Annotated in this window: 49 protein-coding genes (1 of these 49 running past the window's edge); 27 read left to right on the top strand and 22 right to left on the bottom strand. The window is 64.9% G+C overall.

Annotated features, from left to right (window positions below):
- From P9236_RS23350 to P9236_RS23325, 6 genes are all read left to right on the top strand, one after another.
- On the top strand, window positions 1–365 hold the 3' portion of the coding sequence (locus tag P9236_RS23350) for an NUDIX domain-containing protein (protein WP_278076940.1). Its footprint begins 64 nt before the window's first position; 365 of the gene's 429 nt are visible here — the last part of the coding sequence; its start codon lies off the left edge, out of view; it ends in the stop codon at window positions 363–365.
- A complete protein-coding gene (locus P9236_RS23345; RefSeq protein ID WP_278076939.1) occupies window positions 362–1,333 on the top strand; it encodes a GlxA family transcriptional regulator in 972 nt (323 codons plus the stop codon). Before P9236_RS23350 ends, P9236_RS23345 begins: the two co-directional genes overlap by 4 nt.
- Window positions 1,334–1,648: 315 nt before the next feature.
- Window positions 1,649–2,947 (top strand): Xaa-Pro peptidase family protein, encoded by a 1,299-nt coding sequence (locus P9236_RS23340; RefSeq protein ID WP_278076938.1) that lies wholly within the window; start codon window positions 1,649–1,651, stop codon window positions 2,945–2,947.
- 26 nt (window positions 2,948–2,973) lie between these two features.
- A complete protein-coding gene (locus P9236_RS23335) occupies window positions 2,974–3,651 on the top strand; it encodes an isochorismatase family protein (protein WP_278076937.1) in 678 nt (225 codons plus the stop codon).
- A 5-nt stretch (window positions 3,652–3,656) separates the two neighbouring features.
- A complete protein-coding gene (locus tag P9236_RS23330; protein WP_278076936.1) occupies window positions 3,657–4,637 on the top strand; it encodes an alpha/beta hydrolase in 981 nt (326 codons plus the stop codon).
- 228 nt (window positions 4,638–4,865) lie between these two features.
- Window positions 4,866–6,506: an ABC transporter substrate-binding protein gene (locus tag P9236_RS23325; RefSeq protein ID WP_278076935.1), complete on the top strand. Its 1,641-nt coding sequence runs from the start codon at window positions 4,866–4,868 to the stop codon at window positions 6,504–6,506.
- A 233-nt stretch (window positions 6,507–6,739) separates the two neighbouring features.
- Here the strand turns inward: P9236_RS23325 and P9236_RS23320 are convergent, their stop codons facing one another.
- Entirely contained in the window at window positions 6,740–7,522 is a 783-nt protein-coding gene (locus P9236_RS23320) for a hypothetical protein (RefSeq protein WP_278076934.1), read from the bottom strand.
- Window positions 7,523–7,669: 147 nt separating this feature from the next.
- Between P9236_RS23320 and P9236_RS23315 the strand changes: the two genes are divergently transcribed.
- Genes P9236_RS23315 through P9236_RS23290 form a run of 6 tightly spaced genes read left to right on the top strand, consistent with a single transcriptional unit; the run spans window position 7,670 to window position 13,617 of the window.
- Entirely contained in the window at window positions 7,670–8,296 is a 627-nt protein-coding gene (locus P9236_RS23315) for a DUF4129 domain-containing protein (protein ID WP_278076933.1), read from the top strand.
- Entirely contained in the window at window positions 8,293–9,507 is a 1,215-nt protein-coding gene (locus P9236_RS23310; protein ID WP_278076932.1) for a DUF4350 domain-containing protein, read from the top strand. Before P9236_RS23315 ends, P9236_RS23310 begins: the two co-directional genes overlap by 4 nt.
- Window positions 9,494–10,450 (top strand): MoxR family ATPase, encoded by a 957-nt coding sequence (locus P9236_RS23305; protein ID WP_278076931.1) that lies wholly within the window; start codon window positions 9,494–9,496, stop codon window positions 10,448–10,450. The genes P9236_RS23310 and P9236_RS23305 overlap by 14 nt, the downstream gene beginning before the upstream one ends.
- Window positions 10,447–11,751, top strand: a complete 1,305-nt coding sequence (locus P9236_RS23300) for a DUF58 domain-containing protein (protein WP_278076930.1) — start codon at window positions 10,447–10,449, stop codon at window positions 11,749–11,751. Before P9236_RS23305 ends, P9236_RS23300 begins: the two co-directional genes overlap by 4 nt.
- Window positions 11,748–12,767, top strand: a complete 1,020-nt coding sequence (locus P9236_RS23295) for a stage II sporulation protein M (RefSeq protein ID WP_278076929.1) — start codon at window positions 11,748–11,750, stop codon at window positions 12,765–12,767. The genes P9236_RS23300 and P9236_RS23295 overlap by 4 nt, the downstream gene beginning before the upstream one ends.
- On the top strand, window positions 12,754–13,617 hold the full coding sequence (locus tag P9236_RS23290; protein ID WP_278076928.1) for an RDD family protein: 864 nt from the start codon (window positions 12,754–12,756) through the stop codon (window positions 13,615–13,617). The genes P9236_RS23295 and P9236_RS23290 overlap by 14 nt, the downstream gene beginning before the upstream one ends.
- A 245-nt stretch (window positions 13,618–13,862) precedes the next feature.
- On the opposite strand, the gene P9236_RS23285 is transcribed toward P9236_RS23290, so the two are convergent.
- Entirely contained in the window at window positions 13,863–14,549 is a 687-nt protein-coding gene (locus P9236_RS23285; protein WP_278076927.1) for a D-lyxose/D-mannose family sugar isomerase, read from the bottom strand.
- Between the two features lie 202 nt (window positions 14,550–14,751).
- Between P9236_RS23285 and P9236_RS23280 the strand changes: the two genes are divergently transcribed.
- Window positions 14,752–15,810: a D-TA family PLP-dependent enzyme gene (locus tag P9236_RS23280; RefSeq protein ID WP_278076926.1), complete on the top strand. Its 1,059-nt coding sequence runs from the start codon at window positions 14,752–14,754 to the stop codon at window positions 15,808–15,810.
- A gap of 109 nt (window positions 15,811–15,919) precedes the next feature.
- Here the strand turns inward: P9236_RS23280 and P9236_RS23275 are convergent, their stop codons facing one another.
- The 8 genes from P9236_RS23275 to hutI all read right to left on the bottom strand — a co-directional run bounded on the left by P9236_RS23275 (window position 15,920) and on the right by hutI (window position 34,038).
- Window positions 15,920–16,723: a heme ABC transporter permease gene (locus P9236_RS23275; RefSeq protein WP_278076925.1), complete on the bottom strand. Its 804-nt coding sequence runs from the start codon at window positions 16,721–16,723 to the stop codon at window positions 15,920–15,922.
- A 223-nt stretch (window positions 16,724–16,946) separates the two neighbouring features.
- Window positions 16,947–18,716 (bottom strand): glucan ABC transporter ATP-binding protein/ permease, encoded by a 1,770-nt coding sequence (locus tag P9236_RS23270; protein WP_278076924.1) that lies wholly within the window; start codon window positions 18,714–18,716, stop codon window positions 16,947–16,949.
- Between the two features lie 375 nt (window positions 18,717–19,091).
- On the bottom strand, window positions 19,092–27,668 hold the full coding sequence (locus tag P9236_RS23265; RefSeq protein ID WP_278076923.1) for a glucoamylase family protein: 8,577 nt from the start codon (window positions 27,666–27,668) through the stop codon (window positions 19,092–19,094).
- A gap of 269 nt (window positions 27,669–27,937) precedes the next feature.
- Entirely contained in the window at window positions 27,938–28,525 is a 588-nt protein-coding gene (locus P9236_RS23260) for a HutD family protein (protein WP_278076922.1), read from the bottom strand.
- 4 nt (window positions 28,526–28,529) lie between these two features.
- Complete coding sequence (gene hutU / locus P9236_RS23255) at window positions 28,530–30,200, bottom strand: urocanate hydratase (RefSeq protein WP_278076921.1); 1,671 nt, start codon at window positions 30,198–30,200, stop codon at window positions 28,530–28,532.
- Between the two features lie 37 nt (window positions 30,201–30,237).
- Window positions 30,238–31,056: an N-formylglutamate deformylase gene (hutG, locus tag P9236_RS23250; RefSeq protein ID WP_278076920.1), complete on the bottom strand. Its 819-nt coding sequence runs from the start codon at window positions 31,054–31,056 to the stop codon at window positions 30,238–30,240.
- Window positions 31,057–31,276: 220 nt separating this feature from the next.
- Window positions 31,277–32,812 (bottom strand): histidine ammonia-lyase, encoded by a 1,536-nt coding sequence (gene hutH / locus P9236_RS23245; RefSeq protein WP_278076919.1) that lies wholly within the window; start codon window positions 32,810–32,812, stop codon window positions 31,277–31,279.
- Window positions 32,809–34,038: an imidazolonepropionase gene (gene hutI / locus P9236_RS23240; protein WP_278076918.1), complete on the bottom strand. Its 1,230-nt coding sequence runs from the start codon at window positions 34,036–34,038 to the stop codon at window positions 32,809–32,811. Before hutI ends, hutH begins: the two co-directional genes overlap by 4 nt.
- A gap of 99 nt (window positions 34,039–34,137) precedes the next feature.
- Between hutI and P9236_RS23235 the strand changes: the two genes are divergently transcribed.
- Complete coding sequence (locus P9236_RS23235; RefSeq protein WP_278076917.1) at window positions 34,138–35,493, top strand: formimidoylglutamate deiminase; 1,356 nt, start codon at window positions 34,138–34,140, stop codon at window positions 35,491–35,493.
- 5 nt (window positions 35,494–35,498) lie between these two features.
- Window positions 35,499–36,245 carry a histidine utilization repressor gene (gene hutC / locus P9236_RS23230; RefSeq protein ID WP_278076916.1) on the top strand — a complete coding sequence of 249 codons (747 nt, stop codon included), beginning with the start codon at window positions 35,499–35,501 and terminating at the stop codon, window positions 36,243–36,245.
- Between the two features lie 203 nt (window positions 36,246–36,448).
- Here the strand turns inward: hutC and P9236_RS23225 are convergent, their stop codons facing one another.
- On the bottom strand, window positions 36,449–36,793 hold the full coding sequence (locus P9236_RS23225; protein ID WP_278076915.1) for a RidA family protein: 345 nt from the start codon (window positions 36,791–36,793) through the stop codon (window positions 36,449–36,451).
- A gap of 229 nt (window positions 36,794–37,022) precedes the next feature.
- On the opposite strand from P9236_RS23225, the gene aztA reads away from it, so the two are divergent.
- The 4 genes from aztA to P9236_RS23205 all read left to right on the top strand — a co-directional run bounded on the left by aztA (window position 37,023) and on the right by P9236_RS23205 (window position 40,281).
- Window positions 37,023–37,853 (top strand): zinc ABC transporter ATP-binding protein AztA, encoded by an 831-nt coding sequence (gene aztA / locus P9236_RS23220; protein ID WP_278076914.1) that lies wholly within the window; start codon window positions 37,023–37,025, stop codon window positions 37,851–37,853.
- Window positions 37,853–38,728 (top strand): zinc ABC transporter permease AztB, encoded by an 876-nt coding sequence (aztB, locus tag P9236_RS23215; RefSeq protein ID WP_278076913.1) that lies wholly within the window; start codon window positions 37,853–37,855, stop codon window positions 38,726–38,728. Before aztA ends, aztB begins: the two co-directional genes overlap by 1 nt.
- Before the next feature lie 29 nt (window positions 38,729–38,757).
- Window positions 38,758–39,699: a zinc ABC transporter substrate-binding protein AztC gene (gene aztC, locus P9236_RS23210; protein ID WP_278076912.1), complete on the top strand. Its 942-nt coding sequence runs from the start codon at window positions 38,758–38,760 to the stop codon at window positions 39,697–39,699.
- Window positions 39,700–39,942: 243 nt separating this feature from the next.
- The gene (locus tag P9236_RS23205; protein WP_278077002.1) at window positions 39,943–40,281 is read left to right on the top strand and encodes a TIGR01244 family sulfur transferase; all 339 of its coding nucleotides are present in this window, start codon (window positions 39,943–39,945) and stop codon (window positions 40,279–40,281) included.
- 89 nt (window positions 40,282–40,370) lie between these two features.
- On the opposite strand, the gene P9236_RS23200 is transcribed toward P9236_RS23205, so the two are convergent.
- Entirely contained in the window at window positions 40,371–40,838 is a 468-nt protein-coding gene (locus P9236_RS23200) for an Lrp/AsnC family transcriptional regulator (RefSeq protein WP_278076911.1), read from the bottom strand.
- 138 nt (window positions 40,839–40,976) lie between these two features.
- Between P9236_RS23200 and hppD the strand changes: the two genes are divergently transcribed.
- The 3 genes from hppD to P9236_RS23185 all read left to right on the top strand — a co-directional run bounded on the left by hppD (window position 40,977) and on the right by P9236_RS23185 (window position 42,759).
- The gene (hppD, locus tag P9236_RS23195; protein ID WP_278076910.1) at window positions 40,977–42,092 is read left to right on the top strand and encodes a 4-hydroxyphenylpyruvate dioxygenase; all 1,116 of its coding nucleotides are present in this window, start codon (window positions 40,977–40,979) and stop codon (window positions 42,090–42,092) included.
- Between the two features lie 68 nt (window positions 42,093–42,160).
- Window positions 42,161–42,385, top strand: a complete 225-nt coding sequence (locus tag P9236_RS23190) for a type II toxin-antitoxin system prevent-host-death family antitoxin (RefSeq protein ID WP_278076909.1) — start codon at window positions 42,161–42,163, stop codon at window positions 42,383–42,385.
- Window positions 42,382–42,759 (top strand): type II toxin-antitoxin system VapC family toxin, encoded by a 378-nt coding sequence (locus P9236_RS23185; protein WP_278076908.1) that lies wholly within the window; start codon window positions 42,382–42,384, stop codon window positions 42,757–42,759. Before P9236_RS23190 ends, P9236_RS23185 begins: the two co-directional genes overlap by 4 nt.
- 16 nt (window positions 42,760–42,775) lie before the next feature.
- On the opposite strand, the gene P9236_RS23180 is transcribed toward P9236_RS23185, so the two are convergent.
- From P9236_RS23180 to hmgA, 6 genes are all read right to left on the bottom strand, one after another.
- The gene (locus P9236_RS23180; protein ID WP_278076907.1) at window positions 42,776–43,099 is read right to left on the bottom strand and encodes a BrnA antitoxin family protein; all 324 of its coding nucleotides are present in this window, start codon (window positions 43,097–43,099) and stop codon (window positions 42,776–42,778) included.
- Window positions 43,096–43,341 (bottom strand): BrnT family toxin, encoded by a 246-nt coding sequence (locus P9236_RS23175; protein WP_278076906.1) that lies wholly within the window; start codon window positions 43,339–43,341, stop codon window positions 43,096–43,098. Before P9236_RS23175 ends, P9236_RS23180 begins: the two co-directional genes overlap by 4 nt.
- A 76-nt stretch (window positions 43,342–43,417) precedes the next feature.
- On the bottom strand, window positions 43,418–43,954 hold the full coding sequence (locus P9236_RS23170) for a DinB family protein (protein WP_278076905.1): 537 nt from the start codon (window positions 43,952–43,954) through the stop codon (window positions 43,418–43,420).
- Window positions 43,955–43,958: 4 nt separating this feature from the next.
- On the bottom strand, window positions 43,959–44,984 hold the full coding sequence (locus P9236_RS23165) for a fumarylacetoacetate hydrolase family protein (RefSeq protein WP_278076904.1): 1,026 nt from the start codon (window positions 44,982–44,984) through the stop codon (window positions 43,959–43,961).
- The gene (locus P9236_RS23160; RefSeq protein ID WP_278076903.1) at window positions 44,981–45,883 is read right to left on the bottom strand and encodes an MBL fold metallo-hydrolase; all 903 of its coding nucleotides are present in this window, start codon (window positions 45,881–45,883) and stop codon (window positions 44,981–44,983) included. Before P9236_RS23160 ends, P9236_RS23165 begins: the two co-directional genes overlap by 4 nt.
- A complete protein-coding gene (gene hmgA, locus P9236_RS23155) occupies window positions 45,880–47,193 on the bottom strand; it encodes a homogentisate 1,2-dioxygenase (protein WP_278076902.1) in 1,314 nt (437 codons plus the stop codon). Before hmgA ends, P9236_RS23160 begins: the two co-directional genes overlap by 4 nt.
- A 129-nt stretch (window positions 47,194–47,322) precedes the next feature.
- On the opposite strand from hmgA, the gene P9236_RS23150 reads away from it, so the two are divergent.
- Window positions 47,323–47,766 carry a MarR family transcriptional regulator gene (locus P9236_RS23150; RefSeq protein WP_278076901.1) on the top strand — a complete coding sequence of 148 codons (444 nt, stop codon included), beginning with the start codon at window positions 47,323–47,325 and terminating at the stop codon, window positions 47,764–47,766.
- 55 nt (window positions 47,767–47,821) lie between these two features.
- Here P9236_RS23150 and tdh read toward each other — a convergent pair whose 3' ends face one another.
- Both tdh and P9236_RS23140 read right to left on the bottom strand, forming a co-directional pair.
- A complete protein-coding gene (gene tdh / locus P9236_RS23145; RefSeq protein ID WP_278076900.1) occupies window positions 47,822–48,856 on the bottom strand; it encodes an L-threonine 3-dehydrogenase in 1,035 nt (344 codons plus the stop codon).
- A gap of 52 nt (window positions 48,857–48,908) precedes the next feature.
- On the bottom strand, window positions 48,909–50,096 hold the full coding sequence (locus P9236_RS23140) for a glycine C-acetyltransferase (RefSeq protein ID WP_278076899.1): 1,188 nt from the start codon (window positions 50,094–50,096) through the stop codon (window positions 48,909–48,911).
- Window positions 50,097–50,396: 300 nt separating this feature from the next.
- On the opposite strand from P9236_RS23140, the gene P9236_RS23135 reads away from it, so the two are divergent.
- Together P9236_RS23135 and P9236_RS23130 are read left to right on the top strand one after the other, a co-directional pair.
- Window positions 50,397–52,466 (top strand): EAL domain-containing protein, encoded by a 2,070-nt coding sequence (locus P9236_RS23135; RefSeq protein WP_278076898.1) that lies wholly within the window; start codon window positions 50,397–50,399, stop codon window positions 52,464–52,466.
- Window positions 52,467–52,539: 73 nt separating this feature from the next.
- Complete coding sequence (locus P9236_RS23130; RefSeq protein ID WP_278076897.1) at window positions 52,540–53,277, top strand: polysaccharide deacetylase family protein; 738 nt, start codon at window positions 52,540–52,542, stop codon at window positions 53,275–53,277.
- 6 nt (window positions 53,278–53,283) lie between these two features.
- Here the strand turns inward: P9236_RS23130 and P9236_RS23125 are convergent, their stop codons facing one another.
- Window positions 53,284–53,712: a MarR family winged helix-turn-helix transcriptional regulator gene (locus P9236_RS23125; protein ID WP_278076896.1), complete on the bottom strand. Its 429-nt coding sequence runs from the start codon at window positions 53,710–53,712 to the stop codon at window positions 53,284–53,286.
- 152 nt (window positions 53,713–53,864) lie between these two features.
- On the opposite strand from P9236_RS23125, the gene P9236_RS23120 reads away from it, so the two are divergent.
- Window positions 53,865–54,272, top strand: coding sequence for a hypothetical protein (locus P9236_RS23120; protein WP_278076895.1), 408 nt, complete (start codon window positions 53,865–53,867; stop codon window positions 54,270–54,272).
- 103 nt (window positions 54,273–54,375) lie between these two features.
- Here P9236_RS23120 and P9236_RS23115 read toward each other — a convergent pair whose 3' ends face one another.
- Window positions 54,376–56,421 carry an NADH:flavin oxidoreductase gene (locus tag P9236_RS23115; protein ID WP_278076894.1) on the bottom strand — a complete coding sequence of 682 codons (2,046 nt, stop codon included), beginning with the start codon at window positions 56,419–56,421 and terminating at the stop codon, window positions 54,376–54,378.
- Window positions 56,422–56,562: 141 nt separating this feature from the next.
- Between P9236_RS23115 and queF the strand changes: the two genes are divergently transcribed.
- Window positions 56,563–57,024 carry a preQ(1) synthase gene (gene queF, locus P9236_RS23110; protein WP_278076892.1) on the top strand — a complete coding sequence of 154 codons (462 nt, stop codon included), beginning with the start codon at window positions 56,563–56,565 and terminating at the stop codon, window positions 57,022–57,024.
- The last annotated feature ends 272 nt before the right edge of the window (window positions 57,025–57,296 follow it).

Below are 57,296 nucleotides of genomic sequence, written 5' to 3'. Positions count from 1 at the left end.
GGGATGACAACGGCAAGCTGCTTCTGGTGCGCAAGCGCGGCACCAACGCCTTCATGCAGGCTGGCGGCAAGATCGAGCCGGGCGAGGCGCCTGTCGCCGCTCTTGCGCGCGAATTGCGGGAGGAATTGGGCATCGTCGTCGACCCGGCCGCGGCTTCGCATCTGGGTTCCTTCTCGGCGCCCGCAGCCAATGAGCCGGATGCCCGGGTCGAGGCCGAGCTCTTCGAACTGGCGATCGCCGGCGAGCCGGTCCCGGCGGCCGAGATCGAGGAGATGATCTGGCTGAGCCCGGAGCTGGCGAGCGGCACGGAGCTGGCGCCGCTCACCGCCGACATAGTGCTGCCGCGCTACGGCCGCCAGCCATGAGCCAGGCAAAGCTATCTCCAGGCGGCGAAGCTCCCCTCACCTTCGCGGTGCTGGTGTTTCCCGGCTTTCCGATGATGGCGTTTTCCTCGATCGTCGAGCCGCTGCGCGCCGCCAACATTCTTGCCAAGCGTGACTGCTACCGCTGGGTGATCGTGGGCGCCGACGAGGGCACCGTCGAGGCCTCCAACGGCGTCGTCATTCAGCCCGGTTTCTCGGCTGCCGATGCGCCGAAGGTCGACCGCATCGTCGTGTGCTCCGGCGGCGATGCCGACCATGTCGTGGCCGACGAGGCGATGGGCTGGATCCGGAAGAGCCTGCGCGGCGGCGCGCATATCGGCGCGGTGGCGGATGCGGCGTTCTTCCTCGCCCGTGCGGGACTGCTCGACGGGCACGCCTGCACGTTGCACTGGACCAGCCAGGCTGCCTTCACCGAGGCTTTCCCGGATATCGATCTCAGGCGCGACCTCTTCGTCATCGACCGCAAGCGCTTCACCTCGGCCGGCGGCGTCGGCAGCCTCGACATGATGCTGGAGATCATCACGCGCGACTACGGCGCCGAGCTTGCGGCGGGCGTGGCGGAATGGTTCGTGCACTCGCCTTTGCGATCGAGCATCGACCGCAAGCTGATGCCGCTCAGACTGCGCACCGGGGTGCAGAACGAGCTGGTGCTGTCGGCCATCGCCATCATGGAGGACGCGGTCGAGGAACGGCTTGGCATGGCGGAATTGGCGGAGCGTCTGGGCGTATCTCCCGATAAGCTCGAGCGCAATTTCCGCGCCGAGCTGGGCCTTTCTCCCAACGGGTACTACCGGCGGCTGAGGTTGAAGCGGGCGGCCGACCTGTTGGCGCATTCGACGCTGATGGTGCGCGATGTGGCATTAGCCTGCGGCTTTGCCTCGATGTCGAGCTTTGCGCGGGCGTTTAGGGAAGAGCACGGGCACGCGCCCAAGGCGACGCGGCGGCATTAGCCCTTCACGGTGCTGAAACACCGAGACGCTGGCGGTACAGCGCCCCCCTCTGTCCTGCCGGACATCTCCCCCACAAGGGGGGAGATCAGCCGTCGCGGTCGCTTTCGCCAATCGCCAACGTCGAGAGCCGGCGCTGAAGCTTTCAATCTCCCCCCTTGAGGGGGGAGATGGCCGGCAGGCCAGAGGGGGGTGCGAAGGATCGCGGCGCTTCTCGTTTCCCGTCGACGCGGCTGCGGCATCCAGCACAACAATCGCGGAATGCCGCACAATCTTCAACCTCGGCCCGGCTATGTTCGCGAAGAACAGGAGGCCTCCATGAGCATCGTCGTCTTCGACCCGGACAGCACCGAGGATGTGGACTTCAAGGACCGCATGCGCCATCCGGCGGCGGCCGATCCCGCCGGCGGCATGTGGCTGTCCGACACCGAGCCGTCCTTCATCGACGCCGACGCGCTGCGCAAGGGGCGGCTGGCCAAGCTGCGCGCCTGGCTGCGCGAGGCGGGTTATGGCGGCGCCGTTTTGTTCGATCCCTACAACCAGCGCTACGCCACCGGCTCGCGCAACATGTTCGGCTATTTCCTGCGCAACTCGACCCGCTACTTCTTCATCCCGACCGAAGGGCCGATCGTGCTGTTCGAATATCCGCAGAGCTACCATGTCTCGATGGTGCTCGACACGATCGACGAGGCGCGGCCGTCGAAGCTTGTCTGGTCCTCGGTCTCCGGCCGCGACGACGAGACCGCCGGGCCTTTCGCGGACGAGATCACCGAGCTTCTGAAAAAACATGGCGGCGGCTCGATGAAGCTCGGCCTCGACCGCTGCAGCCATCTGCAGGCGCTGGCGCTGGAAAAGCGCGGCTGCGAGGTGAAGGATTGCCAGGGCGAGATCCTGGCCGTGCGCGCGGTAAAGACGCCGGAGGAGGTGAAATGCCTGCAGGTGTCCATGGCCGGCGCCGAAGCCGCGGTGGCGGCCGTGCGCGAGGCGATCAAGCCCGGCGTCTCCGAAAACGAGCTGTTCGCCATCATGTATCACGAGGTGATCCGCCAGGGCGGCGAGTTCATCGAGACCCGGCTGCTCACCTCGGGACAGCGCACCAATCCGTGGTTCAACGAGGCGAGCGGCCGCAAGATCCGGCCGGGCGAGCTGGTCGCGCTCGATACCGACACGATCGGCTGCTACGGCTATTATTCCGACTTCTCGCGCACCTTCCGCTGCGGGCCGGGCAAGCCGACGCCCTACCAGAAGTCGCTCTACCGCATGGCGCACGACCAGGTGCAGCACAACATTTCGATCGTGAAGCCCGGCATGGCTTTCCGTGAGATCGCCGAGAAGGCCTGGAAGATCCCGGACCGCTTCGTCGACCAGCGCTACACCTCGGTCATGCACGGCGTCGGCATGCATGGCGAGACGCCCTTCATCGCGCATGCGATGGATTACGAGACCTATGGCCGTGACGGCATCATCCAGCCCGGCATGGTGGTCAGCGTCGAAAGCTATATCGGCGAGAAAGGCGGCCGCGAGGGCGTGAAGCTCGAGGACGAGATTCTGATCACCGAGACCGGCACCGAGCTGCTCTCGCGTTTCCCTTATGAAGACGAGTTTCTTGACAAGTAGCGCCAACGCATCGACAGCACATCCGCATGAAGAATCCCATTTCCATCCGGCGCGGCACGGTGGCCGCGGTATTCGTCGATCTCCAGGAGGAGCATCGCAAGGACAAACGCTATCTGGTCGAGGGCTTTGCCGAGATCCTCGCCAACGTCCAGCGGCTGCAGGAGGCGGCGCGCCGCAATTTCGTGCCGCTCTACCACTGGGCCTATGTCGTCGATCTGGCCGAGGCGCGGCCGTTCCATCCCGTGGATGACAGCGGCAAGTCGGTCTTCTCCGACAAGGACGACCCGCTGACGGCGATCTGCCATGAAGTGGCGCCGCAAGACGGCGAAGCGATGCTCATCAAGGCGCAGGCGAGCGTCTTCGGCAAGGGCGATTTCGCCATCAAGCTCCAGGCCGCCGGCATCGAATGGCTGGTCATTGTCGGCGTGTGGACCGAGGCCTGCATCGACGCCACGGTCAAGGACGCCATAGCGCTCGGCTTCCGCGTGCTCCTGGTCAAGGATGCCTGCGGCAGCGCCACCGCTGCCATGCACCAGACCGGCATTCTCAACCTCGCCAACCGGCTCTATGGCGGCGCCGTCACCAACACGCTCGACGCCTGCCGGCTAATGGCCGGCGACACGGTGAGCATTTGGCAGGTCGAGGGCTCGGTGCCGCTGCGCTTCACCTTCGAGAACGCGGCGCAGCTCTACGCCGAGCTCTGACGGCGATGGCCGGCGAGCCAGCGGCAAGGCGCGGCAAATATGGCGACCGGCTCGACCCGGGGCTCTGGGACTATATCGACAGCGTCAACAGCTGGTACCCGCCGGAGATCATGGCCGCACCCATCGCCGAGCAGCGCGCGGTCTACGACAAGATGTGCGTGGCGTTCCACCAGGGCCATCGGGAAGGCGTGACCGCCAGCGACGGGCTCGTTGCCACGGCTTCGCATGCCGTCCCGGTCCGGCGCTACCGCATGGCGAACAAGGCGGCAGCGGCGATCGTCGTTTATTATCACGGGGGTGGCTTCGTGCTCGGCGGTCTCGACAGCCATGACGACATCTGCGCCGAGATCTGCGCCGGCACCGGCTTCGAGGTCGTCTCGGCCGACTATCGCCTTGCGCCGGAGCATCTCCATCCGGCGTCCTTCGACGATGCATTTGCCGTGTTCGAATGGGTCGTTGCGACGAGCACGCTGCCGATCGTGCTCTGCGGCGAAAGCGCCGGCGGCAATCTCGCAGCGGCGGTGGTGCAGGCAACGCGCCACCATGCCCGGCGCGCCGTCGGGCAGATGCTGATCTATCCTGGCCTCGGCGGTGACGAGACCGGCCGCTCTTATGTCGAGCACGCCAAGGCGCCGCTGCTCACGCTCGCCGACATCGACTTCTATCGTCGTGTCCGCTCGGCGCCAGGGCAGTCACCTGACGACCCGACCTTCTCGCCGCTCAAGGACCGCGATTTCTCCGGCCTGCCGCCGACAGTGATCATCACCGCCGAATGCGATCCGCTTTCGTCCGATGGGGAGACCTACCGCGATAAGATCCTCGCCGCCGACGGGCAGGCCGTGTGGCGCGAGGAGCCGCGCCTGGTGCACTCCTTCCTGCGAGCGAGGCCGACGGTGCCGCGCGCGGCGGCGGCGTTCGCGAGGATCATTGACGACATCGCCAGGCTGGGTGCCGGCGATGGAGCGCTAATCTCCCCCACAAGGTGAGAGATCGGCTGTATCGACGTCCTGCGGAACAGCGCACAAGAACTGCGGAAAACCAGACATTTCGCCGCGGAAAGCAGACCTATCATCTGCTCGCAGGCAACGGCGCCCTGGCGGCCGCATCCGCCCCCGCGCCCGACGGCAACTGGGGCGCGCACCGACCTTTCGTGCAAAGTCGTTGCCCCAAACCGCCGCGCGGGACGACATGCGTCAACAACAGAGGGAACGACGATGAAATTCATGCTGACCGACAGAAAACTGCACCCGCAAGCCAGGCCGACCGCCGACGATTTCAGGAAAGGCGCGATCAGCCGGCGCGAATATCTGGCGCTGATGGCCGGCCTCGGCGTCAGCGCCGCCGGCGCGCTGGCGCTGGGAGGGCTTACCCCCTCGCCTGCCCACGCCGACGAGCCGAAGAAGGGCGGCGTGCTGCGCGTTGCCATGAACGTCAAAGGCTTCAAGGACCCGCGCACCTTCGACGGCGTCGAGATGTCGAACGTCGCGCGCCACTGCAACGAATATCTGGTACGCTGGAAAACCGACTTCACCTTCGAACCGTGGCTGCTCGAAAGCTGGGAAACCAGCGACGATGCCAAGACGATCACGCTCCACGTGCGCAAAGGCATCACCTGGTCGAACGGCGACACTTTCAATGCCGACGACGTGATCCACAATCTCAACCGCTGGTGCGATGCTTCGGTCGCCGGCAATTCGGTCGCAGCGCGGATGGGCGCGCTGGTCAATGCCGACACCAAGAAGCCGGTCGACGGCGGCATCCAGAAGGTCGACGACTACACCGTCAAGCTCAACCTGCCCAAGCCTGACATTTCGCTGATCGCCGGCATGGCCGACTATCCGGCACTGATCATGCACCGCTCGTACGAGGGCGATGGCGACCCGAAGAAGGCTTTGGCCATCACCACCGGCCCCTGCGAGCTGGTGAGTTGGGACGCCGAGACGGGCGCGGAGGTGAAGCGCAAGGACAAGCCGTGGTGGAAGGGCGAGTTCTATCTCGATGGCATCAAATGGGTCGATTACGGCTCCGATCCCAACGCCATGCTGTCGGCCTTCGAGTCCGGCGAGATCGACACCGATCACGAGACCGCTTCGGACGCGGTGTCGCAGACCGACAAGATGGGCCTGCAGAACTCCGAGATCGCTACCGGTTCGACCATCGTCGCGCGCTTCAATGTCGGCAACGCGCCCTATGACGACGTCAAGGTGCGCCGCGCCGCGCAACTCGCCGTCGATAATGCGGCCGTGCTGAAGCTCGGCCTCGACGGCCGAGGCAAGCCCGCGGACAACCATCATGTCGGCCCGATGCATCCGGAATTCGCCGATATCGGCCCGGCCAGGCGCGATGTCGAGGCGGCGAAGAAGCTGCTCTCCGAAGCCGGCAAGGCCGACCACGAATACGAGCTGATCTCGGTCGATATCGAATGGCAAAAGAGCACAGCGGATGCGATCGCAGCCCAGATCCGCGAGGCGGGTTTCAAGATCAAGCGCACCGTGCTGCCAGCCGCGACCTTCTGGAACGACTGGAGCAAGTTTCCCTATTCCTGCACCGAATGGCTCGGCCGTCCCCTCGGTGTCCAGGTGCTGGCGCTCGCCTATAAATCCGGCGCGGCCTGGAACGAAAGCGCCTATTCGAACAAGGAGTTCGACGAGCTTCTCGACAAGGCGCTGGCAACGCCCGACGCTACCCAGCGCAAAGAGATCATGGCCAAGATCGAGCAGAATTTGCGCGACTCCGGCGTCATCATCCAGCCCTACTGGCGCTCCGTCTACCGCACCTACCGCAAGGGCGTGCATGGCTGCGAACAGCACCAGGCGCTCGAGCAGCATTTCGAGAAGGTCTGGCTGGAGGGCTGATCATCGCGTGGTCTGTCTGGGTGCTGCCGATCAGTAGGACCCGGACAGACGCGCGGCCAGTAACAGGCAGAACGGCGAGACCAAGGAACTATCGGTCTGCAGGCAAACCTTGCGGTGGATGTGCCGATTACCTCGTCCTGCCTCTGCCGGACGAGCGTGCAGACAGCCATTTGCTGTTGTCATTGAGCAGACGACCCCCGCACACATCTGCGGACGGCGGCCCGAGCCATTCCCTACGAGAAGATCTTCGCCAGTTCGTCGATGCTGGTGCCTTCCTTGACCTGGCGCAGCTCGACATAGCTGACCGCGGTGGCAACGGAGAGCACCATCGACACCACAGCCTGCACCAGCGCGGCTCCCAGTTCGGCGAGGATCCCGCCGAAGAGGAGCAGCACCACCAGGATCCCCCACTGGATGACCATCGCGATGATGAGCAGGATCAGGAAGAGCCCGAACAGCGACCAACGATTGCCCTTGGTCAGCGTACGGCTGCGCGACATCGAGCCGAACACGCCCAGCCGTTCCTGGATGAGGACCGGAACCGACATTGACCATCCGAGCCACAGGATGATGCCGGGAACGATCAGCGCGATCATCGCAAGCGCGGAGCCGATGCCGACGAGCAGGCCGATCGCGAGCGTCGGCAGCAGGAAGCGGATGGCAATCTGGATACAATCACCGAAAGATGGCCGCCTTCCGTTCAGATCCTCGATCGTTGCCCGCACCAGCGACGACTGGAGCAGCAGCGTGAAGACGAAGGAAATCAGGCCCGCGAGGATGCCGAGATAGGAGTTGCGGAGCACCAGGTTGGGATCCGCCATGGCGCTCGGATCGCCATTCATTACCGCTTCCATCTGCGGTTGGGTCCACAATCTGATCAGCAGCGTCGGCACGCCGGCAAACAAAAGCCCAAGCCCGACGTAGAGTCCTATGTTGCGGGTAATAACGGCAAAGGTGCTGTTGAATACCTTGCCGATCTCGAACCTGCCTGGTCGTCCCAATGTCGCAGTGGTCATGATAATTTCCCCCGAGCCGCCGCACCCAATTCGGCAATTTCAAAGTAAATTTGCCAAGATTGATGGGCCGCGTCCAGTGCACTTGCAATTGTTTGGGCATATTGCCAGTGTCGAAGCCGAACCGCAGGTTGCAGGGGGAACGCGCGGGTGACAGAAGCGGACACGGCCGACGCCGAATGGCTGGCCAGGATGCACAAGCAGCTGCTGGCGGATGATTCCATCCAGTTCGATCTCCCGACGCTGGCGCGGCCGGAGCCGCCGGAATGGCTGAGGCCCCTGATCGAGGCCCTGGCGAAGCTCGGCCCCTATATGATCTACTTGTTCTGGGGCGCCGTGATCACCGGCGTCGCCATCATCGCATTCCTGCTCGTCCTCGAGGCGAAGGGTGTCGCCTGGCGGCTGCCATGGCGGCGCGCGCGCAAGGAGGATGAGACGAAAGAGGAATGGCGCCCGGATGCCGGCGTCGCGCAAATCCTGCTCTCCGAGGCCGATGCGCTCGCCGCGCGCGGCGACTATGACGAGGCGGTGCACCTGCTTTTACGCCGCAGCGTCGCCGACATCGCCACCCGCCTGCCCGATTTCCTGCGCCCATCGCTGACCGCGCGCGACATCGCCGCCGCAAGCTCCATCCCTTCCCGCCCCCGCGCGGCCTTCAGCGAGATCGCGCGGATCGTCGAGGCGGCGCTGTTTGCCCGCCGTCCGGTCGGCGCCGAGGGCTGGCAGCAGGCACGCGGCGCCTATGAGCGCTTCGCTTTCCGGGATGCCTGGGCATGAGCGCCGAGACGATCGAGGCAGCCGAGGCGCCGTTCAGCCGCGGGACGCTGTTCTGGGGCATCTTCGCCAGCCTGCTGGCCGCCGCCGGGTTCTTTCTCCTGTCCACCTACGCTCCCGACTTCCGCCAGCCCGAGGGCGGCGGCACGCCTTTCTCCAAGGGCGGCACCGGCTATGCCGGGCTAGTCGAATGGCTGAAGCTCGCCAACGGGCAGGCGCCGCCCATGGCGCGCGGCGAGAAAGACCTGGAATCCCCGTTGGCATCGACCTTCCTGCTGATCGTCACCATCGCGCCCGGCAGCGACCCGGCAGCGCTGCAGCGCATCGTCAAACTCCGCTCGGGCAAGGACACGCTGTTCGTGCTGCCCAAATGGGTCACCATTCCGCAAGCCGGCCATGAGGGTTGGGAGTCGAAGGTCGAGCGGCTGCCCAGCACGGTGGTCAACGACTGGCTCGGCCGCCTCGCCAAGGCGAAGCTCGGCGAAGGCAAGCCAACGGTCGACAAGATCGATGTCGAAGGCCGCAAGATCGCCGTGCCGGAAGAGCTCCAGTGGGTGGCAGACGAGCATCCGCTGATCTCGGCGGGTGACGGCAAGGCCGTTCTCACCGAACTCGACAACGAGCCGTTCTACATCCTGACCGATCCCGATCTCATCAACAACGCGGCGCTGAGGGACGAGCAGAAGGCGGCCGCGGCGCTCGACATGATCGCCATGCTGGAGCCCGCCAAGGGCGCGGTGATGTTCGACCTGACGCTGCACGGCATCGGCCAGAATTACGATCTCGGCAAGCTCCTGGTCGAGCCGCCTTTCCTGGCGCTGACGCTGTCGGTGCTGGTGGCGGCGGCACTTGCCTTCCTGCACGGGCTTGGCCGCTTCGGCCCGCCGCGCGCCGAGGGGCGTGCCATTGCCTTCGGCAAGCGTGCGCTGGTCGACACCACGGCGATGCTCCTGAAGCGCGCCGGGCGATTGCAAGAACTTGGCGACCGCTACGCGGTGCTGATGCGCCACCGCGCCGCCGCGCTGCTTGGCGCGCCGCACGGCCTGCAGGGCGAGGCGCTCGACCGCTGGCTGGATTCCCGCGACAAAGGCGAACCACTGGGCTTTAGCGCGCGATTCAAGGCTGTTAACGATTCCAACACATTGGCCGGAATGCATGAAGCAGCGGAAGAGCTGCATGACTGGACGGCAAGGAGGCTTGGTGAACGTCGATGATGTGAAAGCCCTGGCGAGCGCGATCAGGGAAGAGGTGGCGAAAGCGATCACCGGGCAGCGCGACACGGTCGATCTGATGCTGACGGCGCTATTCGCCGGTGGCCACATATTGCTCGAAGGCCCGCCGGGCACGGCAAAGACCATGACCGCGCGCTGCTTCGCCCAGGCGCTCGGCGTCTCCTATGGGCGCATCCAGTTCACGCCCGACCTGATGCCCGGCGATATCGTCGGCGCCAACATCTACAATTTCCAGACCGGCCAGTTCACGCTGACGCGCGGCCCGATCTTCTGCGACCTGCTGCTCGCCGACGAGATCAACCGCACGCCGCCGAAGACGCAGGCCGCGCTTCTCGAAGCCATGCAGGAGCATGCCGTCACCTTCGACGGCACGACGCATTCACTTGGCCGCACCTTCATGGTGGTGGCGACGCAGAACCCGATCGAGCATCAGGGCGTCTATCCGCTCCCTGAAGCGCAGCTCGACCGCTTCCTGTTCAAGCACCGGGTAAGCTATCCGGACGCGCAGGAAGAGCGCGCCATCATCATCCACCATGGGGGCGGCGCGGATTCGCATGACATCAAACAGTACGGCATCACGGCCCAGACCGATCGCGCCACGCTCGAAGCGGCCTTGGCTACGGTCGGCGGCGTCATGTTGGTCGAGGACGTCGTCGGCTATATCGCGGCCCTTGTGCGCGGCACGCGCGAGAGCCCGGATCTGGAGGTGGGTGCCAGCCCCCGCGCGGGCGCCATGCTGGCGCGGGCCGCGCGCGCCAGGGCGGCGCTCGACGGCCGCAGCTATGTCATCCCCGACGACGTCAAGGCTTTAGCCGTGCCGGCGCTGCGCCACCGCGTCATCCTCTCGCCGGCGGCGCAGATCGATGGGCGCCTGGTCGAGCAGATCGTCTCCGACCTCGTCGACCAGACGGAAGCGCCGCGTTGATCTATCCGAGCGGCAGAGCGGTGTGGGCAGCGGCGGCGGGAGCCATCCCCGTCTTCCTGATCGCGCTCGCACTGCCGCATGTCTGGTATCTCGGGCTTTTGTGGATCTGCGCACTGCTTGCCTTCCTGGCGGTCGACGCGGCGGCCGGGCGCGGGCGCTCTTCCCTCGGCGCCACGCTGACCGCGCCGCCGCAGGTCGGCGTCGGCGGGCGTTTCACGCTCCACATCGCGGCCGGCCTCGGCGCCCGGACGCGCCGACTGCAGGCGCGCGTAGGGCATGACCAGCGGCTGGCGCCGGTCGACGGCACCGGCGGCGCGCTGCCGGCGAATGGCGGCACGCTCGACCTCGAATTCGATGCGGTCAGACGCGGCATCGCCAGCTTCGACAGGCTGTGGCTGCGCTGGCAGGGACCGTTCGGGCTGGTCTGGAACCAGGCCGTGCTGCCGATGGACCGCAAGATAGCGGTGCTGCCGGACGTCAGCCGCGCGCGCGAAGAGGCGATCACGCTCTTGCAGCGCTCCGCCCTTGCCGACGGCCATGCGGAGAAGCGCGCCGGCCAGGGCCGCGAGTTCGAGGCGCTGAAGGATTACCAGCCCGGCATGGGCCGGCGCATGATCGACTGGAAGCGGAGCGCCCGCCACGGCAAGCTTCTGGCGCGCGAATTCCGCATCGAGGAGAACAACAACATCGTTCTAGCCATCGACAGCGGCCGCCTGATGTGCGAGCCGGTCGACGGCCTGCCGAAGGTCGACCGCGCCGTCACGGCGGCGCTTCTGTCGGCCTTCATCGCACTGAAGGGCGGCGACCTCGTCAGCCTGTTTTCCTTCGACGCCAGGCCACGCGTCTCCAGCGGCGCCGTGCGCGGCTCGCCGAGCTTCACCATGATCCAGAAGCGCGCCGCCGAGATCGACTATTCGACCGAGGAGACCAATTTCACCCTGGCGCTGACGACGCTTGCGGCGAAGCTCGACCGGCGCTCGCTGGTCATCGTCCTCACCGATTTCGTCGATCCGATCAGCGCCGAACTGATGCTGCGCACCGTGGGGCGGCTGACCGAGCGGCATCTGGTGCTGTTCATGCTGATGAAGGACGTCGAGTTGGAGTCGCTGGCCGACATGGCGCCGGCGGCGCCGGAGGATGTCGCCCGCGCGGTCACCGCCGGCGACCTGCTCAGGCAGCGGCAGGTGGTGATTGGGCGGCTGCGACTGCTCGGTGCCCATGTCATCGAAGCCGACCACCAGCGGCTCGGTCCGGCGCTGGTCGAGCGCTATATCCAGCTCAAGGAGGAAAACCTCTTATGACGCTGCCCGCCGGCGCCGATGCCGTCCGCCAATCCCTGGCGAGCTTTCGCCAGGAGCGCGAGGCCGACTGGAAGGCGTTCGAGGCGCTGCTTGCGCGCGTCGAAAAGCGCGCGCCGCGAGCGCTGTCGGAAGACGAGCTCTTGTCGCTTCCTCTGCTCTACCGCTCGGCACTGTCCTCGCTTTCGGTGGCGCGCGCGACCTCGCTCGACAGCGCGCTGATCGCCTATCTCGAAGCGCTCTGCCTACGCGGCTATTTCTACCTCTATGGCGCGCGGCGATCGTTGCGAACGCGCATCGGCGACTTCTTCCTGCACGACTGGCCGGCGGCGATCCGCGACCTGTGGCGCGAAGTGTGGACGTCGGTCGCGCTCACGGTGATCGGCGCCATCGCCGGCTACTGGCTGGTCGCCTCCGACAAGCGCTGGTACGACGCCATCATCGCGCCGAGTCTCGCCGGCGGGCGCAATCCGGATTCGTCCGCCGAGATGCTGCGCAGCGTGCTTTATGGTGACAGCGGCGGCCATTTCCTCTCTGGGTTCGCCGCCTATCTCTTCACCCACAACACGCAGGTGTCGATCCTGGCCTTCGCGCTCGGCTTCGCCTTCGCGGTGCCGAGCGTGCTGATCATCCTGATGAACGGCTGCATGCTGGGCGCCATCTTCCAAATCTATGCCGCCAAGGGGCTCGGCTTCCAACTCGGCGGCTGGCTGTCGATCCACGGCACGACCGAGCTGTTCGCGATCGCGATCGCGGGCGCGGCCGGCATGCGCATCGGCACCAGCATCGCCTTTCCAGGCGAGCTGACCCGCATGGCCGCGGCCGCTCGGGCCGGACAGATTGCGGCAACCGCCATGGTCGGCGTCGCCGTGATGCTGTTGTTTGCCTGCTTGCTCGAAGGAATCGGCCGGCAGACGATCACCAGCGACGTCGCTCGCTACTCCATCGGCGGCGGCATGCTGGCGCTGTGGATCTGCTATTTCTATCTGTTGCGGATGGTGCGGCATGGCGACAGTTAGGGACTCCGCCGCGCTCGTGCGCCCGCTGGTCACGCCGGAGGGCGTGGACCTGCGCGTGAAGCTGGCGGATGCCGGCACGCGAGCTTCGGGTTTCCTGCTCGATGTGGTGATCATCATTGTCGCCGCGATCGTGGTCAGCATCGTCGCGCTGTTCGGCCTGGGCGGCCTCGGCGTGAAAGACGCCGAACCGCTGTTCATCATCTGGATCGTCTTCATCTTCCTGCTGCGCAACGTCTATTTCATCGCTTTCGAGGCGGGACGGCGGGCGGCGACGCCCGGCAAGCGGATGGTCGGCATCCGCGTTGCTTCGCGAAGCGGCGCCGGTCTTACCCTCGACCAGGTCATCGCGCGCAACTTGATGCGCGAGATCGAAGTGTTCCTGCCGCTCTCGATCCTCGCCGCGCGCGGTAGCGCCGGTGTGGCCGACACGCTGTCGACCATTTTCGGCCTGGTCTGGGCGCTGCTGTTCTCGCTGTTTCCGCTGTTCAACCGCGACCGGCTGAGGATCGGCGACCTGCTCGCCGGCACCTGGGTGGTCGAGGCGCCGAAGGTGGCGCTGCTCGAGGATCTGTCACAGCGCAAGGATCCCATCGCGGCCCGCTTCCAATTCAGCGCCGCACAGCTCGACGCCTATGGCATCTCCGAGTTGCACAAGCTGGAGGAAGTGTTGCGCCGTGACGACTATTTCGCGATGAGGGCGGTAGCGGAAACGATCGGGCGCAAGATCGGCGCCAAGGTGGAGCCCGCCGATTCCAAGGCCTTCCTTACCGCCTATTACGGCGAGCTCAAAGCGCATCTGGAGCGCAAGCTGCTGCTCGGGAATCGGAAGGCGGATAAGTACGCGCGGTAATCTTAGCGATATCTTGGAAACGTCAGCGCCGCCCCTCATCCGCCTGCCGGCACCTTCTCCCCGTGAACGGGGAGAAGAGTGCTGGCCGCACCGCCGGCGCCAGTTCTGCAACGCCGGTGTTTGGCGAAATCATGCGTGACGGCGTCTTTCTCCCCGTCACTATACGGGGAGAAATGCCCGGCAGGGCAATGAGGGGCAGCGCCAGCTTAACGAAGTAGTGCAGATACTACGCTACGCGCCCTCGCTTACCCCACCCACTTCTCATAATCCGACACCAGCAAATGCACCGGTGCGACATCCTCTTCAATGTTTGAGAAGCGGCCGATCGGGTCGCGGAAGACGTTGTCGGTGAGGTCGTCATTGACGGTCGAGACCTCGCCGATCAGCACGTCCTTACCCTCGGCCCAGAAGGCGTGCCAGACGCCGGGCAGCAGCGTGACGCTCTGGCCAGGATCGAGCTTCAAGAGGCCGCCCGCTGGCAACCGGTGGATGGTTCCGTCGACCGGCACCGACACTTCGGCCTTCGGATCGATGCCGCCGTCGCGATCGTGCATGAACAGCTCCAGCACCAGCTTGCCGCCGCCGCGGTTGATGATGTCTTCGGCCTTGATGTTGTGGCGGTGCATCGGCGAGAGCTGATCCTTGCGCGAGATCATGATTTTTTCGGCATAGAGCATGCCCATGCCGAGCTTCATGTCCGCGTAGCGGCCGTTGCGGACGGTGAACAGGAAGAGGCCCAGCTCGTCGAACTTCTCCTGGCCGTAATCGGTGATGTCCCAGCCGAGGCGCGAGGAAAAAATGGCCGAGGAGTCCGCCTTGTGCGCCTTCATCTCTTCCGGCGACCAATAGGCGAAGGGCGGCATGATGTAGCCGAAGGAGCGGATGAAGGCGTCGGCGTCGCGGATGATGTCGTTGATGGTCGAGCGTTTCATGGGTCTTCTCCTTCCGGCCGCTGCCTGCTGAAATCTGCCCATCCGAATAGCCCAATGCCCGTCCGCTGTCGACGCAAACTGACGGCTCTGGCCCGGTGACAATCGGCCGGATCGGGCCCATAACCCAACCCGTCTTTTGATTGCGCATGTCTCCCGAAACCGTTCCCACTTTCGGGAGACATGCTTTTGAACGGTGATTTTCATGCCAAGCATAAACGACCTCGACACCCCGGCGATCCTGATCGACGCGGCCCGCGCCGAAGCCAACATTACGCGAGCGCAGGCGCATGCCGACCACCACGGGCTGGATCTCAGGCCGCATATCAAGACGCACAAACTGCCTTACTGGGCGAAGAAGCAGGTCGCGGCCGGCGCCGTCGGCATCACCTGCCAGAAGATCGGCGAGGCCGAAGTGATGGCCGATGCCGGGCTCACCGACATTTTTCTCCCCTACAACATCCTCGGCCGCGCCAAGCTGGAGCGGCTGAAGGCGCTGCATGGCCGCGTCACGCTTTCGGTGACGGCGGACAGCCATGAGACGCTGGAAGGCCTGGCCGCCACCTTCACAGATGCCGGCCATCCGCTGACGGTGTTGGTCGAGTGCGACACCGGCATGGGCCGCTGCGGCGTCCAGAGCCCGGCCGAAGCGCTGGTGCTGGCGAAAGTGATCGACCGAGCCAACGGGCTTACCTTCGGCGGGCTGATGACCTACCCGGCCGCCGGCCGCGCCGCCGAAGCGGAGGAATGGCTAAGGAAGGCTCGCAACGCACTTGCAGTGGACGGGCTTGAGTGCCGGCGCATCTCCAGCGGCGGCACGCCGGACATGTGGCGCTCGGGCGAGGACGGCGTCGTCACCGAATACAGGCCCGGCACCTACATCTATCTCGACCGCTACCAGGTCGCCAAAGGCGTCGGCACGCTCGACGATTGCGCGCTGACGGTGCTCGCCACCGTGGTCAGCCACCCGACGCCGACCCGCGCCATCCTCGACAGCGGCAGCAAGGCGCTCTCTTCCGACACGCTGGGGCTGTCCGATTTCGGCGAGCTGCTCGGCGTGCCCGGCGCCCGCGTCACCGGCTTGAGCGAGGAGCATGGCAATGTCACGCTCTCCGACGGTGCCAAGCTTCACATCGGCGAGCGCGTGCGCGTCGTGCCCGATCATTGCTGCGTGGTGACGAACCTGTTCGACCAGGTGCACCTGATCGACGGCGACAAGGTGCTGGAAACGCTGCCGGTGACGGCGCGGGGGAAGATGGGATGAGTGGTCTTCCCCTTCTCTCCTTGTGGGAGAAGGTGGATCGGCGCGAAGCGCCGAGACGGATGAGGGGTGCTCCAGCGGAGTGAGACGCTGGCGTTCCCTGGAACAGCCCTCATCCGTCACCTTCGGCGACACCTTCTCCCACAAGGGGAGAAGGGGGAGCCCGCTCCGCCTGCCTTGCCGCAACCCTGCGCATCGCACTCACGCGGCGCCTGAAAATTTCCGTGCGGATCGCCATCAGGTGCAGCGCGAAGAACAAAACGGTGAAGCCGAGCGCCATGACAGCTAAAGGCCACAGCATCGAAGGGTCGATGGTCGGGCCGCCGAGGCGGAAGACGGAGGCAGGCTGGTGCAGCGTGTTCCACCAGTCGACCGAGAATTTGATGATCGGGATGTTGATGAAGCCGACCAGCGTGATTATGGCGGCAGCCCAGGCGGCGCGGCCGGCATCATCCAGCGCGCGGGTCAGCGCGATGATGCCGAGATACATCAGGAAAAGCACGAAGACCGAGGTCAGCCGCGCGTCCCATACCCACCAGGTGCCCCACATCGGCTTGCCCCAGATCGAGCCGGTGATCAGTGCCAATGCAGTGAAGACGGCGCCGATCGGAGCCGCCGATTTCAGCGCCACGTCGGCCAGCGGATGGCGCCAGACCAGCGTGCCGAGCGCCGAGATCGCCATGATCGTGTAGCACATCATGGCGAGCCAGGCGAAAGGCACGTGGATATACATGATGCGCACAGTGATCCCCTGCTGGAAATCTTCCGGAGCCGTGAAGCTCATATAGAGGCCGACGCCGAGCAGGATGGCGGCAATCGCCGCCAGCCACGGAATGACCTTGTCGGCCAGCCCGACGAAGCGCGTCGGGTTGGCGAGATCGATCCAGCCGGCGAGGCGTGAAGTGGTGTCGCTCATGCCAACCTAAATAGACCGGCAATATGTCCGGGGCAATTGGACGGTTGTCGCAGGCGGGAGCGCCCTTCCCTTCTCCCCTTGCGGGAGAAGGTGTCGCCGAAGGCGACGGATGAGGGGTGCTGGACGGAGTGAGGCGTTGAGTTTCTTCCAATACCCCTCATCCGTCTCGGCGCTGCGCGCCGATCCACCTTCTCCCACAAGGGGAGAAGGAGAGGCTTCCCACTTACGCCGCTTCGGTCACCGGACGGCTGAGGCGACGGACTTCCTCGTCGTTGAGCAGGCCGCCGGCGCGCAGCAGGGCTGCGAAGCGGCCGTTGCGCAGCGACAGCTCGGTGAAGCCGCCATATTCGACCACCTTGCCCTTGTCCATGAAGACGACCAAGTCGGCGTCGCGCACGGTGGTCAGGCGGTGGGCGATGATGAAGGTGGTGCGGTCGCGGCGCAGCTCGTCGATCGCTTCCTTGACACGGTCCTCGGTCTCGACGTCGAGCGCGCTGGTCGCCTCGTCGAGCACCAGGATCGGCGCGTCCTTCAGCACGGCGCGGGCGATGGCGATACGCTGGCGCTCGCCGCCCGACAGCTGGCCGCCGCGCTCGCCGACGACTGTGTCGTAGCCGCTGCTCTTGGCCAGGATGAAGTCCTGAGCAGCGGCGGCGTCCGCAGCAGCGTGGACCTCGTCGTTGCTCGCGTCGGCGCGGCCGACACGGATGTTGTCCTCGATCGAACGATTGAGCAGGCCGGCGTCCTGGAAGACGGTGGCGATCGAGTGGCGCAGCGACTTGCGGGTCACCGTGCGGGTGTCGATGCCGTCGATCAGGATGCGGCCGCTGGCCGGCGTGAAGACGCGCTGCAGAAGGTTGATGAGCGTCGTCTTGCCGGCGCCGGTCGGGCCGACGATGGCGACCGTCTTGCCGGCCGGAACCTCGAAGGACACGTCCTCGATGCCGTGGCCGGAGTTGGCGAACTCGAAGCTGACGTTCTCGAAGCGCACGTGGCCGGTGACGTTGGTAAGCTCGCGCAGGCCGTCCGGCTCGGCGGCGTCGGCGGCCGAGTCCTCAAGGCGATAGAAGTCCTCGAGCTTGGCGCGCGCCTCCGAGATCTGGTTAGCGAAGGCCGACATCTGGTCGAGGCGGGCGATCAAAAGCGTGGCGAAGCCGGTGAAAGCGATCACATCGCCGACGCGCAGTTGACCATGGGTGACGAGATAGGCGCCGATCAGGAGCACGATCATCATCGAGATGGTCGAGGACAGCCGATGCAGCGCATTGGCGATCGCCCACCAGTCGAGCACGGGGTTCTGCGCGTCGAGCAGGTTCTTGACGTAGCGCTTCAGCGTCGCGGTCTCGTGGCCGATGCGGTTGTAGCTCTGCAGCACGGCGACGTTGCTGACGGAGTCGGTCACATGGGCGAAGACGGTGTGATAGTGGCGCTCGACGGCCGCCTGCCCCGCCTTGGTGCGGCGCATGACGAGCCGGCCGATGCCGAGATAGAGCGCGCCGAGGCCGAGCAGCACCATCGACATGCGGATGTCCATGGAAAGCGCGGTCGGGATCAGCAATGCCAGCGCGACGGCCGTCGACAGATGCTGACGCATGAATTCGAGCCAAAGGCTGAACAGCGTCTCGACGGCGCGCAGCAGCGTGTGCAGCGAATTGGAGGTGCCACGCTGGTGGTGCCAGGCGAGCGGCATGGTGATGACGCGCTCGAAGGACTCGCAGAGCACTTCCGAACGGCGGGCATGGGCAAAACGGTCGGCGCCGCGCGCCACCAGCACGAAGGCGACGATGTTGAAGGCGCCAAGCGCGGCCCAGACGGCAAGCGTGGAGAACACCGAGCCGTGGCTCGAGATGGCGTCGATCACACGGCCGAACAGGATCGGCTCGACGATGGCGATCATGGCAAGAGCGATGTTGGCGCCGCAGATGACCGCGACGCGCTTCTTGTCGGCTGCCAGATAACCCAGCGCTCTCAAGTAGATCTGCAGAAGTGTCACTTCAGCTACTCCGCCAAACTCTTCAGTCGTGCTCAATCCCGGTTTTGTGCACTGCACCATTTTTTGACACGTACCGGTTAACGCGTCGCAAAACAATGCCCGTCTATCGCTTCCGTTCCCATTTAGCGAACAAAAGATGACGACGGTGCGAAATCTGGCGTGATCACCTAACGGTTTGAGATAAAAGGTGAAATGTCAGCCTTGCGGCAAAATAATGGCACTTGCCCCGCGCTGCCACATTTTTAATCACAAGGCGCTTGCTTAGCCGGTTCTAAAGGAGCTCGGGAGATGCGGCGCAGGATCATTGCCAAGTAAAACGCCGAGCTTGGCCGCGCACCCCTGGGGATGCGCGGTCTGCCAGCCAAGCCGTTGATTTTACGCAGGTATCTTGACGACGACCTCGGTCTTCTCGCCGGCCTTCGGCTCGAAAGATCCCGATTTCGTCTTCGAACCATTGACTTCGAGCGAGATCGACTTGGTCTTTTTGTCGCGGGCGACGCGAACCTTGATTTCGCCGTCGAACATCTTGAGCGTGGCGGCGTAGCCATCCCAGTGCCCAGGCAGCTTCGGCCTAAACGTGATCTGCTTGCCGCGCCGCTCGATGCCCAGGATGCCCTCCACCGCGGCGCGATAGAGCCAGCCGGCCGAGCCCGTGTACCAGGTCCAGCCGCCGCGGCCGCCTTTTCCTTCGCCGGCGTAGATATCGGCCGCCACCACGTAGGGCTCGACGCGGTAGTGCTCGGCCGCCGCTTCGTCCGATGCATGGTTGACCGGGTTCAGCATCGAGAAGCAGCGATAGGCCTCGTCGGTGCGGCCCATCTCGGCCAGCGCGATGACGAACCAGGTCGCGGCGTGCGTGTATTGGCCGCCATTCTCGCGCACGCCCGGCGGATAGCTCTTGATGTAGCCGGGATCGTTGTGGCTGTTCGAGAAGGGCGGCGTGAACAGCTTGACGATCTTGAGCTCGTCATCGACGAGCATCTTCGTCGCCTGTTCCATGGCCGTGGTCGATCGCGCCGGATCCCCCTCGCCCGAAAGCACGCTCCAGGACTGAGCGATGGAGTCGATCTTGCACTCGTCCGAGTTGTGAGAGCCGAGCGGCGTGCCGTCGTCGAAGCTGCCGCGCCGATACCACTGGCCATCCCAGGCCGTGCTTTCCAGCGCCCGCTTCAGGAGGTCCGCGTGCTTCGTCCAGGCCTGGGCGCGCTTGCCGTCACCCTGCCCCTTGGCGACGGGGGCGAAGTCGCCCAGCGTCTTCAAGAGGAACCAGCCCAGCCACACGCTCTCGCCCTTGCCGCCCTCGCCGACACGGTTCATGCCGTCGTTCCAGTCACCGCCGAGGATCAGCGGCAAGCCGGCCGGGCTGCTGCGCTTGATGGCGAGATCAAGCGCCCTTGCGCAGTGGTCGTAGAGCGAGGCGGTGGTCTTGGTGATCTCAGGCGTGAAGAAGGCGTCGTGCTCGCCCTCGCCGAGCTCCTGCCCGTCGATGAAGGGTATCTGCTCCTTGAGGATCGCAGAATCGCCCGTCACCTCGACGTAGCGGGCGGTGGCGTGCGCCAGCCAAACCACGTCGTCGGAGATCATGGTGCGCACGCCGGCATCGGTGCGCGGCAGCCACCAGTGCTGCACGTCGCCTTCCGGAAACTGCCGGCGAGCGGCATTGAGGATCTGGTCGCGCGCCAGCTTCGGATCGTGCGCCAGCAAGGCCAGCGTGTCCTGCAGCTGGTCGCGGAAGCCGAAGGCGCCGCTCGCCTGGTAGAAGGCCGAGCGCGCGCGGATGCGGCAGGCCAGGCTCTGGTAGGGCAGCCAGTGGTTGACCATGGCGTCGAGCGCCTTGTCCGGCGTCTCGACCTGAATAGTGTCGAGGAAGCCGCGCCAGACGCGTTCGTTGTCGGCCAGACGCTGGTCGAAATCCTTGCCGCGGTGGGTTTGGACCAAGGCGCTCGCCTCGGCGGCCGTCGCCGCATCGCCGAGCAGCCAGAATAGCGTCACGTCGCCGCCGGCCGGGATGTCGATGTCGCTGGCGATCACCGCACACGGATCGTCGCCCGCCTCGACCCGGCCGGACAAGCCGATCCCGCCAAGCACGGCCTGCGGATATTCGGTCGTGCCGTGCCTGCCGATGAACTCTGCGCGGTCGGCGGTCACCGAATGGACCGGCGCCGTCGCGGCGAGGAAGGCCACCCGCTCGCCGAAATCGAGCCCATAGGGGTTCTGCGCCAGCATGGCGCCGGTCGCCGCGTCCCGCGTCGGCACGATGGTCGCCGCCGTGCGCGAGCGATGGCCGCCGAGCACCCACTCGGCATAGGCGTAGACGCGCAGCCTTGCCGGTGCCGAACCGGTGTTCTGGATGCGCAGCCGGGTGATCTTCACCGGATCTGCCGGGTCGACCACCTGCGTCAGGTCCATCGACAGCGGCCCGCGCTTCGAGCGGAAGGTGGAGAAGCCCTGGCCGTGCCAGGTCTCGTAGGTCATCGAAGGGTCGCGCACCACCGCGGCCATCGGCGAGAACGCCTTGCCGCTCAATTGATCGTAGATATAGAAGCCCTCGCCCGGCCGGTTCGACACCGGATCGTTCGACCACGGCGTCAGCTGATAGTCGCGGCTGTTGCGGCTCCAGGTGAAGCCCGCGCCTTCGGCCGAAACATGGAAGCCGAAGGAAGCGTTGGAGATGACGTTGATCCACGGCTGCGGCGTCGTGCGCCGCCCGGTCAACCGCGTCACATAGTGGCGGCCGTCGCCGTCGAAGCCGCCAAAACCGTTCCAGAGGCTGAGGCCGGTGCCATCGGCGGCGATATCCGGGCCCTGGCTTGCCAGGGTCGGTTCGGGCAAGGGCGGCGCGGGCTGGCGCGCCGGAACGCCTTCCGCCTGCTGCAGCGCGTCGCGGGCCTGCAATGCCGCCGTCTCGGCCCGCTCGAGCTGGTCGAAGATGGTGCCGTTGCGGGTGTGGAGCGCGACGCGCGCGACCGACAGCAGGGTCTTGTAGGTCGGCTCGTCCATCAGGTCGCGGCGCACGGCGAAGATGTGCTGGCGGGGGCCAAGCTCGCGTCCGCGCAGGCGACTGTTCTCGCACAGCGTTTCCACCGCGCGCTGCAGGTCCTGCACATAGGAAGACGCCTGCTCGTTGACGACGACGAAGTCGATCATCATGCCGCGGGCGCGCATGTATTCCTGGAAGCGCAGCGCCTGGGCGACGATCTCGAGGTCGGCGACGTCGCCGATGCGCACCAGGAAGATCGGAAAATCGCCGGAGATGCTGGTCGGCCAGAGGCTCGACTGGCGGCCGAGGCCCGAGGCGATCGATTCCGCGGGCAGCCGCAGGAACGGATCGGGATAGATAAGGTAACGGGCCAGCTTCTGCACGTTGGCGGCATCGGTCAGGCTGAGGCCGAGATGGCGCGTCTGCACCTGGCTGCGCGTCCAGGCGAGCATGGCCTGGCGGGCGAAGCTTTCCTGATGGTCGAGGCGGCCGATCGCCTCGTCGAGCTCGCCGCGATTGGCGCCGACGACGGTCCAGAAGGTCAGCGAGATCTTCTTGTTCGCCGGCACGCGCACCTGGCGGCGCAAAGCCGCGACCGGATCGAGCGTGAAACCCTGGCCGCCGCCGAGCCTGACGCCGGGATCGAAGGCGACGGCGTTGGCGATGGTACGGCCGCGGCCGATGAAGGCACGCCGGTCGGTTTCGGCCTCCGCATCGCGCGACGGACCCGACGGGTCGGTGACGAAATGCACCATGGTGAGGTCGGGCTCGCTCTTCTCGCGCTTGCGCCTGGTGGCGAAGATGGCGCCGTTGTTTGGCGCGATCTCGGTCTCGACGAACATCTTCGAGAACGCCGGATGGGCGTTGTCCGAGGCTTCGTTGCCCAGCACCAGTTCGGCGAAGGACGTCACCTCGATGTGCCGGTCGGTTGGACCGTCATTGTAAAGCGTGATGCGGCGGCCTTCGCCATTGCCTTCGGAAATGACGATGCATTCGACTTCTGAGCGCAGAGACCCAACCGACTTGGTGAAGCTCGCCTTGTCGTCGGCAAACAGCGTCTGGACGCGCTCGTTCTCAGCCCGCTTCGGCTCGGCGGTGGCCGACCACCAGTCGCCGGTCGCGGTGTCGCGCAGGAATATGTAGGAGCCGAGGCGATCCTCGCTCGGATCCGGCTGCCAGCGGGTGACGGCAAGCTCGCCGAAGCGGCTGTAGCCGGAACCCGTGGCGGTGACCATGACCGAGTAGCGGCCGTTGGACATGACGCTGGTCGCGCGCAGCGCCTTGATCGGATCGAGGATGATGCGGGTGTCCGGGCTCTCGGTCTCAGTCTCGTCCTTGGCGCGCTCGTCGGCCTCGGTCCTGACGGTGGCGGTCGGGATGTCGCGCGGCGCCTTCTCCTGCAGGAGCAGCTCGGCCGATTCGATCACCGGATCGCTGTGGAAACGCTCGCGCAGCCGGCCCTCGAAGATGGCATCCGCCACGGCGGCGATCGACATGCCGGAATGGTGCGCCATGTAATTCTGAACGACAGCGTGGTCGGTGCCTTCCGGCACGCGCTGCGGCGTGAAATCGACCGCATCGTAATAGCCGTGGCGGCCGAGCGCGCCGATCGAGCGGAGCCGCATGAGGTTCTGCACCGCCTCGCGCGGGCTGAACTGCGCCGCCAGGATAGTGGCGTAAGGCGCGATCACGGTGTTCTGGCCGAGGCCGCGCTTCAGGCCGAGCCCGGGCACGCCGAAATTGGTGTATTGGTAGGTGAGCTCGCGGTCGCGGGCATTGTAGGCCGCTTCCGAGATGCCCCAGGGCACGTTCTTCGAGCGCGCATATTGGATCTGGCGCTTGATGATGAGCTTGCTGGTCTGATTGAGGATCGAGCCGTGCGGCTCCTTCATCACCAGCGGCGGCATCAGGTACTCGAACATCGAGCCCGACCAGGACATCAGCGCGCCCTTGAAGCCGATCTCGACGATCGGCCGGCCGAGCCGGAACCAGTGCTCCGTCGGCAGGTCGCCCTTAGCGATGGCGAACAGGCTGGTCAGCCGCGCCTCGGAAGCGAGCAGGTCGTAACAGCTCTCGTCGAGCTGGTGCTCCTCGACGCGGTAGCCGATCGACAGAAGCTTGCGCTCCTGCCGCATCAGGAAGGAGAAATCCATCTCGAAGGCGTAGCGGCGGCAGCGCCCGCGCAGCGCGAGCAGCTTGGTGCGCAGCGCCGAGACCGCGCTTTCGTCATTGTGCGAATCGTGCACATGGGCCTCGCAGGTCGCCTCCAGCCTTGCGGCCCAGTCGGCGATGACGTCGCTCTTCGGCGACGCCGCCTCGGTGTGGATCGCGGTGGCGAGCTTGCGGATCTCGCCGGCGAGCACGGCGAGGTTGATGGTGCGGATCGAGGCCATCTCGGGCTGCGCCTTGATGGTCATCACCGCGCGTCGCATGCCGTCGAGACGGTCGGCGAGACGCTGGCGCAGCGGCCGCAACTGCCGGCGGTCATCGGGCAGATCCTCAAGGCTCTCGTCGAGGATGGTGACGGTGTCGAGGATGCCCTCGAAATCGCCCTGCAGGTGGACGGACGGCGCCTCGGCCCATTCGGCGCAGGCCGCGGCCACTGCGACCAGATGGCCGGCAAGGTTGCCGCTGTCGACCGCCGAGATATAGAGCGGATAAAGCGGCTTCAGCGTCGTCGTGTCGTACCAGTTGTAGAGATGCCCGCGATCGCGCGGCATGTTCTCGATGGTCGTCATCGTGGCGTCGATGCGGGTGATGGCGTCGGACAGGCTGATCCAGCCGAAGTCGCGTGCCGACACCACCGAGAGCAGATAAACGCCGATATTGGTCGGCGAGGTGCGCGGGGCCACCACCGGCGCCGGGCTTTCCTGGTAGTTGTCGGGCGGCAGATGATGATGCTCGGCCGTCACGAAGGTCTCGAAATAGTGCCAGGTGCGGCGCGCCACGGTGCGCAGCGCATGGATGTCGGACGCCGAAATGCGCAACCGGTCCTCGGTCTCGGCGGAGCGGCTGATCCAGCAGGCAACCGCCGGCGAGCCGATCCAGAAAATCGCGAAGAAGAAGGCGACGAACGCGCCGGTGGAATCGGCAAGCACCGGAATGGCGAGGCCGACGACGCCGATGATCACCGCGCCGTACATCATGCTGTAATAGGCACCCAGATCGCTGCCGCCGCTTTTGTGCGCCTGCGAGGCCGTGCGCCACTCCAGGAGGTTCTGGCGGCTGACGAAGAGCCGGTAGAGCGTGCGGATGATGGCGTCGCCCATCATCCACGCAAGATGCGCCATCAGCAGCACCTTCAGCGCCACCAGCGCCGTGCCGAAAACGGTGTCGCGCGCTAGCGCCGAGAAGTGGCCGCGCGGCGTCTGGTCGCCGCTCTTCGGCAGGATGCCGTTCACGATGTCGAAGGTAGGGGCCATGAACAGGCTGAGGATCAACAGCGCCTGCCACTGCGCGGCCTGGGTGAAGGGCAGCAGCGTCCAGCCGGCGACGCAAGCCATCACCCAGAAGATCGGGGTGAGCGAGCGGCGGAGGTTGTCGACCATCTTCCAGCGCGACAGAGCCGGAACGCCCGAGCGCGGATCGAACATGAAGCCGAGCAGCTGCCAGTCGCCGCGCGCCCAGCGGTGATGGCGCGAGGCGTCGACCGAGTAGCGGGTCGGATAGTCCTCGACCAGCTCGACATCGGTGACGAGCGCGGCGCGCGCCAGGGCGCCTTCGAGCAGATCGTGGCTGAGGATGGTGTTTTCCTCGATGCGGTTCTTCAGCGCCGTCTCGAAGGCATCGAGATGATAAAGGCCCTTGCCGGTGAAGGAGCCGTCGCCGAACACGTCCTGATAGACGTCGGAGACGGCGAAGACGTAAGGGTCGAGGCCGCGATTGGCCGAGAAGACGCGCTGGAAGAAGGAGGCATCGTCGCCGCTGGTGAGCGAGGCGGTGATGCGCGGCTGCAGGATGGTGTAGCCGGCGGTGACGACGCGCTTGGCCGGATCGAAATGCGGACGGTTCAGCGGATGCGCGAGCTTGCCGACCAGCGTCGAGACCGCGTCGCGCGTGGTACGCGTGTCGGCGTCGAGCGTCATCACATAGGTGACTTTATCCGGCAGCGGCACGTCGAGCGGCAGGAAGGTGGTGTCGCTGTCGCCGCGCAACAGCAGGTTCAGCTCGTGCAGCTTGCCGCGCTTGCGCTCCCAGCCCATCCAGCAGCCCTGCGCCTGGTTGTAGAGGCGGCGGCGGTGGAGAAGGTAGAAGCGCGGCGCGCCTTCCGACGGGTAGCGGGCGTTCAGCCTGGCGATCTCGTCGCGGGCATATTGCAGGATCTCGATGTCGGCGGCGTCGATCTCGGTCTTGGAATCCGGCCAGTCGGACAAGAGCGCGAAGTGGATTTCTTCCGCCGTGTTGGCGAGGTGATGCACCTCGATGTTGCGGATGTTTTCCTCGACGTCGTCGCGCGAGCCGATCAGCGAGGGCACCACGACCAGCGTGCGCGCCTCGGCGGGAATGCCATGCTTGTAGTCATAGCCGACAAGGCGTGTCGGCTTGAGGAAGAGCGCCACGACTGTGTTGAAGAAGGCCAAAGCGCCCTCGCTCGCCGGCACCGCGAACAGCGCCAGCATCAGCGTGATCGCCCCCGCCGAGAGGCCGAGATTGGCGAGCGCGTTGCCGGACAGCACGAGCAGGAGCACCGTCAGCAGGAAGACGGGCACCACGATGCCGAGCCAGCCGGTGGCGGTGAAGGCCCGCTTGAAGGTTACATAGAACGGAGCCCGATAGCCGATCGCCCGTTCCAGCTCCGGCCGGCGCGGGCCGACCAGGAAGAAGCCGACATCGGTATGCACCGAGGGGTCGGCGGTTTCCGGCACGCCGGACGCATCGGTGACCCCAGGCGTGTGACCGGCAAGCTCGATCGCCTTTTCGGCGACGCGGTATTCGGAGAGGTCGGAGCGGCGCGCGAGCTGCTCGATCGCGGTGCGGTACTGGTCGCGCGAGAAGAAATCGAGCGCGGCGAAATCGGTGCGCTCGCGCAGCAGCGTGTCGATGCGGCTGACGCCCTCGAACCAAACTGTCCAGTCGACGTCGTTGATGAGACGCAGGCCGCGGATGATGTTGCCGGTGGTGACGTTGCCGCTGGAGAGCGTCTGATGCTCGGAGATGATGATCTCCTCGGCGTCGGAGCCGGTCTTCTCAAGCTCGCCCTCCAGCCATTCCAGCGCGCGGCCGGCGTTCTGCGAGCCGTCGCGCAGGCGATAGAGGAGCTGGGTGGCGAAAGTCGTGTCCTGCGCATGCGCGGCGTAGGTCGACAGGATCCTGGTGCGATCGGCATTGTCGTCGGTCGCGAGCACGCGATCGGCGACCTCGTTGGCTATTTGGCGCATCTTACGTGTGCGCTCGACCCGCACGGCGATACGGCGCAGGTTTTCGATCAACACAAAGCGCAGCAGCGACGGCAGCGCCCAGAGCTCGCCGATCTTCAGCGGCTCGACCGACTGGAAGCCCTCGACGATCGCCTTGAACATGGTGGCCGCGACGGCGCTATCCGAATGTTCGACATAGCTCCAGGCGACGGCGAAAGCGCGCGGCAACGCCGTGCCGTCGGCAAGCTTGAGCGTCGGCAACTGGCGGTAGAAACGGCGCGGCAGGTCGCGCTTGACCTGAAAGATGGTCTCCTCGACCAGATAATTGTTGTCGAGCAGCCATTGCGCCGCCGGCGTGATCGTCTCGCCCTTGGCCTGGGCAGCATTGGTCGAGCGGTAGACTTCGAGAATCTTCCTGGCGCTGTCGCGGATGCGGGCCTGGAATTCGAACGGCGAGAGCCCGAACAGGTCCCTGACCTCGCCCTTGGCCAGCGCGGCACCAAGCACGCGCAGCCGGTCTTCAGGCAGGAAATTGGAGCGTATCGGCGCTTCCGTGACGGTCGGGAGGCCGGTGCTTGTCTGTTCGATCTTGGTGGGGTTCGTCTGAATGTTCATTGATTATTCCGTAAGGCGGGCGCGATGCGGCGTCACCGCCACGGCAATGGCCCTAAAACCGGTTCAAATGCAATTGGTTGCATGTCAGGTTCGGCCGAAAGTTTTCTTGCGCTCCATGACAGGGGCGTCCCCTTTCGACAACTCAAGGGCGAACGCCCCACGCTTCCTTGCCCAGGTTCGATCAGGGGCAGGATTCGGGCTTTTTCGTGATACATGCAAGGGGCCGGGCGATATTTCGCCGACGCCGCGATCATGTTTGGCAACAGCCGTTAACCGTTGGCGGCCAGACCGAGGAACCTGATGACGAAGACCTGCCCCTGCCCTTCGGGCTCGAGGCGCAGCTTCGGGCTCGTCCGAGCGAGGATGAGCGCATCGAGCGGTCCTAACAACGAGACGGCATCCATCGGGACTTTGACGCTGCCGCCAACCGGCAAAACAATCGTCGTGCCGTCGCCCGGCAGGATTTCCATCTGACCCTGGAGCGGCAAGCACTCGACCGCATGACTGAAGCGCCCGCGCCGGGTCATGACGTTGAGATCGGTGATCGGGCCGCCGATCAAGGCGGCACCGGTCCGCACGTCGCCCGGAAAGGAAAGCGGCGCCGAAGCTGCCGTCAGCCGCGCCGGCGGCCGGCCGGCGATGTCGAGCACGATGCCGTCCCCTTCCAGCACCGCGAGCGTGCGATCGACCTCGACAAAGCTGGAGAACGGCCCGCCGGTCTCGACGCGCGCCATCGAGATGCGCCAGTCGAAGTCCTCGAGACCGGCGCCGTCAGGCGAGACGGCGATCTCGGTGGTCGTGCCGCCGCCATTCTTCCACGGCATGACGCGGTAGCCGGCGGCACGAAGAATGCGCATCGCGTCAGCCCAGGATGCCCGGCAGGTTGAGCTGGTGCTCTTTCGCGCATTGGATGGCAATGTCGTAGCCGGCATCGGCATGGCGCATGACGCCGGTCGCCGGGTCGTTCCACAGCACGCGCTCCAGGCGCCTTGCCGCGTCAGGCGTGCCGTCGGCCACGATCACCATACCGGCATGCTGCGAAAAGCCCATGCCGACGCCGCCGCCGTGATGCAGCGACACCCAGGTGGCGCCGGACGCGGTGTTGAGCAGCGCGTTGAGCAGCGGCCAGTCGGAAACGGCGTCCGAGCCGTCCTTCATCGACTCTGTCTCGCGGTTCGGCGAGGCGACCGAGCCGGAGTCGAGATGGTCGCGGCCAATGACGACAGGCGCCTTGAGCTCGCCCCTGGCGACCATCTCGTTGAAGGCGAGGCCGAGGCGGTGACGGTCGCCGAGGCCGACCCAGCAGATGCGCGCCGGCAGGCCCTGGAACGAGATGCGCTGGCGTGCCATGTCGAGCCAATTGTGCAGATGTGTGTTGCCGGGCGTGAGCTCGCGCACCTTGGCGTCGGTCTTGTAGATATCCTCCGGATCGCCCGAGAGCGCCGCCCAGCGGAACGGGCCGATGCCTCGGCAGAACAGCGGGCGGATATAGGCCGGCACGAAGCCCGGGAAGGCGAAGGCGTTCTCGAAACCTTCATCCTTGGCCACCTGGCGGATGTTGTTGCCATAGTCGAGCGTCGGAACGCCGGCATTCCAGAACGCCACCATCGCCTCGACATGCTCGCGCATCGAGGCGCGCGCGGCCTTCTCCACCGCCTTCGGATCGCTGACGCGCTTCTCGCGCCATTGCGCCATCGTCCAGCCCTTGGGCAGATAGCCATTGATCGGGTCGTGCGCCGAGGTCTGGTCGGTGAGGATATCCGGGCGGATGCCGCGCCTGAACATTTCCGGCACGATCTCGGCGGCATTGCCGAGCAGGCCGACCGACTTCGCCTCGCCAGCCTTGGTCCAGCGCTCGATCATTTCCATGGCCTCGTCCAGCGTCTCGGCCTTCTCGTCGAGATAGCGGGTGCGCAGACGGAAATCGATCGAGTCCGGATTGCACTCGATGGCGAGGCAGCAGGCGCCGGCCATCACGGCGGCCAGAGGCTGGGCGCCGCCCATGCCGCCGAGGCCGGCGGTCAGGATCCACTTGCCCTTGAGGTTGCCGCCATAGTGCTGGCGGCCGGCCTCGACAAAGGTCTCGTAGGTGCCCTGAACGATGCCTTGCGTGCCGATATAGATCCAGGAGCCGGCCGTCATTTGGCCATACATCATCAGGCCCTTCCTATCGAGCTCGTTGAATTTTTCCCAGGTCGCCCAGTGCGGCACGATGTTGGAGTTGGCGATCAGGACGCGCGGCGCATCCTTGTGGGTGCGGAAGACGCCGACCGGCTTGCCCGACTGCACCAGCAGCGTCTCGTCCTCGCCGAGCGTCTTCAGCGAAGCGGCGATGCGGTCGAAATCGTTCCAGGTGCGCGCCGCCCGGCCGATGCCGCCATAGACGACCAGCTCGTTCGGATTCTCGGCGACTTCCGGATCGAGATTGTTCATCAGCATGCGCAGCGGCGCTTCGGTCGTCCAATAGCGGGCGTTGAGCTTGTCGCCGCGCGGCGCACGCACTTCGCGGATGTTGTGGCGAGGATCGGTCATGTGGTCACTTCCCTTTTGATGACGTGCGGCGGACGCGTCAGCGCACGGCCCAGGCAATCGCGGTTTCGAGGATGGTCTTCAGCGTGGCGCGGATCGGCGCGGCGTAGCTGGGGTCATAGGGCACGGGCCAGTTTTCCGGCGAACCTTTCTTGTTCGGCTCGCGCATGTAGCCGCGGTTGGCGAGCTCCATCTGCAGCGCGTGGATGCCGTTCTGCGGCTGGCCTAAGCTGCGCGTGATCCAGCCACCCTTGAAGCGGCCGTTGATCACCCAGCTTTCACCGGTCTGGGCGAGTATCGCGGCCACCTTTTCCTGCAGCGACGCGTCGGTGCTCTTGCCGTCATTGGTGCCGAGGTTGAAGACGGGCAGCGTGCCTTCGAACAGGCGCGGCAGCACCGAGCGGATCGAGTGGCAGTCATAGAGCACGATCTTTTCGTGCATGCCGCGCAGCCGGTCGATCTCGGCCTGCAAGGCGGCGTGGTACGGTACGAAATAAGTCTCGCGGCGCTGGTCGATCTCGGATGGCGTCGGCTCCTCGCCCATGCGGTAGAGCGGATCGCCATCGAACGTGTCTGTCGGGCAGAGTGTGGTCGTCGCTTGTCCAGGATAGAGCGAGACGCCGGAGGGATCGCGGTTGACGTCGATGACGGTGCGCGAGATGGCCGTGTGGACCACAGTCGCGCCAAGGTCGGTGGCGAAATCATAGAGCTTGTCGATCCACCAGTCGCAGTCGCGGCGCCCGAGCCAAGGCGAGACGAGCCGGGCTTCGAGGCCGGCGAGATCGATGCCGGTGTGCGGGATCGAGACCAGCAGGGGTGCGGTGCCGCGCGTGATGGTGAGCCATGGGGTGGCGGTCATGAGAGATCTCCGTAAGTTGGAGCTCCACGGCGCCCCCCTCTGCCCTGCCGGGCATCTCCCCCACTTGGGGGGAGATTGGCTGTCATCTTGGCTTTCGCCAATCGCCGGCGTCGAAGAATTGGGTGGGGCGCCGAAACCGATGATCTCCCTCCTTGTGGGGGAGATGGCCGGCAGGCCAGAGGGGGGCGCGAAGGAACTCGACCTCTCATGGCGTGAAGCCTCACAACGCAATCCCCGGCAACTTCACCGCGCTCGCCGCTTTCACCGCGGCGCCGCTGCGCACCATGGCGATCGCCTTTTCCATGTCGGGGTGGAAATGCCGGTCGTTGTCGAGATGCGGCACTTCGGTCCGGACCAGCTTGCGCACGGCTTCGAGCGCATCGCTGGACGCCAGCGGTGCATGGAAATCGCAGCCCTGGGCCGCCGCGAGCAGCTCGATGCCGATCACGGCGGTCGCGTTCTCGATCATGCCGAGCAGCCGGCGCGCGCCGTGGGCGGCCATCGAGACATGGTCTTCCTGGTTGGCCGAGGTCGGGATGGAATCGACGCTCGCCGGATAGGCCTTCTGCTTGTTTTCCGAAACGAGGGCCGCCGCGGTCACCTGCGGGATCATGAAACCGGAATTCAGGCCAGGCTTCGGCGTCAGGAAGGCCGGCATGCCGGAGAGTGCCGGATCGACCAGCATGGCGATGCGCCGCTCCGACAGCGAGCCGATCTCGCAGACGGCGAGCGCGATCGTGTCGGCGGCGAAGGCGACAGGCTCGGCGTGAAAATTGCCGCCCGAAAGCGCGGTATCGTCCTCGGCGAAGATCAGCGGATTGTCGGTCACGCCGTTGGCCTCGGTCTCGAGCGTATCGGCCGCCTTGCGCAGCACATCGAGCGCCGCGCCCATCACCTGCGGTTGACAGCGCAGGCAGTACGGGTCCTGCACGCGCTCGTCGCCGACGCGGTGCGATTCACGAATGGCGCTGCCGGCCATCAGGTTGCGCAGCGCATCGGCCGTCTCGATCTGGCCGCGATGTTTCCTCAACAGATGGATGCGCGGATCGAAGGGCGCGTCCGAGCCGCGGGCGGCGTCGGTCGACAGCGCGCCGGCGACCAGCGCCGACTGGTAAAGCGTCTCGGCCTCGAACAGGCCGGCCAGCGCGAAGGCGGTCGAGAACTGCGTGCCGTTGAGCAGCGCAAGACCCTCCTTGGCGCCGAGCGTGACCGGCTCCAGCCCATGCGAGACGAAGGCAACCTTGGCCGGAAAGCGGCCATGCGGCGTAAAGCATTCGCCGACGCCGATCATGACCGCGGTCATATGCGAGAGCGGCGCGAGATCGCCGGAGGCACCGACCGAGCCTTGCGCCGGCACCACCGGGATGACGTCGTTGGCGAGCATCCCTTGCAGCAGGTCGATCGTCTCGGCCCGAACGCCGGACGCGCCCTGGGCGAGGCTCGCAAGCTTCAGCGCCATCATCAGCCGCACCACCGCGACAGGCATCGGCTCGCCGACGCCCGCGGCATGCGAAAGCACGATATTACGCTGGAGCGTTTCGAGATCGTTTGCCGGGATGCGGACGCTGGCTAATTTGCCGAAACCGGTATTGATGCCATAAATGGGCTCGCCCTTTGCGAGGATGCGCGCGACCGCCTCCGCACTGGCCTTGATCTTCGGCCGGCAGGCCGCGTCAAGCTTCGGTACCGCGCCGCGATAGATAGCGCGCCAGTCGGTAAGCGTCACGCTGCCGGGCTTCAGGATGAGTTCGGTCATTGTCCTCTCCAGATGCGGGCATGGAGCGGGTTGAAGCCCATGCGGTAGACGAGTTCGGCCGGGCGCTCGATGTCCCAAATCGCCAAGTCGGCCGATTTGCCGGGTTCCAGCGTGCCGGTTTTGCCCAGAAGCCCCAGCGCGCGCGCCGCCTCGCGGGTGACGCCGGCGAGGCATTCGTCGACAGTCATGCCGAAGAGCGTCGCTGCCATATTCATGGTGAGCAGCAGCGAGGTGAGCGGCGAGGTGCCGGGGTTGCTGTCGGTGGCGACCGCCATCTTTACGCCATGCCGGCGGAACAACTCGACCGGCGGCTTCTTCGTCTCGCGGATGAAGTAGTAGGCGCCGGGCAGGATCGTCGCGACCGTGCCGGCCTTTGCCATCGCTGCGGCGCCCTCCTCATCGGTGTATTCCAAGTGATCGGCCGACAGCGCGCCGTAGCGGGCGGCAAGTGCCGCGCCGTGCAGGTTGGAGAGCTGGTCGGCGTGCAGTTTTACCGGCAGGCCGAGCGCCTTCGCCTTGTCGAAGACGCGCGCGATCTGTTCCGGCGAGAAGGCGATGCCCTCGCAAAAACCATCGACGGCGTCGGCGAGCTTTTCGGCGGCGACTTCCGGCAAAATCGTATCGGCGACGAGATCAATGAAAGCGTCCTTGTCGCCTTTGGCTTCCGGCGGCAGCGCGTGGGCGGCGAGGCAGGTCGTGCGGACCGTGACCGGGCGCTCACTGGCCAAACGGCGGGCGGCGCGCAGCGACTTCTTCTCATTGTCGGCATCGAGACCGTAGCCTGATTTGACCTCGACGGTTGTCACGCCCTCGGCGATCAACGCATCGAGGCGCGGCAGCGTCTCGGCGACCAGTTCGTCCTCGCTGGCGGCACGCAGCGACTTGACCGAGGAGACGATACCGCCCCCAGCGCGGGCCACTTCTTCATAAGTGGCGCCGGCCAGCCGCATTTCGAATTCGTTGGCGCGGTTGCCGGCATAGACGAGATGCGTGTGGCAGTCGATCAGGCCGGGCGTGATCCAGCGGCCCGCGCAATCGATGTTCTCGGCGCCCTGCCCGAGCGCCACCGGCAAATCGGCCTCGGCGCCGGCGTAGACAATGAGCCCGTCGCGAGCGGCGACGGCACCTTTTTCGACGATGCCGAGGCCTGCCGCGCCTTCGGCCATGGTCGCCAGGCGCGAGTTGCGCCACAGACGAAGGCCGCTCTTCCCGTTTGCTCCACCCATCATCTTTTCCATTTGAAAGGACAACGATTATGTATATACATATTGAAACACGACGCAAGTGGTAATGTCGCTCTGGCATTCAGATTCGGGAGTTGGGACGTGACGGCGATCTTTGCGGAACGGGCGCTGCTGCCAGAGGGCTGGCGAGGCAATGTGAGGATCGCTTTCGCTGCCGGCCGTATCACTACGGTCGAGGCCGACGCCTCGCCGCAGGCCGGCGACGAGCGGCACCCCATCCTGTTGCCCAGCATGCCCAATCTGCACAGCCACGCCTTCCAGCGCGGCATGGCGGGGCTGGCCGAACTGCGGGGACCTTCCGCCGACAGTTTCTGGAGCTGGCGCGAGGTGATGTACCGCTTCGCGCTGTCGATGACGCCGGACCAGGTCGAGGCGGTCGCGGCGCAGCTTTATGTCGAGATGCTGGAGGCCGGCTTCTCGCGCGTCGGCGAGTTCCATTATCTGCATCACGACCGCGACGGCAAGCCCTACGCCAACATCGCCGAGATGGCGGAGCGCATCGCGGCGGCAGCCGGAGAGACGGGCATCGGGCTGACTCTGCTGCCGGTCTTCTACGCCCATTCGGCCTTCGGCGGCACGGCGCCGAACGAAGGCCAGCGCCGATTCATCAATGATGTAGAGCGGTTCGGGCGCCTGCTTGAGAAAAGTCGTGAAAGCGCATCGCAGCTGGAACGGGCAGTCGTCGGCGTCGCGCCGCACAGCTTGCGCGCCTTGACGCCGAACGAGCTTACGGCGGTCGCGGCGATGGCGCCGAACGGCCCGATCCACATCCATGTCGCCGAACAGGTAAAGGAGGTCGATGACTGCGTCGCCTGGTCGGGCGCGCGCCCAGTCGAGTTCCTGCTGTCCAAGGCGGAGGTGGACAAGCGCTGGTGCCTGATCCACGCCACGCATATGACCGAGGCCGAAACCTCCGCCATGGCGAAGAGCGGCGCGATCGCCGGGCTGTGCCCGATCACGGAGGCCAATCTCGGCGACGGCACCTTCGCCGCGCCGCTGTTCATCGAACATGGCGGGCGCTTCGGCGTCGGCTCGGATTCCAACGTGCAGATCGGCCTTCCGGATGAGCTCCGGCAGCTCGAATATTCGCAGCGCCTCGCCCACCGCGCCCGCAACGTGCTGGCACGCGCGGGCGGCTCCACAGCGCGCGCGCTATTCGATGCCGCGCTCGACGGCGGCAGCCAGGCACTCGGCGCCGACCCATCACGGATTGCCGCCGGCGGTCCGGCCGACTTCGTCTCGCTCGACGCTGGTCATCCCTCGCTTGCCGGCAAGACGGACGACGCGATCCTCGACACCTGGATCTTCGCCAATGGCAGCAAGGTCGATTGCGTTTGGGTGCACGGGAAAAAGCAGGTCAGCGGCGGCAGGCATGCCAAGCGCGAGGCCGTCGCCAAGCGGTTCCGCAAAGTGATGACGACGCTTTCCGAGGGCTGATCCCGATGAGCATGGCCGAAACGGCAGAGATGGAGGACGGCGAGACGCTCTCGCTGCACCAGCGCATCCTCTCCGACATCCGCGAAAAGATCCTGTCCGGCGCTTGGGCGCCCGGCCATCGCATCCCGTTCGAGCACGAGCTGACGGCGGAGTACAAATGCTCGCGCATGACCGTGAACAAAGCGCTGTCGCAGCTCGCCAAAGCAGGGCTGATCGAGCGCCGCCGCCGCTCCGGCAGCTTCGTGCGCCAGCCGCAATCGCAGGCGGCGGTGCTGGAGCTGCACGACATCAGGATCGAGGTCGAAGCGCTCGGCCTGCCCTACCGCTACGAGCGGCTGGAGCGCCTGAGGCGGCGCAGCAATGCCGAGGACCGCGCGTTGCTCGGGCTCTCCGCCCCGGGTCCTGTGCTTTGGCTGGAAGGCCTGCATTTTGCCGGCGAACGGCCGTTCGCGCTCGAGCAGCGGCTGATCAATCTCTCAGCCGTGGCCGGGGCAGCCGAGGAAGAATTTCTTGAAATCGCGCCCGGGCCCTGGCTGATCGGCCGCGTGCCGTGGAGCGAGGCCGAGCACCGCATCCGCGCCATGGCCGCCGACGAGAACATCGCCGACGCGCTCGACATCGATCCCGGCGCGCCCTGCCTGGTGGTCGAGCGCCGCACCTGGAGCGCGGAACACCCGGTCACGCATGTGCGCTTCATCTATCCGGCGGAAAGCCACACGCTGGTGGCAAGGTTTACCCCGTCGCAGGGGTAGCGCCGGCGCTCCTTCTCCCCTTGTGGGAGAAGGTGGATCGGCGCGCAGCGCCGAGACGGATGAGGGGTGTTGGAAGAAATGAGGCGTCGAATGGTTGAATGATTACAGGCGCCTAGCTCGCCCGAACTCGCGATCCTTCCAACACCCCTCATCCGGCCGCTTCGCGGCCACCTTCTCCCACAAGGGGAGAAGGGAACGCAGCGCTAAATCGCCGCCGTGATGATGATCTCGACCAGATATTCCGGGCCGGCGAGCTTGGCTTCGCCGGTGGCGCGGGCCGGCGTGTGGCCCTTCGGCACCCACTTGTCCCACTCGGAATTCATCTCGGCGAAGGTGCTCATGTCGGCCAGCCAGATGATCGCCTGCACGATCTTGGTCTTGTCGGTGCCGGCCTTGGCCAGCAATTCGTCGATGGTCTTCAGGATGTCGCGGGTCTGCGAGGCGACGTTGCCGCCGGGTTCCCCGACCTGGCCGGCCAGATAGACGGTGTTGCCGTGGATGACGATCTGGCTCATGCGCGGGCCGACATCGATGCGACGAATGCTCATGGGAGGTTCCTTCGTTATGGGAGTCGTGCTTCTTTAGAGTCCGTGCCGGCTCCGGGCAAGGCGCCGGACGGGAAACCAATTGAGCCAATTGTCCGGCCTCCACCTCTTTCGGTTACACGACGAGTTGACCGGCCGTGAGACGGTTCCGCCGATCTGCCTTGTTGACTAATGTAATAACATCACATATCGACAAAGCCCCTGAGATTTACGGCCCGACCCGGATCGTCTGATGACCAATGCCTGCCTGACCTTCCGCGACCTGACGCTCGGCTACAACAGCCATCCGGCCATTCATCACCTCAACGGCATCGTCCGCAAAGGCTCGCTGACCGCCGTTGTCGGCGCCAACGGCTCGGGTAAGTCGACGCTGATGAAGGGCATCGTCGGCGTGCTGAAGCCGATGGAAGGTGGAGTGATGCGGGCGCCCGGCGTGCGCACCGCCTACCTGCCGCAGCAGTCGGAGCTCGACCGCAGCTTTCCCGCGCGGGTGGTCGATCTTGTGTCACTCGGCCTCTGGCCGAAGCGCGGTATGCTCGGGCGCTACACCAGGGAGGATCGCGAGTCGGTCAGCAAGGCGCTGATGGCGGTCGGCCTCGGCGGCTTCGAGAAGCGACCGATCGACACGCTGTCCGGCGGCCAGCTGCAACGCACGCTGTTTGCCCGCGTGCTGTTGCAGGACGCCGACCTCATCCTGCTCGACGAGCCGTTCAATGCGGTCGACCACAAGACCGTCGGCGACCTCATCCAGCTGATAAAGCGCTGGCATGGCGAGGAGCGCACGATCATGGTCGTCGTGCACGACCTCGACCTCGTGCGCCAGAATTTTCCGGAGACCCTGCTGCTTGCCCGCCAGCCCGTCGCCTGGGGCGACACGAAAGAAACGCTGCGGCCGGAGAACCTGCTCAAGGCGCGGCGTTTTCACGAGGCCTGGGAAGAGAACGCGCCCTGGTGCGAGCCCTCCGAGCACGATCATGGCCACGAGCACGCGCATGGTGACCATGCCCATGCGCACGATCACCATCATGACCATCAGCACGGCTCCGGACCGAGGGCGGCGTGATGGATTTCCTCTACGGCCTGTTCATCGCGCCTTTCGTAGATTTCGCCTTCATGCAGCGGGCGCTGTCCGGCTCGCTGATGCTATCGCTCGGCGCCTGTCCGGTCGGCGTCTTCCTGATGCTGCGGCGCATGAGCCTTTCGGGCGACGCGATGGCGCATGCCATCCTGCCGGGTGCGGCCGCCGGCTTCCTGCTCTATGGCCTCGAGATCCTACCGATGACCGTCGGCGGGCTGATCGCCGGCATTATCGTCGCGCTCGGCGCCGGCGCGGTCTCGCGTTTCACCATCCAGCGCGAGGACGCCTCGATGGCGGCCTTCTATCTCATCTCGCTCGCCGTCGGCGTGCTGATGGTGTCGATCCGCGGCTCGAGCGTCGACCTGATGCATGTGCTGTTCGGCACGGTGCTGGCGCTCAACGACGAGGCGCTGTCGCTGATCGGCGGCATCGTGGCGGTGACGCTCGTCAGCCTCGCCATCTTCTGGCGCGCGCTGGTCGCCGAATGCCTCGACCCGCTGTTCCTGCGCTCGGTCAGCCGCATGGGCAGCCCGGTGCATTTCATCTTCCTCGGCCTCGTCGTGCTCAATCTCGTCGGCGGCTTCCAGGCATTGGGCACGCTGCTGTCGGTCGGGCTGATGATGCTGCCGGCCGCCGCCGCCCGCTTCTGGACAGTGCGCGTCGAGCCAATGTGTGGGCTGGCGGTGCTGATCGGCTTTGCTTCCTGCATCGCCGGGCTGCTGCTCTCCTATCACGCATCGCTGCCCTCCGGCCCCGCGATCATCCTTTCGGCCGGCGTCGTCTATTTCTTCTCGATCGTGTTCGGCTCGCGCGGCGCGTTGCGCGCCCGCATCGTGCATCACCGCCACCGGACCGCCTGAGCTCAAACCCAAGCAAGGAGACCTTCACAATGCTGAAATCCGTCCGCGCCGCCCTAGCGATGAGCGTTATAACATTATGCGCCTTCGCAAGTGCGTCAGCCTTCGCGGCGCCGCTCAAGGTGGTGGCGAGCTTCACGGTGATTGCCGACTTCGCCAAAAATGTCGGCGGCGACCGCGTCGACATCACCACCATTGTCGGGCCGGACGGCGACGCGCATGTCTATGAGCCGAGCCCGGCCGATGCAGTGGCGATGGCGAAGGCCGATGTCGTGCTGGTCAACGGCCTGCATTTCGAAGGTTTCCTGCAGCGGCTGGTCGACGCCAGCGCCACCAAGGCTTCGATCGTCACCTTGACCAAGGGTATCACGCCGATCGACTTCAAGCCGGAATTCGCCGATGCGGACGCTGCCGAAGGAGCCGGCACCGGCGGCGGCAAGACGGTCACCGACCCGCACGCCTTCCAGTCGATCGCCAATGCCAAGATCTATGTGAAGAATATCGCCGATGCCTTTTGCGCAGCGGATAGCGAGGGTTGCGACAGCTACAAGGCCAATGCGGCCGCCTATACCACCAAGCTCGATGCACTGGAGGCCGAAGTGAAGGCGGCGATCCAGTCGATCCCGGAAGCGAAGCGCGTGGTCATCACCTCGCACGACGCCTTCGGCTATTTCGAGCACGAATATGGCCTGACCTTCCTGGCGCCGCAGGGAATCTCGACCGATTCCGAACCGTCGGCCGCCGACGTCGCCAAGCTGGTCGAGCAGATCAAGCAGGACAAGGCGGCGGCGATCTTCATCGAGAACATCACCAATCCGCGGCTGATCGAGCAGATCGCCGGCGAGACCGGCATCAAGGTCGGCGGCACGGTCTATTCGGACGCGCTGTCGGGATCGGACGGCCCGGCCTCGACCTACATCGACATGATGCATAACAACATCACGCAGATCAAAGGCGCCATAATGGGAAGCTGAGGCGGAGCCTCGGTTGGCTGAAATGATCGCGCCGGCGCTGCCCCTCGTCCGCCTGCCCGTCCTCCGCAGCTGCGGAGGGTGGACCGGTGTCCTTCTCCCCGCAAAGTGACGGGAGAAGGGACAAAGCCGAAGGTTGGATTTTTCGGTCCAGCATCGCTATTTGGCAGAGAAATCCGCCGGCACGGATTGCCGCCCTTGTCCCAGGGTGGCATGACTGCGGCCAAAGATTGCGAGGACAAGACGATGGAATACCGCCAGATCAGCGACGACTATTCGGTCTCCGGCCAGATCCAGCCCGAGGATATCAAGGCCATCAAGGACGCCGGCTTCAGAAGCGTGATCTGCAACCGGCCGGACAACGAACAGCCCGGTCAGCCTTCGGCCGGCAGCGTCAAGGCCGCGGCGGAAGCTGCTGGGCTTGCGTTCCGCTACATCCCGGTCATCAGCGGCCAGATCACCATGGACAATGTCGAGGATCAGGCCGCCGCGCTCGACGAGCTCGAAGGGCCGGTCTTCGCCTATTGCCGGTCCGGCGCGCGCTGCACGAATCTCTATGGGCTGATCCAGCAGCAGAAGGGGTGAAGGCTTCGCGATAAGCCAATTCTGCAGGTTGGCGATCCTTCGCCGCCCCCTCTGTCCTGCCCAGCGTGGCCAACAAAGACCCGCGAAAACTAAATGGGCAGCGCGCCGGTTTCCTTCAGCGTCTCCAGCACGATCGCCGTCTTTACGTGCTGCACGGATTCGTGCGGCAGCAATACCCCATTGACGAACTCAGACAGCGATTTGAGATCGGGCGTCACCACCTTCAAAATGTAGTCCATCTCGCCGGTCAGCGCGTGCGCCTCCTGCACCTCGGGCAGCCGCGCCACCAGCTCACCGAAGCGGCGGGCATTGTCGCGGTTATGGGTGGCCAGGGTCACCGAGATCACATTGACCAGCGAAAAGCCGAGACGATCGCGGTCGAGCACGGCGCGGTAACCTCTGATGTAACCATCCTCCTCCAGCCGCTGGCGGCGGCGCGAGCACTGCGAGGCCGACAAGTTCACCCGCTCCGACAGGTCGTTGTTGGTGAGCCGTGCATCGCCCTGCAGAAGCGCCAGTATCTTGCGGTCAAATTGATCAATACGCGCATCATTCATGGGTTTTCCTCAAAATGTGCATGACTTGCGCATAATTCGAGCATTTCAAGCGGTTGAATGCAAGCACCGTGCGACCGCTTCGCGCTAAAATAAAAGAGGATGGAAATTGGTCGGCCGCAACGGCCTTGGAGAATTGCCATGGGTCCCTTCCCGCATGACGCCCCGCCCGCCAAGATCAGCAAGCAAAATCCCGCTGGCACCGACGGCTTCGAGTTCGTCGAGTTCGCGCATCCGGAGCCGGCAAAACTCGCCGAGCTCTTCACCCGCATGGGCTATGTCGCGGTGGCTAAGCACCGCACCAAGGACATCACCGTCTGGCGCCAGGGCGACATCAATTATGTCGTCAATGCCGAGCCCGGCTCGCATGCGATGAAGTTCGTCGACAAGCACGGCCCCTGCGCCGCCTCGATGGCTTGGCGCGTGGTCGATGCCAAGCACGCTTTCGAGCACGCCGTGTCGAAAGGCGCCACGCCTTATGAGGGCACCGACAAGGCGCTCGACGTGCCGGCCATCGTCGGCATCGGCGGCTCGCTGCTTTATTTCATCGAGGCCTATGGCGAGAAGGGCTCAGCCTATGACGCCGAGTTCGAATGGCTGGGCGAGCGCGATCCGAAGCCCGAAGGCGTCGGCTTCTACTATCTCGACCACCTCACCCACAATGTCTATCGCGGCAACATGGACAAGTGGTGGGACTTCTACCGCGACCTGTTCGGCTTCAAGCAGATTCACTTCTTCGACATCGACGGCAAGATCACCGGCCTGGTCAGCCGCGCTATCACCTCGCCCTGCGGTAAGATCCGCATTCCGCTCAACGAGTCCAAGGACGAGACCAGCCAGATCGCCGAGTATTTGAAGAAGTACAATGGCGAGGGCATCCAGCACATCGCCGTCGGCACCGAGGCTATCTACGACGCCACCGACAAGCTCGCCGCCAATGGGCTGAAATTCATGCCCGGCCCGCCCGACACCTATTACGAGATGTCGCATGAGCGCGTGCACGGCCATGACGAGCCGATCGAGCGGATGAAGAAACATGGCATCCTGATCGACGGCGAAGGCGTCGTCGACGGCGGCATGACCAAGATCCTGCTGCAGATCTTCTCCAAAACCGTGATTGGCCCGATCTTCTTCGAGTTCATCCAGCGGAAGGGCGACGAAGGCTTTGGCGAAGGCAATTTCCGGGCGCTGTTCGAGTCGATCGAGCAGGACCAGATCAAGCGCGGCGTGATCAAGCTGGACGGCAAGGCGGCGTAAGCGACCCGATACGACTCTTGCGGCGCGATCGATTATGACCTAAATTATGGTCATAAAGGACCGAGCCCATGAATGTTTCCATCGCCGAGGCCAAGGCTAAATTGTCGGAACTTGTAAGCCGCGCAGAAGCCGGTGAGGAGATCGTTCTGACGCGCCATGGCAAGGTTGCCGCGCGTATCGTACCGCCGGCAGTAGCGGAACCCCTGCCACGTATTGGCGCCTTAAAGGGCAAGATCTGGATTGCGGACGACTTTGACAAACTCGGCCCCGAATGGGACGAGTACGTGAAATGACGGTCGGCCGCTTTCTTGCCGACACGCATATCATCCTCTGGTCTATTTCGGACGATCGACGCCTCAACGAACACCACCGCGCCATCCTCGCATCGGACGCGGTGGTGTTCGCGAGCGCGGCAAGCGTTTGGGAAATTGCAATCAAACGTTCAATTGGAAAGCTTGAAGCGCCAGACGACCTGCCGGCATTGCTTCCAAGGATGCGATTTCAGCCGCTCGCCGTCACGTTTCAGCACGCGCATGCGGTCGGCGATCTGCCTCCTCACCACGGCGATCCTTTCGACAGATTGCTGATCGCGCAGGCGCAAGTGGAAAACCTGACTATCCTGACATCAGATCCGCATTTTGCCCGATACGAGGCGGCTCTGGCCTGACTGCCATGCAGTCGACCTACTTTTGGAGGCCGGCGGCTTTCCGCAAAATGTCGTTGATGCGGCTCTGCCAGCCGGGTCCGCCGGCGCGGAAGCGGGCGATGACGTCGCTGTCGAGCCGCAGCGTCACCTGTTTCTTCGGATTTTCGAGCGCCGGCCGGCCGCGCGAACGGCGGATGCTTTCGGCAAGATCAGGGAACACCTCGGCGAAGGGCCTGGCTTGAGCAAGCTGCTCATCAGTGGCCTCCGGGCTGTCGACAGCATCCCAGTCCGCCTTGGTGAAGCCCTTGCCTGGCGTGAATTCCTTGTCAGGCTTGGTGATGTTGAGTTTCTTCGCTGTCATCGGACATTCCTTTCTTTCCCGCTGGCGTGCCGCATGGAAACAATGGAAATGGCTTCGTTTCCGAGGCGGGAGAAGACCACCGTAACCGCAGCCTCGCCAATATTACCGATCGCCATGAAGCGCTTGCCACGGGCCGGCAAGATGGTGGCGGCATAGAAGAAATCCATTTCGAGATCCACAAAGTCCATCCCGTGTTTCGAGACGTTCGCCTGCCGCTTGATCTCATCCCAAACGATCTTCATCGGAATTTATGTACCTACAATAATTAAGTCAACAATTTTCGTAACTACGATAATTCTCGAGGGCATGCCCGCTCGTTCACAACCCCAGCCGTTCGACCTCGTCCTTCCTCAGCTTGACGTCGTAATCGAGCAGGAATTCATCCAATTGCGGCGGCGCCACCGAGGTGCCCGAAAGCATGGCATGCACTTGGCCGCGATGGTGGATGTCGTGCAGGAAGACATGGGCGAGGATGTCGCCGATCCTCTCCGGGATCATGCCGTCCTCGCGCCTGTCGGTGAGGACGCGGCGGTCGAGATCGGCTTCAGACAGGCGATCGCAGAAGGCAATCAGCCTGCGGTCGAAATCCGCCTGCGCCGCCGCCAGGCTTGCTGGATCGTCGAACGGCACGAAGGTGTCGTAGGCCGCGGCGCCGAGCCCGCCATCGGCCAGGAAATCGAGATAGAGACGATCGACCGCGATGATGTGGTTGAGCGTCTCCTTGATCGACGGGAAGAAGCTGGTGCGCCTGGCTTCGAACTCGCCGGGCTGGAGCGCCAGCACGGCGCGGTAGAGCCGGTCGTTCGACCACAGATTGTTGCGCGCCATGCGGCGCAGGTGCTCGAGCAGGGTCACATTTTCAGGTTCCTTTCTCCCCCTCGTATTTCTCGACTTTCTGCTCGATCGCGCCGAAGATCGAATGGCCGGCCTTGTCCTTCATCTCGATGCGCACCGTGTCGCCGAAATGCAGGAAAGGCGTCTTCGGTTCGCCGCTTTCGATAGTCTCGATCATGCGCAACTCGGCAATGCAGGAATAGCCGGCGCCGCCGGCCGAAACCGGCTTACCCGGTCCGCCATCCAACTTGTTTGAGACAGTGCCGGAACCGATGATGGTGCCCGCGGCGAGCGGCCGGGTCTTGGCGGCGTGAACGATCAGCGTCGGGAAGTCGAAAGTCATGTCGATGCCGGCATTGGCGCGGCCGAATGGCTTGCCGTTGAGGTCGACCAGCAGCGCGAGGTTGACCTTGCCGCCGTCCCAGGCCTCGCCCAGTTCATCCGGCGTGACCGCGACCGGCGAGAAAGCCGAGGATGGCTTCGACTGGAAGAAGCCGAACCCTTTTGCCAGTTCCGGACCGGTGATGGCGCGAAGCGTCACGTCGTTGACCAGCATGACGAGGCGGATGGCCTCGCGTACCTCCGCCAACCCGGCGCCCATCGGCACGTCGTCGACGATGACGGCGACCTCCGCCTCCATGTCGATGCCGAAGGCTTCGTCGGCCATGCGGATCGGGTCGCGCGGCGCAATGAAGGAATCCGACCCGCCTTGATAGATCAGCGGATCGGTCCAGAAGCTTGCCGGCATCTCGGCGCCGCGCGCTTTGCGCACCAGCTCGACATGGTTCACATAGGCCGAGCCGTCCGCCCATTGATAGGCGCGCGGCAGCGGCGAATGCGCGTCATGCTCGTGGAAGCGCGCCGAAGGCACAGCATTGGTCTCCAGCGATTCCGCCATGGCCGCCAGATGCGGCGCAATCCGCCGCCAGTCGTCGAGCGCCGCCTGCAGCGTCGGCACCAGGAAGGAAGCATCGGTGAACCGCGTCAGGTCGCGCGAGACCACGACCAGTTTTCCGTCGCGGGTCCCGTTCTTCAATGTTGCAAGCTTCATGCGGTTTCCTCTCTTGGCGCGGCCTGGTCGCCGCTTAGCCGTACAACAAGGCCGTCGCGGGCGATCGTCAAGTCACCGGCCCATGTTTTCCTGACAGCAGCGATCCAGTCGTCTTCCCCGATCAGAGGATCGTCGGCTGGAATGAGATGGTTGAGCACCAGGCGCTTCACGCCGGCATCAGTGGCGATGCTTCCTGCCTCTTCGGCTAAGCTGTGGCTGGCGAACAGATGCTCGCGCAGCCGCGCGCCGTTGCCGGTCCTGGCGACCAGCCTCTCGACGCCCGCTTCCAGCATGGCTTCATGGACGAGAATGTCGGCGTCGCGCGCAAACTCGGCCAGCGGCGGGAAGAACGCCGTGTCGGCCGAGAACACGACACTTCTGCCGCCATGCTCGAAGCGCAGCGCAAAGCAGTCGGTCACCGGCGGATGGTCGACGCGCAGCGCCGCCACCATCAGGCCACGCTCCTCCAGCACCAGCCCTTCGCCGAACTCCTCGACCGAGACCAGTTCGCGGATATCCGGCCGGCCTTCGTCGACGATGCGGATTTCGATGTCGAACTCCATCGCCCGGCAGAAATGCTGCCAGCAATTGGCGGTGCCCGGCGGCCCGTAAACAATCACCGGCGTTGCCAGCCCAGCCGTCCAGGCGGTGTGGATCAGCGGCCCGAGTTCCAGCACGTGGTCGGAATGGAGATGCGTGATGAAGACCAGGTCGAGCGCCTTCAGCGCGATACCGGCATCGGTCAAGGCACGCGTGACCCCCAGGCCGCAATCGACGACGATCACCCGCCCGCCAATCTCGAGCAGTGACGAACTCGGCCACGGGCCGCCCGGCCGCACGGCCGGCCCACCTTTGGAGCCGAGAAGGACGAGGCGCTCCGACGTCTCCCCAGCGCTCAAGACCAGTCGCCCTCGGGCGTGCCGTTGAAGCGCTTCTTCAGGTCGGCCCAGCAGTCGATGTAGTTGTCCTGCAAGGTGTCGAGCTCGGCGGCGTAGCGGGTGAGCATCTGGGGAAAACGCGTCTCGAACATGAAGGCCATGGTGTTGTCGAGCTTGACCGGTTTCAAGTCGGCGCGGGTGGCTTTCTCAAAACCTGACGCGTCCGGCCCATGCGCCAGCATCTGGTTGTGCAGGCTGATGCCGCCGGGCACGAACCCTTCCTCCTTGGCATCGTACTGGCCGTGGATCAGGCCCATGAACTCGCTCATGATGTTGCGGTGGTACCAGGGCGGGCGGAAAGTGTTTTCCGCCACCAGCCAGCGCGGCGGGAAGATGACGAAATCGACATTGGCCGTGCCCTCCTCGCCGCTCGGCGCGGTCAGCACGGTGAAGATCGACGGATCGGGATGGTCGAACAGGATGGCGCCGACGGGCGAAAAGGTTGCGAGATCATATTTATAGGGCGCGTAGTTGCCATGCCAGGCGACCACGTCGAGCGGCGAGTGGCCGAGTTCTGTGACATGGAACGTGCCGCACCACTTGACGATCAGCCGGCACGGCGTCTCCTTCTCTTCGAACCAGGCGCAGGGTGTCTTGAAGTCGCGCGGATTGGCGAGGCAATTGGCGCCGATCGGGCCACGATCGGGCATGGTGAATTTCGCGCCGTAGTTCTCGCAGACATAGCCGCGCGCCTCCCTGTCGGCGAGCTCGACCTTGAAGACGAGGCCGCGCGGCAGCACGGCGATCTCGCCGGGGCGAAGCTCGATGACGCCCATCTCGGTGACGAAGCGCAGCGCGCCGACCTGCGGCACGATCATGAGCTCGCCGTCGGCGTTGAAGAAATGGTCGTCGACCATCGAGCGGTTGGCGACATAGACATGCGCCGCCATGCCGGACTGGCCGACCGCGTCGCCTGCCGTGGTCATGGTGCGCATGCCGGAGATGAAATCGGTCGGCTCGGCGGGCATCGGCACCGGGTTCCAGCGATACTGGCCGAGAGCCAGTTCGTGATCGCCGATGTTGGGCGCGGTCTTCCATAGAGGGAAGCTTATGCCCTTGAAGCGGCCGGTGTGCCGGACGCTCGGGCGGATGCGATAGAGCCAGGAGCGCTCGTTGGTGCCGCGCGGCGCGGTGAAGGGCGAGCCCGAAAGCTGCTCGGCATAGAGGCCGTAGGCCGGCCGCTGCGGAGAGTTGCGCCCCTGCGGCAGCGAGCCTGGCAGCGTCTCGGTCTCGAAATCGTTGCCGAAGCCCGGCATGTAGGAAAAGGCCATCCTATCCTCCCTGGTCCCGGGTTCTCCACCTCCTGAAGCGGTGGATTTCCATGTTGACCAAACTGGTTTCATTTGTAACCATTGAAAATGTAACTATCAACGCCGAAGGCCGCATCGATGGTGGTTTTGATGGAACCGGAAGTCCTCGAGCTCGAAAGCTTCCTGCCCTACCGGCTCTACCGGCTGGCCGACACCGTTAGCCGGGAATTCTCGCGAATCTACAAGGAGCGCCACGGCCTGACGCGGCCGGAATGGCGCACGCTCTCCGGCCTCGGCCAGCGCGGCACGATGACGGCGACGGAACTCGGCGAGCAGTCGGCCATGCACAAGACCAAGGTGTCGCGGGCAGTGGCCGAGCTCGAACGGCGGCGCTGGCTGACGCGGACGCCCGACGAGAGCGACCGTCGCCTCGAGCACCTGACGCTGACCAAGGCGGGAGTCGCCGCCTATCGCGAGATGGTGCCGCTGGCGAAGGCGTTTGAAAGGGAGTTGCTGGCAAGGCTCAGCGAGGAAGAGCGAGCGGCGATTTCGCGAGGTGTGGCGGCCCTGGAGGCGGCGTTGGAGGGAAAGTAAGGCGAGGAGAGCCGATATGCTGGCGCGAAGGAACTCTACGTTTCCATAGGGACAGCTACCAATCCATCACCACCTTGCCGGAACTGCCGCTCCGCATCGCATCGAACCCCACCTGGAAATCATCGATGCCAATACGGTGGGTGATCAGCCCCGACACATCGAGCGGCCCCTGCACGAGGGCGATCATCTTGTACCAGGTCTCGAACATCTCGCGGCCATAGATGCCCTTCAAATGCAGCATCTTGAAAATGACCTTGTTCCAGTCGATCTCGAAGCCGGTCGGCGCGATGCCCAAAATGGCGATCTTGCCGCCATTGTTCATGGTGTCGATCATGTCGCGGAAGGCCGGTGCCGCGCCCGACATTTCCAGCCCGACGTCGAAACCCTCGGTCATGCCGATCGAAGGCATCACGTCGCGCAGCTTTTCCTTCGAGGCGTCGACCACATGCTGGACACCGAGCTTGCGGGCCAGATCCAACCGGACCGGATTGATATCGGTGATGACGACTTTGCGCGCGCCCACGCACTGGGCCACCAGCGCGCCCATGATGCCGATCGGGCCGGCGCCGGTGACCAGCACGTCCTCTCCCACCAGATCGAAGGACAACGCCGTGTGGACGGCATTGCCTAATGGATCGAAGATCGCGGCGATCTCGTCGGGCACGTCGTCCGGGATCGGCACGACATTGTGCTGCGGGATCGCCATGTACTCGCCGAAGGCGCCGGGCCGGTTGACGCCGACGCCGAGCGTGTTGCGGCAGAGATGCCCCCTGCCCGCGCGGCAGTTGCGGCAATGGCCGCAGACGATGTGGCCCTCGCCCGAGACGCGCTGGCCGACCTTGTATTCGGTGACCGCGGCGCCGTAGTCGGCGACGGTGCCGACGAATTCGTGGCCGGTCACCATCGGCACCGGCACGGTTTTCTGCGCCCACTGATCCCAATTGTAGATATGGACGTCGGTGCCGCAGATCGCGGTCTTCCTGACTTTGATCAGCACGTCGTTAGGGCCGATCTCCGGCACCGGTACCTGTTCCATCCAGATGCCCGGCTCGGCCTTGGCCTTCACCAGCGCCTTCATCATGTTGGACATTCTTTTGTTCCTTGAATCGCTTGATCCGGAATCGCCTTTCGATATCGGTCGCTCAGGAAATCACACCCAATTCCTTGCCGATCGCGCCGAACGCCTCGACGGCGCGGTCGATATCGGCGCTGGAGTGGGCGGCCGACATCTGCGTGCGGATGCGCGCCTGGCCCTTCGGCACCACCGGGAAGGAGAAGCCGATGACATAGATGCCGCGCTTCAGCATGCGCTGCGCCATCTCTTGCGCAAGTGCGGCGTCGCCCAGCATCACCGGGATGATCGGATGATCCGCGCCGGCAAGCGTAAAGCCGAGCTTACCCATCTGAGACCGGAAGCGTCGCGCATTGGCATATAGGCGCTCGCGTAGAGCACCGCCATTGCGTATCAGCTCGAAGACTTTCAGGGAGGCGCCGGCGATTGCCGGCATAAGCGTGTTGGAGAAGAGGTAAGGCCGCGAGCGCTGACGCAGCCAGTCGACCACTTGGCTTTTTCCCGACGTATAGCCACCCGACGCGCCGCCGAGCGCCTTGCCGAGCGTGCCGGTGATGATGTCCACCCTGCCCTCGACGCCGCAATGCTCGGCCGAGCCGCGGCCGTTCTTGCCGACGAAGCCGACCGCATGGCTGTCGTCGACCATGACCATGGCATCGTATTTCTCGGCGAGATCGCACACCCCCTGAAGGTTGGCGATAATGCCGTCCATCGAGAAAACGCCGTCGGTGGCGATCAGCCGGAACCGGCAGTCCTTCGCTTCCCTCAGCCGCGCCTCGAGGTCGGCCATGTCGTTGTTGGCATAGCGGAAGCGCTTTGCCTTGGAGAGCCGGACGCCATCGATAATGGAGGCGTGGTTCAACGCGTCCGAGATGACGGCGTCCTCCTCGCCGAGCAGCGTCTCGAACAGGCCGCCATTGGCGTCGAAGCAGGAGCCATAGAGGATGGTGTCCTCCATGCCCAGGAAGGACGAGATCGTTGCTTCGAGCTGCTTGTGCTCTTCCTGAGTGCCGCAGATGAAGCGCACCGAGGCCATGCCGTAGCCGTAGCGGTCGAGCGCCTGTTTCGCGGCCTCGCGCAATTCGGGGCTGTCGGCGAGGCCCAGATAATTGTTGGCGCAGAAATTCAGCACCTTCTGGCCGGCAACCTCGATCTCGGCCGACTGCATCGAGGAAATGACCCGCTCGGCCTTGTAGAGTCCGGCCGATTTCAGGCCCTGAAGCTCGTTGTCGATGTGGGAGAGGAACGCTGCGCTCATTGTCTGGCCCTGTTCGTTTGACGCGGACTGTCGCGCCGCGGGCAAGAAAAATCCATCGCAAAAACGACCGCTTCGGTGGGGTTGCGAAAGCCGCGCCGCAATCCGCTTACCCCATTGGAACGAGGATGCATTCAAATGTCGGCGATGCCCGAAAGGACGTGATAACCATTTTGCGAGCTTTGTCGCGCGGCTGGGCTCGGCGCCGCGCCCGCTTGCCAAGCTGTTAACCCTTTCAGGTCAAGGGTCTTCCTGCCACGAACCCAATGGCAGGAATCCGTCGACCGAAGGGGTCACCGAGTTATGTCGCAGCAGCCAGTGCAGAACGTTTCGCGCAAGCTGATTCTGCTCATCAAGACCGGCTACTGGCTGGCGCTTACGATCATTGCCGCCATGGTGATGGCCTCCTTCATCCTTCTGCAGCAGTTGATGGCACAGCAGCGGCACAATGATGCGCTGCTCGACATCGTTTCCACGCAGAAGGCGCTGTCGCAGCGCATCGTCTTCCTGGCCAGCGCCACCGGCGCCGCCCCGCGCGACAAGCAGCCGGCGCTGGTCACGGCGCTCAAGCAGGCAACGGGCGAGTTCGAGACCAATTACGACCGGCTGCTCAAGGAGACCGGCGCCGATCCGCTGTCGCCGGCCCGCAACGATCCGAAATCGATCGAATACGTGCTGTTCAGCAAGCCGTTCCATCTCGACTATTTCTCGGTCGGCCTCATCGCCAATGGCGACAGGCTGGTGTCGTCCTTCGAATCCCAGCTCGGCATGAAAAGCGACGGCTACAAGGCCGGCGGCGAACGCGCCGGCCTCGATGCCTCGGTCGCCAATGCGACTTTGTCCGGCTATGCCGCGCTCGGCCAGCGTATCAGCGCCTTTGCCGATGAGCGGTCGGGCAACATGCTCGACCTGCACCGCACGCTGTTCTTCGCCACCATCGGCGTCATCGTGCTGGTGGCGCTGTTCATCTTCCGGCCGATGTCGAAGGCCATCCTGCGCAAGACGCACGAGCTGGTCGATGCCCGCAATTCCATGGCCTTCATCGCCGTGCATGACGGCTTGACCGGCCTACACAACCGCACCTTCCTCACCGATCATTTCGACACGCTGATCAAGGGAGCACACCGGCGCCGCGAGCGACTGGCGGTGATCCAGCTCGATCTCGACCGCTTCAAGCAAATCAACGACACGCTAGGGCACGCAGCCGGCGACTATGTGCTTGTCGTCACCGCGCAGCGCATGCGCGATTCCTGCCGCGCGTCGGATCTTTGCGCCCGCCTTGGCGGCGACGAGTTCGTGATGATCCTCAACGGCGCCGGTTCCACCGAGGACATCCATGCGCTGGCCAAGCGCATCCTGAGCGAAATCAATGAGCCGATCACCTTCCAGGGCACGACCATCATGCCCGGCGCCAGCGCCGGCATCGCCGTCTACCCGGTCGACGCCGACGGCGCGCAGGACCTGCTTGTCCATGCAGATCTCGCGCTTTATTCGGCCAAGAAGCTCGGCGGCGGAAGCTTCTCCTTCTTCTCCGAGGAGCTTCGGCGCGAGCTCGACTACCGCAAGCAGCTCGAACAGGACATCCGCACGGCGATCGCGGAAAAGACCTTTGACGTCTATTTCCAGCCGCAGGTGTCGCTCACCAGCGGCAAGATCAGCGGCATCGAGGCGCTGGTGCGCTGGAAGCACGCCACACGCGGCATGATCTCGCCCGGCGAGTTCATCCCCGTGGCGGAGAAGTGCGGCTTCATGCCGGACATCGGCCGCATCGTCATCACCAAGGCGATCAACGAAGCCGCCGAATGGGATCGCGCCGGCATCGACTTCGGGCGCATTGCCGTGAATGTCTCGGGCACCGAGCTGCGCGAGCCGGACTTCGACAAGTTCCTGTTCGGGACGCTGGAGCGGGCCGGGCTCGCGCCGCAGAAGCTGTCGCTGGAAATCGTCGAATCCGTCATCCTCGACGACGAGAAGACCGGTATCGCCGCCAAGCTCAGGCACATCCGCGCCGCCGGCGTGCATCTCGAGCTCGACGATTTCGGCACCGGCTATGCGTCGCTCAGCCATGTCAATCCGAACGAGATCGACCGGCTGAAGATCGACCGCCGCTTCGTCCAGAACATCAACGAGAACGGCGACAACACCAAGATCGTGCGCGCCATCACCGAGCTTGCCCGGGGGCTCGGCATCTCGATCGTCGCCGAGGGCGCGGAGACCGAGGCCGAACTCGACTCGCTGATGGCGATCGGCTGCGACCAGGTGCAGGGCTATTCGATCGCCTTCCCGATGCCGCAGGACAAGGCGCGCGAATGGCTGACGGCGCGCAGCCCCAAGAAGGCGAAGCTGAAGGTGCTGCAGGGCAGCCTCGCATAGCGCGATCGACCGGCAAACTTGACAAGCGCGGACAGGCATGGCGGCCTGTCGCGATTGCAACCGGAACTTGCGGATGCCGCTGCTTCGACTCCTTGCACAGACACTGTTGCTCGTGGCGTCTCCAGCGCTTGCCGCCGACCGGACGATCTATCTCACCTTCGACGACGGTCCGCTCGCCGGCACGGCCAATATCCTCGACGTGCTGCAGGCCGAGCAGGTGCCGGCGACACTGTTCATGGTCGGCATGCATGCCGAAGCCAATGCAGCCAACCGGGCACTGCTGCAGCGGGCGAAGTCGATGCCGCTGGTGACGATCGGCAATCACAGCTACAGCCATGCCTACAATCACTACCGGCATTTCTACGGCGACACCGAGGGCGTGGTAGCGGACATGCTGAAGGCCAATGCCGTGCTTGGCCTGAAGCCCGCCGTGCACGCGCGGCTGCCCGGGCGCGACGTGTTCCGGCTGCCGAACTATTCGAAGGACGACAACTCGCTGGGGCTGGCGCAGGCCGGCCGCGAAGATCCGGACTACGAGTTCGTCGCCGCGTCAGGATTCTGGCTCTATGGCTGGGACCATGAGTGGGTGCACGAGGACAGCGGCAAGCCGGTGCAGAGCGTCGACCATCTGGCGAGCGAGATCGACCATCTGTTCGGCTACGGCCATTTCGCCAGGCCGGGCAGGCTGATCCTGTTGATGCATGACGAGATGTTCCAGGACGCCTTCGACGGCAGGGCTAAGCTCACCGCGCTGATCGCGGCGCTGAGGCTGCGCCACTATGCCTTCGGCGCCATCCCCACCTATGACTGAGGCCGGTTACGCACCAGCATTGGCCCGCAGCGCCGCAAGCACCTGCGCGAACTCCGCCAGCCGTTGGTCCGGCAATCCGGTCCGCAGCCGCTTGTCGAAGGCAAGCGCGGCCTTGCGCAGCCTTTCGAACATCGCCTCGCCGGCCTCTGTCAGCGCCACCTGGTGAACCCTGCGGTTTTCCGGATCGCGGCGGCGCGTCAGCAACCCTTGCGCCTCCATGGCGTTGAGGTGGTGCGTCAGCGTCGCGCCCTGGATGCCGATCATCCCGGCGAGCTCGCGCTGGTTGGCGAGCTCTTTCGACTTGACCGAAAGCAGGGTCAGCCACACTGGCAAAGTGCCTCCTGCCTCCACCAGGGCAGCGTCGAAAGCTTGCGCCACTACCTTGGCGGTGCGGGCGAGATTCATGCCGACGGGCGGGCGATCAAACGGCGTCATGGCCTGACACTACAAGCAGTTGACGGACGAAACCATATGCCATGTATTGACATCTAACCATTAGATATCTAACTTTGTCTTGTCGATGACGCCGACTGACGGCTGACGGCCGTGGCGGCTTATGACGGCGGGCGGCAGAGAGGAATTCGGTCATGCAATATGTCTACATCGTCGTGATCGGCCTGCACGTCATGGCCGGCGTTTTCTGGGCCGGCACGACCATCGCGGTTGCCCGCGACCCGGAGATCAAAGCGGAGCATTTCATCCGGCCGCAACTCGGCGCCTCCGGCTTGGTCTTTCTGACCGGCCTGCTGCTTTGGTATTTCTTTCATCAGGGGGCTTTCGGCTCGATGGAGATGGTGCTCGCGCTGGGTATCGCGACGGCGCTGATCGCCGCGGGCGTGCAAGGCGCCGTCGTGGCCTCCGCCAGCAGGCAACTGGCCGGCGCCGACGGGGCAACGCAAACCCAACTGCGCGCGAAGATGACCAGAGGCGAGCGCATCGCCGGCGGGCTGCTGGTCATCACCGTGTTTTGCATGGCGACTGCAAGGATGTTTTGAGGCATCGCACGTCGCCGGCACCAGGCTGGCGCCATGCGCGGCGCGCAACCGATCGAAGCGGCAGGTGGCTCTCCTTGCTAAGGCCGGTTGCGCGCCACCATCTTCAGATCCGGATCCCGAACCTGATGCCGTCATAGACAGCGGCGTGAATGTTGCGCGAGGCGACCGCGTCGCCGATGCGGAACAGGACGAAGCCGCCCTCCGGATTGCGCGACGGAAAGATGTCGCCGCCGCTCACCAGCCGCTCGTAGTCGACCGCGCCGCCATTCTTCGACAGCGGCTTCAGCGCAAGGTAAAGATCGTCCAGCGGCGCCGTGCCGTGCTCGACCACCACCTGGTCGACGCGCCGCTCGCCGCGCCAGCCATCGGCGAAGTCCGACGCCAGCTCGGCGATGAGCTGGTTGCCCTCGCGCCGCACCGAGCGCAGGCGGGTATTGATGGTGATGGTGACGCCTTTCTCGTGGAAGGCGCGCATATAGGGCACGTGGTTCAGACCACCCATTTCCGGCGCGAAGAAGCGTTCGGGCGAAACCAGCTCCAGTTTCGAGCCGCTGTTGGCGATGAGTTCCGCCGCGCCCATGCCCTGATGGCCGCCATTGTCGTCATAGAGCAGAACATTCTCGGCCGGCTTGACGCTGCCGGCCATGATGTCCCAGCTCGAGGTGACGAGATTGTCGCCCGCGGTTAGCGGCGGGTTCTGTGGCAGACCGCCCGTGGCGACGATCACCACATCCGGCGACAGCGCCAGAACATCGCCCTTCTCGGCCCATGTGTCGTAGCGCAGCTCGACACCGAGCCGGTCGAGCTCGGCCAGCCGCCAGTCGATGATGCCGATCAACTCCTTGCGGCGCGGGTTCTGCGTCGCGAGCCGCACCTGGCCGCCTGCCTGGCTCGACGCTTCGAGCACCGTCACCCGATGGCCGCGTTCGGCCGCGACGCGAGCGGCTTCCAGGCCACCGGCCCCGGCGCCTACAACCACCACGCGCTTGCTCGGCCCGTCGCTCTTTTGGATGACGTGCGGGATATCAGCCTCGCGGCCCGTCGCGGCATTGTGGACGCAGAGCGCCTCGCCGCCCTCGTAGATGCGGTCGAGGCAATAGGTTGCACCGACGCAAGGGCGGATCTCATGCTCGCGCCCTTCGATCACCTTCTTGACGATGTAGGGATCGGCGATATGGGCGCGCGTCATGCCGACCATGTCGAGCTTGCCGGTGGCGATCGCATGGCGTGCGGTAGCGACGTCGGAAATGCGTGCCGCATGGAAGGTCGGGAACTTCGTCGCCGCCCTCACCTCGCCGGCGAAGTCGAGATGCGGCGACGAGCGCATGCCGGTCACAGGGATGACCTTGGTCAGCGCCGCGTCGGTTTCGATCGAGCCGCGGATGATGTTGAGGAAATCGACCTTGCCGGAATTGGCCAAGCGCCTGGCGATCTCGACGCCCTCCTCCTTCGACAGGCCCTTTTCGAAATCCTCGTCGGCGACCATGCGGATGCCGACGACGAATTTTTCCCCGACCGCCGCGCGAACCGCGTCCAGCACCATGTGGGTAAAGCGCAGCCGGTTGTCGAGCGAGCCGCCGAAATCGTCGTCGCGCTGGTTGGTGGCGGGCGACCAGAATCCGTCCATCAGATGGCCGTAGGATTCGAACTCGATGCCGTCGAGGCCGGCGGCCTGGCAGCGCTGCGCGGCGGAAGCATAGTCGGCGACGATGCGCTCGATGTCCCAATCCTCGATGGTCTTGGGGAAGGCGCGATGCGCCGGCTCGCGCACCGGCGAGGCCGAAAGCACCGGAAGCCAGTCGGCTTTGTTCCAGCCAGTGCGGCGGCCAAGGTGGGTGATCTGGATCATCACCTTGCAATCGTGCTCATGACAGGCGTCAGCCAGCTCTGCCAGCCACGGCACGATGCGGTCGTCATAGACGTGCAGGTTGCCGAAGGCGGCCGGGCTGTCGCGCGACACGACCGCCGAGCCCGCCGTCATGGTCAGCGCCATGCCGCCCTTGGCTTTCTCGGCATGGTAAAGCCGATAGCGCTCCTTCGGCATGCCGTCCTCCGAATAGGCCGGCTCATGGCTGGTCGACATCACCCGGTTCTTCAGCGTCAGATGCTTGAGCTGGTAAGGTTGGAGAAGCGGGTCGTTGCTGGTCATCGTCTTCCTGCCGTTTCAAATTGTGCTAATGAGCGGTCAAACGCGCTGCGCCCGAGAGGACTGCAACGCTTCTTTCAACCTTCGTTTCGCGCCCGCCGCCGTTGAACCGCGATTCCAGCGGCTGAGAGCAAGGAGCCGCCCATGACCGATGCAAAGAACCTCACCCAGCTCGGCAAGCACGTCGAGACGCCTCAAAGCCCCGAACAGGCGGTCCTGGAGACCGTGCCATTCAATCGCGGCGACGGACCGCCCGCGATCGTGCGCTTCACCTGCCCGGAATTCACCTCGCTCTGCCCGGTCACCGGCCAGCCCGACTTCGCCCACATCGTCATCGACTACGCACCCGACAGGACGCTGGTGGAATCGAAGTCGCTGAAACTGTTCATGACCTCGTTCCGCAACCACGGCGCCTTCCACGAGGAATGCACGGTCATGATCGGCCGCCGCATAGTCGAGGCGACCAAGCCGCTCTGGCTGCGCGTCGGCGGCTACTGGTTTCCGCGCGGCGGCATCCCGATCGACGTCTTCTGGCAGACCGGCACGCCGCCCGAAGGTGCCTGGCTGCCCGATACCGGCGTGGCGCCCTATCGCGGGCGCGGTTGAGTTCCACAGCCAGACGCCGGCGGGACAGCGCCCCCCTCTGTCCTGCCCGTCCTCCGCAGCAGCTGCGCTGCAGCTGCGGAGGGTGGACCGGACATCTCCCCCACAAGGGGAAAGATTGGCAGCTTCGGCGCCCCGCCTATCCTGCAACGTCGGAGATTGGCGAAAGCCGGCGTGACATCTGATCTCCCCCCAAGCGGTAGGGCTATCGCATATGAGTGAAGATGCGGAGCAGATCTTGGTCAGCCCATCGTGCCTTGAGACGTTTGTGGCTG

The sequence above is a fragment of the Mesorhizobium sp. WSM4884 genome, assembly GCF_029625675.1.
GTDB lineage: Bacteria > Pseudomonadota > Alphaproteobacteria > Rhizobiales > Rhizobiaceae > Mesorhizobium.
This window is presented reverse-complemented; position numbering and strand designations above follow the sequence as displayed.

What these genes read in the sequence shown, in the direction of transcription:
- P9236_RS23345 (WP_278076939.1), top strand. Translation starts at nt 362, where the DNA reads ATGAGCCAGGCAAAGCTATCTCCAGGCGGCGAAGCTCCCCTCACCTTC.
- P9236_RS23340 (WP_278076938.1), top strand. Translation starts at nt 1,649, where the DNA reads ATGAGCATCGTCGTCTTCGACCCGGACAGCACCGAGGATGTGGACTTC.
- P9236_RS23335 (WP_278076937.1), top strand. Translation starts at nt 2,974, where the DNA reads ATGAAGAATCCCATTTCCATCCGGCGCGGCACGGTGGCCGCGGTATTC.
- P9236_RS23330 (WP_278076936.1), top strand. Translation starts at nt 3,657, where the DNA reads ATGGCCGGCGAGCCAGCGGCAAGGCGCGGCAAATATGGCGACCGGCTC.
- P9236_RS23325 (WP_278076935.1), top strand. Translation starts at nt 4,866, where the DNA reads ATGAAATTCATGCTGACCGACAGAAAACTGCACCCGCAAGCCAGGCCG.
- P9236_RS23320 (WP_278076934.1), bottom strand. Translation starts at nt 7,522, where the DNA reads ATGACCACTGCGACATTGGGACGACCAGGCAGGTTCGAGATCGGCAAG.
- P9236_RS23310 (WP_278076932.1), top strand. Translation starts at nt 8,293, where the DNA reads ATGAGCGCCGAGACGATCGAGGCAGCCGAGGCGCCGTTCAGCCGCGGG.
- P9236_RS23295 (WP_278076929.1), top strand. Translation starts at nt 11,748, where the DNA reads ATGACGCTGCCCGCCGGCGCCGATGCCGTCCGCCAATCCCTGGCGAGC.
- P9236_RS23290 (WP_278076928.1), top strand. Translation starts at nt 12,754, where the DNA reads ATGGCGACAGTTAGGGACTCCGCCGCGCTCGTGCGCCCGCTGGTCACG.
- P9236_RS23285 (WP_278076927.1), bottom strand. Translation starts at nt 14,549, where the DNA reads ATGAAACGCTCGACCATCAACGACATCATCCGCGACGCCGACGCCTTC.
- P9236_RS23280 (WP_278076926.1), top strand. Translation starts at nt 14,752, where the DNA reads ATGCCAAGCATAAACGACCTCGACACCCCGGCGATCCTGATCGACGCG.
- P9236_RS23275 (WP_278076925.1), bottom strand. Translation starts at nt 16,723, where the DNA reads ATGAGCGACACCACTTCACGCCTCGCCGGCTGGATCGATCTCGCCAAC.
- P9236_RS23265 (WP_278076923.1), bottom strand. Translation starts at nt 27,668, where the DNA reads ATGAACATTCAGACGAACCCCACCAAGATCGAACAGACAAGCACCGGC.
- P9236_RS23260 (WP_278076922.1), bottom strand. Translation starts at nt 28,525, where the DNA reads ATGCGCATTCTTCGTGCCGCCGGCTACCGCGTCATGCCGTGGAAGAAT.
- hutU (WP_278076921.1), bottom strand. Translation starts at nt 30,200, where the DNA reads ATGACCGATCCTCGCCACAACATCCGCGAAGTGCGTGCGCCGCGCGGC.
- hutG (WP_278076920.1), bottom strand. Translation starts at nt 31,056, where the DNA reads ATGACCGCCACCCCATGGCTCACCATCACGCGCGGCACCGCACCCCTG.
- hutH (WP_278076919.1), bottom strand. Translation starts at nt 32,812, where the DNA reads ATGACCGAACTCATCCTGAAGCCCGGCAGCGTGACGCTTACCGACTGG.
- hutI (WP_278076918.1), bottom strand. Translation starts at nt 34,038, where the DNA reads ATGGGTGGAGCAAACGGGAAGAGCGGCCTTCGTCTGTGGCGCAACTCG.
- hutC (WP_278076916.1), top strand. Translation starts at nt 35,499, where the DNA reads ATGAGCATGGCCGAAACGGCAGAGATGGAGGACGGCGAGACGCTCTCG.
- P9236_RS23225 (WP_278076915.1), bottom strand. Translation starts at nt 36,793, where the DNA reads ATGAGCATTCGTCGCATCGATGTCGGCCCGCGCATGAGCCAGATCGTC.
- aztA (WP_278076914.1), top strand. Translation starts at nt 37,023, where the DNA reads ATGACCAATGCCTGCCTGACCTTCCGCGACCTGACGCTCGGCTACAAC.
- aztB (WP_278076913.1), top strand. Translation starts at nt 37,853, where the DNA reads ATGGATTTCCTCTACGGCCTGTTCATCGCGCCTTTCGTAGATTTCGCC.
- aztC (WP_278076912.1), top strand. Translation starts at nt 38,758, where the DNA reads ATGCTGAAATCCGTCCGCGCCGCCCTAGCGATGAGCGTTATAACATTA.
- P9236_RS23205 (WP_278077002.1), top strand. Translation starts at nt 39,943, where the DNA reads ATGGAATACCGCCAGATCAGCGACGACTATTCGGTCTCCGGCCAGATC.
- P9236_RS23200 (WP_278076911.1), bottom strand. Translation starts at nt 40,838, where the DNA reads ATGAATGATGCGCGTATTGATCAATTTGACCGCAAGATACTGGCGCTT.
- hppD (WP_278076910.1), top strand. Translation starts at nt 40,977, where the DNA reads ATGGGTCCCTTCCCGCATGACGCCCCGCCCGCCAAGATCAGCAAGCAA.
- P9236_RS23190 (WP_278076909.1), top strand. Translation starts at nt 42,161, where the DNA reads ATGAATGTTTCCATCGCCGAGGCCAAGGCTAAATTGTCGGAACTTGTA.
- P9236_RS23185 (WP_278076908.1), top strand. Translation starts at nt 42,382, where the DNA reads ATGACGGTCGGCCGCTTTCTTGCCGACACGCATATCATCCTCTGGTCT.
- P9236_RS23180 (WP_278076907.1), bottom strand. Translation starts at nt 43,099, where the DNA reads ATGACAGCGAAGAAACTCAACATCACCAAGCCTGACAAGGAATTCACG.
- P9236_RS23175 (WP_278076906.1), bottom strand. Translation starts at nt 43,341, where the DNA reads ATGAAGATCGTTTGGGATGAGATCAAGCGGCAGGCGAACGTCTCGAAA.
- P9236_RS23165 (WP_278076904.1), bottom strand. Translation starts at nt 44,984, where the DNA reads ATGAAGCTTGCAACATTGAAGAACGGGACCCGCGACGGAAAACTGGTC.
- hmgA (WP_278076902.1), bottom strand. Translation starts at nt 47,193, where the DNA reads ATGGCCTTTTCCTACATGCCGGGCTTCGGCAACGATTTCGAGACCGAG.
- P9236_RS23150 (WP_278076901.1), top strand. Translation starts at nt 47,323, where the DNA reads ATGGAACCGGAAGTCCTCGAGCTCGAAAGCTTCCTGCCCTACCGGCTC.
- tdh (WP_278076900.1), bottom strand. Translation starts at nt 48,856, where the DNA reads ATGTCCAACATGATGAAGGCGCTGGTGAAGGCCAAGGCCGAGCCGGGC.
- P9236_RS23140 (WP_278076899.1), bottom strand. Translation starts at nt 50,096, where the DNA reads ATGAGCGCAGCGTTCCTCTCCCACATCGACAACGAGCTTCAGGGCCTG.
- P9236_RS23135 (WP_278076898.1), top strand. Translation starts at nt 50,397, where the DNA reads ATGTCGCAGCAGCCAGTGCAGAACGTTTCGCGCAAGCTGATTCTGCTC.
- P9236_RS23130 (WP_278076897.1), top strand. Translation starts at nt 52,540, where the DNA reads ATGCCGCTGCTTCGACTCCTTGCACAGACACTGTTGCTCGTGGCGTCT.
- P9236_RS23125 (WP_278076896.1), bottom strand. Translation starts at nt 53,712, where the DNA reads ATGACGCCGTTTGATCGCCCGCCCGTCGGCATGAATCTCGCCCGCACC.
- P9236_RS23120 (WP_278076895.1), top strand. Translation starts at nt 53,865, where the DNA reads ATGCAATATGTCTACATCGTCGTGATCGGCCTGCACGTCATGGCCGGC.
- P9236_RS23115 (WP_278076894.1), bottom strand. Translation starts at nt 56,421, where the DNA reads ATGACCAGCAACGACCCGCTTCTCCAACCTTACCAGCTCAAGCATCTG.
- queF (WP_278076892.1), top strand. Translation starts at nt 56,563, where the DNA reads ATGACCGATGCAAAGAACCTCACCCAGCTCGGCAAGCACGTCGAGACG.